Annotated in this window: 54 protein-coding genes (2 of these 54 running past the window's edge); 28 read left to right on the forward strand and 26 right to left on the reverse strand. The window is 61.4% G+C overall.

What is annotated here, in order from left to right; translation table 11 throughout:
* From Q8M42_RS18240 to Q8M42_RS18270, 7 genes are all read left to right on the forward strand, one after another.
* Positions 1-319, forward strand: partial view of an ATP-binding protein gene (locus tag Q8M42_RS18240; RefSeq protein WP_305285134.1) — the final stretch only. Its footprint begins 1,436 nt before the window's first position; the window shows 319 of its 1,755 coding nt (coding positions 1,437-1,755); its start codon lies off the left edge, out of view; the stop codon is at positions 317-319.
* A gap of 197 nt (positions 320-516) precedes the next feature.
* The gene (locus tag Q8M42_RS18245) at positions 517-1,869 is read left to right on the forward strand and encodes a sigma-54 dependent transcriptional regulator (protein WP_304869760.1); all 1,353 of its coding nucleotides are present in this window, start codon (positions 517-519) and stop codon (positions 1,867-1,869) included.
* Between the two features lie 585 nt (positions 1,870-2,454).
* On the forward strand, positions 2,455-3,408 hold the full coding sequence (locus tag Q8M42_RS18250; RefSeq protein ID WP_304869761.1) for a TAXI family TRAP transporter solute-binding subunit: 954 nt from the start codon (positions 2,455-2,457) through the stop codon (positions 3,406-3,408).
* Positions 3,409-3,665: 257 nt separating this feature from the next.
* A complete protein-coding gene (locus Q8M42_RS18255) occupies positions 3,666-5,693 on the forward strand; it encodes a TRAP transporter permease (protein ID WP_304869762.1) in 2,028 nt (675 codons plus the stop codon).
* Complete coding sequence (locus tag Q8M42_RS18260; protein WP_304869763.1) at positions 5,690-6,112, forward strand: DUF1850 domain-containing protein; 423 nt, start codon at positions 5,690-5,692, stop codon at positions 6,110-6,112. Before Q8M42_RS18255 ends, Q8M42_RS18260 begins: the two co-directional genes overlap by 4 nt.
* Positions 6,113-6,443: 331 nt before the next feature.
* Positions 6,444-6,947 carry a GNAT family N-acetyltransferase gene (locus tag Q8M42_RS18265; RefSeq protein ID WP_304869764.1) on the forward strand — a complete coding sequence of 168 codons (504 nt, stop codon included), beginning with the start codon at positions 6,444-6,446 and terminating at the stop codon, positions 6,945-6,947.
* Positions 6,948-7,237: 290 nt separating this feature from the next.
* Positions 7,238-7,753 carry a DUF3617 domain-containing protein gene (locus Q8M42_RS18270; protein ID WP_304869765.1) on the forward strand — a complete coding sequence of 172 codons (516 nt, stop codon included), beginning with the start codon at positions 7,238-7,240 and terminating at the stop codon, positions 7,751-7,753.
* A gap of 11 nt (positions 7,754-7,764) precedes the next feature.
* Here Q8M42_RS18270 and Q8M42_RS18275 read toward each other — a convergent pair whose 3' ends face one another.
* Positions 7,765-8,511 carry an ABC transporter substrate-binding protein gene (locus tag Q8M42_RS18275; RefSeq protein ID WP_304869766.1) on the reverse strand — a complete coding sequence of 249 codons (747 nt, stop codon included), beginning with the start codon at positions 8,509-8,511 and terminating at the stop codon, positions 7,765-7,767.
* Positions 8,512-8,788: 277 nt separating this feature from the next.
* Here Q8M42_RS18275 and Q8M42_RS18280 point away from each other — a divergent pair, with 277 nt between their 5' ends.
* A complete protein-coding gene (locus Q8M42_RS18280; protein ID WP_275960075.1) occupies positions 8,789-10,456 on the forward strand; it encodes a BCCT family transporter in 1,668 nt (555 codons plus the stop codon).
* 574 nt (positions 10,457-11,030) lie between these two features.
* Here Q8M42_RS18280 and Q8M42_RS18285 read toward each other — a convergent pair.
* From Q8M42_RS18285 to Q8M42_RS18320, 8 genes are all read right to left on the reverse strand, one after another.
* Positions 11,031-11,279 (reverse strand): pentapeptide repeat-containing protein, encoded by a 249-nt coding sequence (locus Q8M42_RS18285; RefSeq protein WP_304869767.1) that lies wholly within the window; start codon positions 11,277-11,279, stop codon positions 11,031-11,033.
* Between the two features lie 89 nt (positions 11,280-11,368).
* Entirely contained in the window at positions 11,369-11,941 is a 573-nt protein-coding gene (locus Q8M42_RS18290) for a hypothetical protein (protein WP_304869768.1), read from the reverse strand.
* 49 nt (positions 11,942-11,990) lie between these two features.
* The gene (locus Q8M42_RS18295; protein WP_305285146.1) at positions 11,991-12,509 is read right to left on the reverse strand and encodes a hypothetical protein; all 519 of its coding nucleotides are present in this window, start codon (positions 12,507-12,509) and stop codon (positions 11,991-11,993) included.
* A gap of 144 nt (positions 12,510-12,653) precedes the next feature.
* Entirely contained in the window at positions 12,654-12,875 is a 222-nt protein-coding gene (locus tag Q8M42_RS18300) for a hypothetical protein (protein WP_304869771.1), read from the reverse strand.
* Positions 12,876-13,139: 264 nt separating this feature from the next.
* Positions 13,140-13,919: an FRG domain-containing protein gene (locus Q8M42_RS18305; protein WP_304869773.1), complete on the reverse strand. Its 780-nt coding sequence runs from the start codon at positions 13,917-13,919 to the stop codon at positions 13,140-13,142.
* A 110-nt stretch (positions 13,920-14,029) separates the two neighbouring features.
* Complete coding sequence (locus tag Q8M42_RS18310; RefSeq protein WP_304869775.1) at positions 14,030-14,425, reverse strand: hypothetical protein; 396 nt, start codon at positions 14,423-14,425, stop codon at positions 14,030-14,032.
* A gap of 866 nt (positions 14,426-15,291) precedes the next feature.
* Positions 15,292-16,002: a 3'-5' exonuclease gene (locus Q8M42_RS18315; RefSeq protein WP_304869776.1), complete on the reverse strand. Its 711-nt coding sequence runs from the start codon at positions 16,000-16,002 to the stop codon at positions 15,292-15,294.
* Positions 15,999-17,873 carry a DUF294 nucleotidyltransferase-like domain-containing protein gene (locus Q8M42_RS18320; RefSeq protein WP_304869778.1) on the reverse strand — a complete coding sequence of 625 codons (1,875 nt, stop codon included), beginning with the start codon at positions 17,871-17,873 and terminating at the stop codon, positions 15,999-16,001. Before Q8M42_RS18320 ends, Q8M42_RS18315 begins: the two co-directional genes overlap by 4 nt.
* Positions 17,874-18,157: 284 nt before the next feature.
* Between Q8M42_RS18320 and Q8M42_RS18325 the strand changes: the two genes are divergently transcribed.
* Together Q8M42_RS18325 and Q8M42_RS18330 are read left to right on the forward strand one after the other, a co-directional pair.
* On the forward strand, positions 18,158-18,724 hold the full coding sequence (locus tag Q8M42_RS18325; protein ID WP_304869780.1) for a LemA family protein: 567 nt from the start codon (positions 18,158-18,160) through the stop codon (positions 18,722-18,724).
* Between the two features lies 1 nt (position 18,725).
* Positions 18,726-20,654 (forward strand): DUF2207 domain-containing protein, encoded by a 1,929-nt coding sequence (locus Q8M42_RS18330; protein ID WP_304869782.1) that lies wholly within the window; start codon positions 18,726-18,728, stop codon positions 20,652-20,654.
* Between the two features lie 83 nt (positions 20,655-20,737).
* On the opposite strand, the gene Q8M42_RS18335 is transcribed toward Q8M42_RS18330, so the two are convergent.
* From Q8M42_RS18335 to folE2, 3 genes are all read right to left on the reverse strand, one after another.
* Positions 20,738-20,974 carry a hypothetical protein gene (locus Q8M42_RS18335; protein WP_304869784.1) on the reverse strand — a complete coding sequence of 79 codons (237 nt, stop codon included), beginning with the start codon at positions 20,972-20,974 and terminating at the stop codon, positions 20,738-20,740.
* Complete coding sequence (locus Q8M42_RS18340) at positions 20,971-21,465, reverse strand: GNAT family N-acetyltransferase (protein WP_304869785.1); 495 nt, start codon at positions 21,463-21,465, stop codon at positions 20,971-20,973. The genes Q8M42_RS18335 and Q8M42_RS18340 overlap by 4 nt, the downstream gene beginning before the upstream one ends.
* 62 nt (positions 21,466-21,527) lie before the next feature.
* Positions 21,528-22,418, reverse strand: a complete 891-nt coding sequence (gene folE2, locus Q8M42_RS18345) for a GTP cyclohydrolase FolE2 (RefSeq protein ID WP_304869786.1) — start codon at positions 22,416-22,418, stop codon at positions 21,528-21,530.
* 76 nt (positions 22,419-22,494) lie between these two features.
* On the opposite strand from folE2, the gene dksA reads away from it, so the two are divergent.
* The 3 genes from dksA to Q8M42_RS18360 are packed head-to-tail and all read left to right on the forward strand — an operon-like array spanning position 22,495 to position 24,784.
* Positions 22,495-22,920: an RNA polymerase-binding protein DksA gene (gene dksA, locus Q8M42_RS18350; RefSeq protein WP_304869872.1), complete on the forward strand. Its 426-nt coding sequence runs from the start codon at positions 22,495-22,497 to the stop codon at positions 22,918-22,920.
* Between the two features lie 14 nt (positions 22,921-22,934).
* Positions 22,935-24,140: a zinc metallochaperone GTPase ZigA gene (zigA, locus tag Q8M42_RS18355; RefSeq protein WP_304869787.1), complete on the forward strand. Its 1,206-nt coding sequence runs from the start codon at positions 22,935-22,937 to the stop codon at positions 24,138-24,140.
* Positions 24,140-24,784, forward strand: a complete 645-nt coding sequence (locus Q8M42_RS18360; protein ID WP_304869788.1) for a DUF1826 domain-containing protein — start codon at positions 24,140-24,142, stop codon at positions 24,782-24,784. Before zigA ends, Q8M42_RS18360 begins: the two co-directional genes overlap by 1 nt.
* A gap of 338 nt (positions 24,785-25,122) precedes the next feature.
* On the opposite strand, the gene Q8M42_RS18365 is transcribed toward Q8M42_RS18360, so the two are convergent.
* Positions 25,123-25,476, reverse strand: coding sequence for an NADH:ubiquinone oxidoreductase (locus Q8M42_RS18365; RefSeq protein WP_304869790.1), 354 nt, complete (start codon positions 25,474-25,476; stop codon positions 25,123-25,125).
* 107 nt (positions 25,477-25,583) lie between these two features.
* Here Q8M42_RS18365 and Q8M42_RS18370 point away from each other — a divergent pair, with 107 nt between their 5' ends.
* From Q8M42_RS18370 to Q8M42_RS18380, 3 genes are read left to right on the forward strand one after another with little or no spacing between them, the layout of a single operon-like run.
* Positions 25,584-26,549: a GTP-binding protein gene (locus Q8M42_RS18370; protein ID WP_304869792.1), complete on the forward strand. Its 966-nt coding sequence runs from the start codon at positions 25,584-25,586 to the stop codon at positions 26,547-26,549.
* Between the two features lie 57 nt (positions 26,550-26,606).
* Positions 26,607-27,485, forward strand: a complete 879-nt coding sequence (locus tag Q8M42_RS18375; RefSeq protein ID WP_304869794.1) for an alpha/beta fold hydrolase — start codon at positions 26,607-26,609, stop codon at positions 27,483-27,485.
* A gap of 5 nt (positions 27,486-27,490) precedes the next feature.
* Entirely contained in the window at positions 27,491-27,850 is a 360-nt protein-coding gene (locus Q8M42_RS18380) for a hypothetical protein (protein ID WP_304869796.1), read from the forward strand.
* Positions 27,851-27,856: 6 nt separating this feature from the next.
* On the opposite strand, the gene Q8M42_RS18385 is transcribed toward Q8M42_RS18380, so the two are convergent.
* Positions 27,857-28,258 (reverse strand): DUF3301 domain-containing protein, encoded by a 402-nt coding sequence (locus tag Q8M42_RS18385; RefSeq protein WP_304869797.1) that lies wholly within the window; start codon positions 28,256-28,258, stop codon positions 27,857-27,859.
* 120 nt (positions 28,259-28,378) lie between these two features.
* Here Q8M42_RS18385 and Q8M42_RS18390 point away from each other — a divergent pair, with 120 nt between their 5' ends.
* Positions 28,379-28,912 carry a zf-TFIIB domain-containing protein gene (locus Q8M42_RS18390; RefSeq protein ID WP_304869799.1) on the forward strand — a complete coding sequence of 178 codons (534 nt, stop codon included), beginning with the start codon at positions 28,379-28,381 and terminating at the stop codon, positions 28,910-28,912.
* A gap of 63 nt (positions 28,913-28,975) precedes the next feature.
* Here the strand turns inward: Q8M42_RS18390 and Q8M42_RS18395 are convergent, their stop codons facing one another.
* The 4 genes from Q8M42_RS18395 to Q8M42_RS18410 all read right to left on the reverse strand — a co-directional run bounded on the left by Q8M42_RS18395 (position 28,976) and on the right by Q8M42_RS18410 (position 33,158).
* Positions 28,976-29,461 (reverse strand): acyl-CoA thioesterase, encoded by a 486-nt coding sequence (locus tag Q8M42_RS18395; protein WP_304869801.1) that lies wholly within the window; start codon positions 29,459-29,461, stop codon positions 28,976-28,978.
* 60 nt (positions 29,462-29,521) lie between these two features.
* Positions 29,522-30,253 carry an ABC transporter substrate-binding protein gene (locus Q8M42_RS18400; protein ID WP_304869803.1) on the reverse strand — a complete coding sequence of 244 codons (732 nt, stop codon included), beginning with the start codon at positions 30,251-30,253 and terminating at the stop codon, positions 29,522-29,524.
* A gap of 55 nt (positions 30,254-30,308) precedes the next feature.
* The gene (locus Q8M42_RS18405) at positions 30,309-31,676 is read right to left on the reverse strand and encodes a glutamine synthetase family protein (protein WP_304869805.1); all 1,368 of its coding nucleotides are present in this window, start codon (positions 31,674-31,676) and stop codon (positions 30,309-30,311) included.
* Positions 31,677-31,766: 90 nt separating this feature from the next.
* Positions 31,767-33,158, reverse strand: a complete 1,392-nt coding sequence (locus Q8M42_RS18410) for an aspartate aminotransferase family protein (RefSeq protein ID WP_304869806.1) — start codon at positions 33,156-33,158, stop codon at positions 31,767-31,769.
* A 122-nt stretch (positions 33,159-33,280) separates the two neighbouring features.
* On the opposite strand from Q8M42_RS18410, the gene Q8M42_RS18415 reads away from it, so the two are divergent.
* The 4 genes from Q8M42_RS18415 (at position 33,281) to Q8M42_RS18430 (ending at position 37,188) form a co-directional block, all read left to right on the forward strand.
* Positions 33,281-34,051, forward strand: a complete 771-nt coding sequence (locus tag Q8M42_RS18415; RefSeq protein WP_304869808.1) for an SDR family NAD(P)-dependent oxidoreductase — start codon at positions 33,281-33,283, stop codon at positions 34,049-34,051.
* Positions 34,052-34,171: 120 nt separating this feature from the next.
* Entirely contained in the window at positions 34,172-34,825 is a 654-nt protein-coding gene (locus Q8M42_RS18420) for a GntR family transcriptional regulator (protein WP_304869810.1), read from the forward strand.
* Between the two features lie 69 nt (positions 34,826-34,894).
* Entirely contained in the window at positions 34,895-36,499 is a 1,605-nt protein-coding gene (locus Q8M42_RS18425) for a tetratricopeptide repeat-containing response regulator (RefSeq protein ID WP_304869812.1), read from the forward strand.
* Positions 36,496-37,188, forward strand: coding sequence for a sensor histidine kinase KdpD (locus Q8M42_RS18430; protein WP_304869814.1), 693 nt, complete (start codon positions 36,496-36,498; stop codon positions 37,186-37,188). The genes Q8M42_RS18425 and Q8M42_RS18430 overlap by 4 nt, the downstream gene beginning before the upstream one ends.
* 64 nt (positions 37,189-37,252) lie before the next feature.
* On the opposite strand, the gene Q8M42_RS18435 is transcribed toward Q8M42_RS18430, so the two are convergent.
* Complete coding sequence (locus Q8M42_RS18435; RefSeq protein WP_296218922.1) at positions 37,253-37,663, reverse strand: SMI1/KNR4 family protein; 411 nt, start codon at positions 37,661-37,663, stop codon at positions 37,253-37,255.
* Positions 37,664-37,797: 134 nt separating this feature from the next.
* Between Q8M42_RS18435 and Q8M42_RS18440 the strand changes: the two genes are divergently transcribed.
* Positions 37,798-38,391 carry a hypothetical protein gene (locus Q8M42_RS18440; protein ID WP_304869817.1) on the forward strand — a complete coding sequence of 198 codons (594 nt, stop codon included), beginning with the start codon at positions 37,798-37,800 and terminating at the stop codon, positions 38,389-38,391.
* 230 nt (positions 38,392-38,621) lie between these two features.
* Here Q8M42_RS18440 and Q8M42_RS18445 read toward each other — a convergent pair whose 3' ends face one another.
* The 5 genes from Q8M42_RS18445 to uvrD form a co-directional block, all read right to left on the reverse strand.
* Positions 38,622-38,990 carry a VOC family protein gene (locus Q8M42_RS18445; RefSeq protein ID WP_304869819.1) on the reverse strand — a complete coding sequence of 123 codons (369 nt, stop codon included), beginning with the start codon at positions 38,988-38,990 and terminating at the stop codon, positions 38,622-38,624.
* A 133-nt stretch (positions 38,991-39,123) separates the two neighbouring features.
* The gene (locus Q8M42_RS18450; protein ID WP_304869820.1) at positions 39,124-39,969 is read right to left on the reverse strand and encodes a Tim44 domain-containing protein; all 846 of its coding nucleotides are present in this window, start codon (positions 39,967-39,969) and stop codon (positions 39,124-39,126) included.
* Between the two features lie 243 nt (positions 39,970-40,212).
* Positions 40,213-40,791: a TetR/AcrR family transcriptional regulator gene (locus Q8M42_RS18455; RefSeq protein WP_304869822.1), complete on the reverse strand. Its 579-nt coding sequence runs from the start codon at positions 40,789-40,791 to the stop codon at positions 40,213-40,215.
* Between the two features lie 155 nt (positions 40,792-40,946).
* Positions 40,947-42,035: a TRAP transporter substrate-binding protein gene (locus Q8M42_RS18460; protein WP_304869824.1), complete on the reverse strand. Its 1,089-nt coding sequence runs from the start codon at positions 42,033-42,035 to the stop codon at positions 40,947-40,949.
* A 109-nt stretch (positions 42,036-42,144) separates the two neighbouring features.
* The gene (gene uvrD, locus Q8M42_RS18465; RefSeq protein WP_304869826.1) at positions 42,145-44,346 is read right to left on the reverse strand and encodes a DNA helicase II; all 2,202 of its coding nucleotides are present in this window, start codon (positions 44,344-44,346) and stop codon (positions 42,145-42,147) included.
* Between the two features lie 211 nt (positions 44,347-44,557).
* On the opposite strand from uvrD, the gene Q8M42_RS18470 reads away from it, so the two are divergent.
* The 3 genes from Q8M42_RS18470 (at position 44,558) to Q8M42_RS18480 (ending at position 49,607) form a co-directional block, all read left to right on the forward strand.
* Positions 44,558-47,440 carry a bifunctional diguanylate cyclase/phosphodiesterase gene (locus Q8M42_RS18470; protein ID WP_304869828.1) on the forward strand — a complete coding sequence of 961 codons (2,883 nt, stop codon included), beginning with the start codon at positions 44,558-44,560 and terminating at the stop codon, positions 47,438-47,440.
* Positions 47,441-47,513: 73 nt separating this feature from the next.
* Entirely contained in the window at positions 47,514-48,782 is a 1,269-nt protein-coding gene (locus tag Q8M42_RS18475; protein WP_304869830.1) for an MFS transporter, read from the forward strand.
* Between the two features lie 150 nt (positions 48,783-48,932).
* Positions 48,933-49,607 carry a hypothetical protein gene (locus Q8M42_RS18480; protein WP_304869832.1) on the forward strand — a complete coding sequence of 225 codons (675 nt, stop codon included), beginning with the start codon at positions 48,933-48,935 and terminating at the stop codon, positions 49,605-49,607.
* Here the strand turns inward: Q8M42_RS18480 and zwf are convergent, their stop codons facing one another.
* Entirely contained in the window at positions 49,608-51,095 is a 1,488-nt protein-coding gene (gene zwf, locus Q8M42_RS18485) for a glucose-6-phosphate dehydrogenase (RefSeq protein WP_304869834.1), read from the reverse strand. It lies immediately after the preceding gene.
* Positions 51,096-51,218: 123 nt separating this feature from the next.
* On the opposite strand from zwf, the gene hexR reads away from it, so the two are divergent.
* Both hexR and Q8M42_RS18495 read left to right on the forward strand, forming a co-directional pair.
* The gene (gene hexR, locus Q8M42_RS18490; RefSeq protein ID WP_090250886.1) at positions 51,219-52,085 is read left to right on the forward strand and encodes a transcriptional regulator HexR; all 867 of its coding nucleotides are present in this window, start codon (positions 51,219-51,221) and stop codon (positions 52,083-52,085) included.
* 90 nt (positions 52,086-52,175) lie between these two features.
* Complete coding sequence (locus Q8M42_RS18495) at positions 52,176-52,403, forward strand: PA3496 family putative envelope integrity protein (RefSeq protein WP_304869839.1); 228 nt, start codon at positions 52,176-52,178, stop codon at positions 52,401-52,403.
* Positions 52,404-52,462: 59 nt separating this feature from the next.
* Here the strand turns inward: Q8M42_RS18495 and Q8M42_RS18500 are convergent, their stop codons facing one another.
* On the reverse strand, positions 52,463-54,652 hold the full coding sequence (locus Q8M42_RS18500; protein WP_304869841.1) for a M14 family zinc carboxypeptidase: 2,190 nt from the start codon (positions 54,650-54,652) through the stop codon (positions 52,463-52,465).
* 332 nt (positions 54,653-54,984) lie between these two features.
* On the opposite strand from Q8M42_RS18500, the gene Q8M42_RS18505 reads away from it, so the two are divergent.
* Positions 54,985-55,126, forward strand: the start of a protein-coding gene (locus Q8M42_RS18505; protein ID WP_304869843.1) for a hypothetical protein. It continues 329 nt past the right edge of the window; 142 of the gene's 471 nt are visible here — the first part of the coding sequence; it begins with the start codon at positions 54,985-54,987; the stop codon falls past the right edge of the window.

Genomic DNA, 55,126 nt, shown 5'->3' on the forward strand with positions numbered 1-55,126 from the left:
GCAGGTGCTGCTCAACCTGCTGAACAATGCCCTGGATGCCATGGCTTCCAGCACCGTGCGGCAGTTGCAGATTCGTATCGAGCGCCAGGCCGAGCAGTGCCTGCTGAGCATCGCCGACAGTGGCGGCGGAATCGCCAGCGAGGCGCTGGGGCATGTGTTCGAGCCGTTCTTTACCACCAAGCCGGTGGGCGCCGGATTGGGCCTCGGTTTGGCGGTGTCCTACGGCATCGTTCGCGAACTGGGCGGCAGCCTGGAGGCGGTCAATAGTGAGCAGGGCGCGGTGTTTACCCTGCGGCTGCCGGACGCAGCAAATGCGTAGGCTAGATGTCTTGTCGAGAGGCTTTGCTGTTGTAGGAGCGGGCTTGCCCGCGAATCGAGGTTAATTGAGAAACATCGCGGCCAAGGCCGCTCCTACGGTTTTGCAGCGTCCTCTGGTGCTGTTGGCAGCACTAAAGAGGCGCGTAGCCTGGAAAAATACCAAGGCATTACACTGCCGCCGATTGATCAGGAGGTGATATGACCGGGCAAGTGATAGTCGTCGACGATGAAGCGGCAATCCGCGAGGCGGTGCAGCAGTGGCTGGAGCTGTCCGGCTTTCGCGTGCACAGCTGCGCCACGGCGCAGGCCGCGCTGGCGCTGGTCGACCGTGACTACCCCGGCATCATCATCAGCGATGTGCGCATGCCCGGCATCGATGGCCTGCAGCTGCTCGACAGCGTGCTGGAGCGCGACCGCGACCTGCCGGTGATTCTGATCACCGGGCATGGCGATGTGCCGATGGCGGTGCAGGCGCTGCGCCAGGGCGCCTATGACTTTATCGAAAAGCCCTTTACCCCCGAACGCCTGCTCGACAGCGTGCGCCGCGCCTTGGACAAGCGCCGGCTGGTCTGTGAGAACCGCCAGCTGCGTCAGCAGTTCGCCCTCAAGGACCATATCGAGGCGCAGTTGCTTGGCGTATCAAAGCCGATGGAAACCCTGCGTCGGCAGATCCTCGAACTGGCCGGCACCTCGGTGAATATCCTCCTGCGCGGCGACACCGGCAGCGGCAAAGAGCGGGTTGCCCGTTGCCTGCATGATTTCAGCAACCGCGCCGGCAAGCCGTTTGTTGCGCTGAACTGCGCGGCGATTCCCGAGCACCTGTTCGAGAGCGAGCTGTTCGGCCATGAAAGCGGCGCCTTTACCGGCGCTCAGGGCAAGCGCATCGGCCGTATCGAACATGCCGACGGCGGCACGCTGTTTCTCGATGAGGTGGAAAGCCTGCCGCTGGCCCAGCAGGTCAAACTGCTGCGCGTGCTGCAGGAGAAAACCCTCGAGCGCCTGGGTTCCAACCGCAGCATTCAGGTCGACCTTCGGGTGATCAGCGCGGTCAAGCCGGACCTGCTCGATGAGGTCAAGGCCGGGCGTTTTCGTGAAGACCTGTATTACCGGCTGAACGTCGCCACCCTGCGCATTCCGCCGCTGCGCGAACGCCGTGAAGACATTCCGCTGCTGTTCGAGCACTTCGCCAATCAGGCTGCGCAACGCCATGGACGCGAGACGCCGAGTCTGGCGCCCAGCGAGCTGACCCGGCTGCTCGGGCACGACTGGCCGGGCAACGTGCGCGAGCTGATCAACGCCGCCGAACGCCATGCCCTGGGCTTGAGTGGCGGGGTGGAGAGTGGCGATGGTCTGCCGCAGCAATCGCTGGCCGAGCAGATGGAGGCTTTCGAGGCGCAATGCCTGCACCGCGCCCTGCAGCACTGCCGGGGCAATATCGCCGAGGTGATGGCGCTGCTGCAGCTGCCGCGCCGCACCCTCAACGAGAAAATGCAGCGCCATGGTCTGCAACGCAGCAGCTATCGGCCGGCCGGCAGCAGCGACGAGGATTAAAGTCGTAGCCCGGATGTAGGGTGGATGACGCTTCACCCATCCACCACCTTCCATGGTGGATGAAAACAGCGTCAGCTACGCGCCCCGACCCACCCTACGGCTCAACGCTCGTAGCCCGAATAAGCCTTGGCGCAATCCGGGGTCGCGGCCCCGGATTGCGCTGCGCTTATCCGGGCTACGGTGCCGGCCTCGGCGGAATTTCGCTTATCCCGGTTTTTGCACTGGCGGATTTCCGCTTGTTACGACGGATGGGACGGCCGTGTAGCTCAACGCAAAGCCTCTAGCGCGGGCTTTTCTTTCACTGGCACGGCATCTGCTATAGCCCTTGTCAGCCAGGCACTCGATTGCCTCGGCACCTATAAAAAAGACAAGAGGTGAATCCCATGCACTGCCCAGCAGCATCTGCGCGCTTGTCGCGTCCGGCATCAACCGCCCATCTCTTGTGCGCTCGGCTCAGGCCGCGCGTGAGCCTGCGCTCCTTTTCGCCCTTGCGTTAGTCCCGGCGCTGCACCGCCGCCAGGGTGGCGCGCAGCGTCTTCAGTGAAAACCTCTGCATAAAGCCATAACAACGACGGAGATTCTTCCATGCGAATGACCAAACGTTTCAGCCTGTTTGCTGCTGCCGCAGCCTTTACCGCGAGCACCGCGGTACTCGCCGCCCCGACCTTTATCAACGTGCTGACCGGGGGCACCAGCGGGGTGTACTACCCGATTGGCGTGGGCCTGTCGCAGCTGTACAGCAACGGCATCGAAGGCGCGAAGACCTCGGTGCAGGCCACCAAGGCTTCGGTGGAAAACCTCAACCTGCTGCAAGCCGGTCGCGGCGAGCTGGCTTTCGCCCTCGGTGACTCGGTCGCCGATGCCTGGAATGGCGTGGAGGAGGCTGGCTTCAAGACCCCGCTGAAAAAGCTGCGGGCCATCGCCGGCACCTACCCGAACTACATCCAGATCGTTGCCAGCAAGGAATCTGGCATCACCACCCTGGCGGATCTGAAGGGCAAGCGCATCTCCGTTGGCGCGCCGAAATCCGGCACCGAGCTGAACGCCCGTGCGATCTTCAAGGCCGCCGGCCTGAGCTATGAAGACATGGGCAAGGTCGAGTTTCTGCCGTACGCCGAGTCGGTCGAGCTGATCAAGAACCGTCAGCTGGATGCCACCCTGCAGTCCTCGGGCCTGGGCATGGCGGCGATTCGCGACCTGGCCGCGACCCTGCCGATCACCTTTGTGGCCATCCCGGCCGAGATCACCGCGAAGATCGACAACGCCGCTTACCAGGCTGCTTCGATTCCAGCCGGCACCTATGACGGTCAGGACAGTGATGTAGCGACCGTGGCCATCAACAACATTCTGGTCAGCCATGACGGCGTGTCCGATGAAGTGGCCTACCAGATGACCAAACTGATGTTCGACAACCTCGAGCGCCTGGGCAACGCCCACTCGGCGGCCAAGGACATCAAACTGCAAGGCGCCGCCAAGGATCTACCGATCCCGCTGCATCCGGGTGCCGAGCGCTTCTACAAAGAAGCCGGCGCACTGTAAGGCTGCTGAAGGGTTGGCTGGGTAGCATGGGTTGGGCATCGCGATACCTGCGCAGCCCGACCCATGCTGCACGGTTTGAGTTCGTAGGATGGGTCGGGCCGCGTAGGTGATAACCCATCAAGCGATGATGGGTTATCACCCATCCTACGGGCCAGCATCAACCGACATAGAGCTACGAATAAAACCGGCGTGCAGGGCACGGCAGGTTTTGTTGGCGACTCTTGTGCTATCGACGTTGTAACGAGGGTGTGACCTTCATGAGTGAGCAAAACCAAGGCCTCGCCGGCAGTCCCAGCGATTGGCCCAAAGCGCTGTTTTATGTCGCGCTGCTGTTTTCCATCTTCCAGATCATCACTGCGGCCTTCCACCCGGTCTCCAGCCAGATTCTGCGCGCGGTGCATGTGGGCTTTCTGCTGCTGGTGGTGTTTCTCTGTTTTCCCGCCCGTGGCAAAGATCAGCCATGGCAGCCGCTGGCCTGGCTACTGGGCCTGGCCGGCATGGCCACGGCGTTCTACCAGTGGTATTTCGAAGCCGATCTGATTCAGCGCTCCGGTGATCTGACCCAGAGCGATATGGTCGTCGGTCTGTTGCTGATCGTCCTGGTGTTCGAGGCTGCGCGGCGGGTGATGGGCATTGCCCTGCCGTTGATCTGCGCGCTGTTTCTGGTCTACGGCTTGTTCGGCCAGTACCTGCCGGGCGACCTGATGCACCGTGGCTACGCCATCGACCAGATCGTCAACCAGCTGGCCTTCGGCACCGAGGGCCTGTACGGCACGCCGACCTACGTATCGGCCACCTATATCTTCCTGTTTATCCTGTTCGGTGCGTTCCTTGAACAGGCCGGGATGATCAAGCTGTTCACCGATTTCGCCATGGGCCTGTTCGGCCACAAACTGGGCGGCCCAGCGAAGGTCTCGGTGGTGTCGTCGGCGCTGATGGGCACCATCACCGGTTCGGGTGTGGCCAACGTGGTCACCACCGGCCAGTTCACCATCCCGTTGATGAAGCGTTTCGGCTACAAGCCGGCGTTTGCCGGCGGCGTGGAAGCGACCTCGTCGATGGGCAGCCAGATCATGCCGCCGATCATGGGTGCGGTGGCCTTTATCATGGCCGAGACGATCAACGTACCGTTCTTTGAGGTGGCCAAGGCCGCGTTGATCCCGGCGCTGCTGTACTTCGGCTCGGTGTTCTGGATGGTTCACCTGGAAGCCAAGCGCGCCAACCTGCGCGGCCTGCCGAAAGACCAATGCCCGAACCCCTGGGCGGCGGTGAAGCAGCGCTGGTACCTGCTGATTCCGCTGTTCATCCTCATCTACCTGCTGTTCTCCGGGCGCACGCCGCTGTTCTCCGGGATGGTCGGCCTGGCGCTGACCGCCATCGTGATTCTCGGCTCGGCGATCATCCTGCGGGTGTCGTCCAAGGTTATGCGCTTCGCCTTCTGGATCGCCCTGGGCGTGCTCTGCGCCGGTTTCTTCCAGCTCGGTATCGGCGTGGTGTTCGGCGTGGTGGCGCTGCTGGTGGCGGTGTGCTGGTTTATCAAAGGTGGCCGCGACACGTTGCGGATCTGCCTGCACGCACTGGTGGAAGGTGCACGGCACGCCGTGCCGGTGGGCATCGCCTGCGCCCTGGTCGGGGTGATTATCGGCGTGGTGTCGCTGACCGGTGTGGCGTCGACCTTCGCCGGCTATATCCTCGCCATCGGCCAGGACAATCTGTTCCTTTCGCTGATCCTCACCATGCTCACCTGCCTGGTACTGGGCATGGGTATCCCGACCATCCCCAACTACATCATCACCAGCTCAATTGCCGCGCCGGCGCTGCTGGAGCTGGGCGTGCCGCTGATCGTGTCACATATGTTCGTGTTCTATTTCGGCATCATGGCCGACCTTACGCCGCCGGTGGCGCTGGCCTGTTTCGCAGCCGCACCGATTGCCAAGGAAAGCGGCCTGAAGATCAGCCTGTGGGCCATTCGTATCGCCGTGGCCGGGTTTATCGTGCCGTTTATGGCGGTGTACGAGCCGGCGCTGATGCTGCAGGGCGACAGCCTGCTGGCCACGCTGTATGTGGTGGGCAAGGCGGCGTTGGCGATTGGTATCTGGGGCGCAATCTTTACCGGCTATCTGCAGGCCAAGATGCCTTGGTGGGAGCGCGCGCTGGGCTTTGCCGCCGGTGCCAGCCTGATTCTGGCTACGCCCATGAGTGACGAGATCGGCTTCGCCCTGGCGGCGCTGTTTATCGCCCAGCACTTCTGGCGTGCCCATCGCGCCCAGGTGGCCACGGCATGATCGGTCTGTGCCTGGGTTTGGCCGGTGCGGTGTGGGCAGAAGTGCCCACACCCAGCTTTACCCTGGCCTGGACACACACCATCGAGAAGATTCGTTGGGAAGAGGATTACCGCGTCACGTCTGAGGGGTTGCTCCTCGGCGAGGCACGGGTCAAAGGTTCCGGGGCCGGTATGGAAATTCCAGACGGCGCCGAACTGCGCGAGGGCAGCTGGCATTACCAGCGTCAGCTACCACCCTTGCAACCACTGCGTTTGGGGCGAACCCCCGAGGCAGGGGATTACCAACTGTGTTTCAACCAGCGTTGCCACTCGATGAGTGAATGGCTCGGCCCGCCACAAGCGACCCAGCCGGCGTTGGAACTCTGGAGCTGTGAGCAAAGCTCCCCGGCCGCCTCGGCGGCAGGCCAGGACGACGGCTAAGGCTGCGTCTGCTCCCGGGCCATAAGCCTTGGTTGTTGTAGAGGAGAACCCCCATTTGGCGTAGCCGGTGGGGGTTTTGTTCGTTTGGTCTGACGCATCGGCAAACAGGCGTTCACTTTACGAATGAAAGTTTAGCTTCGGCCATATGTAAGTTTCATATCGTCCATGTGTAAAAAAGTGTTCGGCCATATGTAAGTTTTTAGAAGGCTCTGGTTGCCCGATTCATTCTGTTTAAAGAGATATCTTCAACAGGATTGCCGAACCTATCGTAGGTCATTAGCCTGCGTTTTTTCATGGGCTAGATGGCCTTACCAGAGCGGCGGAAGACGACATGAGCGAGCAGGGCGGCACCATCACCTATTACCTGGATATGCAGCACCCCGAACAGATTCTTGCCAAGCCGCTGCCGGCCGACCTGAGCGTGGTGGAATGCCAGCTCAAGCAGTTTCAGCTCAACCGCTTTCTCTACCAGCTGGTCGGCGAGCCCTGGCAGTGGACTGACAAACTCAGCTGGACCGACGCGCAGTGGCGCGAGCTGATCGAGCAGCCCAATCACCGCACCTGGGTGGCCTATAACCAGGGCGCTATCGCTGGTTACTACGAGCTGTTGCGTGATGCCGACGGCGCAGTAGAAATTCTCTATTTCGGCCTGGCTGAGGCCTTCTTCGGCCAGGGCTTCGGCGGCCCGCTGCTCACTCACGCCCTGCAATCCGCCTGGGCCTGGCCGGGCACCACGAAGGTCTGGGTGCATACCTGCAGCCTCGATCACCCCAGCGCACTGGCCAACTACCAGGCGCGCGGTCTGCGTATCTATCAAGAGGAAGTCACCCCGTAGAGGGGGCTGACCCGTCAGCCAATTGATGGGTTAGCACCTGGACGCCTCCACTGCTGCTACGACGAACCTATGTAGCCTGGATAAGCCTTGGCGCAATCCGGGATCGCGGTGCCCCGGATTACGCTGCGCTTATCCGGGCTACATTCCGGCCTTCGAAGGCCGGGTGGGCTTAACCGCACGGCAGCGGCAGACGTCTGTCGCATGCTCCGGCGCGGCATAACCCATCAGGCGCACGGGCGGGTGCAGCGGTCTACGCTTGCAGGGTCGCCCACTTATTTCAGGAGCCGCTTATGCGCCGCGCCCTTCGTAATTCCATGCTACTCAGCCTCTGCCTGCTGCCCGCCCTGGCCAGCGCTGTGGATATCCAGCCCGGCCTCTGGGAAATCAGCTCGAACAATATGCAGGTCGGCGGCCAGGCGGTGCCGGGGATGGAGCAAATGCTCGAACAGATGAAAAACCTGCCGCCCGAACAACGCCAGATGATGGAGCAGATGCTGGCTCAGCAAGGCGTGCAGCTGGGCGACAAGGGCGTGCGCATCTGCATGAGCGAAGCGCAGATCAAAGCCCAGCAGATTCCCATGCAAGACCCCGAGTCCGGTTGCAGCAATGAAATCACCGACCGCAGCGAGCAGCTGTGGAAATTCCGCTTCAGCTGCCCCAACGGCGAGGGCGAAGGCGAGACGCGCTTTGTCAGCGACAAGGAGTTCACCTCAACGGTCAACGGCATCTTCGATGGCCAGAGCAGCAGCATGCAAAGCCATGCGCGCTGGGTGGCGGCGGATTGCGGCAGCTTGCAGCCGCAGTAAGCAGCCAGTGGTCACTGCCCGTTCAGCGGATCACTGATGCCGTGGCGTTCTTTTAGGGTTTGCACCTGCTCGGCCTGGCTGGTGAGGAAGGCGTCAAACTGTTCGATCACTTCGGGGTGGTTGATGCTCGAAAGGAAGTAGTGGTCATCCTGATAGGGCAGTTTGGGGTCGAACACCAGGCCGCTTTCTGCGCTGTTGTAGAGCTGGTGGCGCACCACTTGCGGGTTGAGGTAAACGCCGTCGACCCGGTCGCTCATCGCCATGGCCAGCAGCGAATCGATCTGGTTGGCCTGGATCAGCAGAATCTTGCCGGCCTCGATCTCATCCAGATACGGCCATGGGGTAAAGCCGCGCTGGGTGCCGAGGCGCAGTAGGCGCTGTTTGCCCTTGCCGAGAAACTCGGGTTTGACCAGCACGCCATCGATGGCCGGCGCGGCCGCCTGGCTGAAATGCACCTTGTAGCCTTGTTTCAGGTCGGCGTTCCAGCGCGGGTTGTCCGGGTATTTGAAATCCACCCGGCCGCTGAGAAAGTCGCTGAGCAGGCGCCGCACCGGCAGCGGCTGGTAGATAAATTCATGGCCCTGGTGCGCGGCAAAGGCGTCGAGCAGGTCGCGGCCGTAGCCCAGGTATTGGCCATCCTGCACGTTGGAGTAAGGCAAGTAGGGCTGCAGCTCGACCCCAACCTTGAAGGTCTCGGCCTGTGTCAGCGAGGCCAGGGTAAACGGCAGGCAGGCCAGCAGTGTCAGCAATGCTCTCATCAGCGACATCTCGAACAGCGACCCCGAGCAGGCCATAGGCCAACCATAGCTAATAGCCTCGCCCTGCGGGAGGCAAGTGCCGAGAAAAACTGACCAGGCAGAGCAAATAACCACCCCGCAGCGGGCTGCAATGGCCGCCAATACTGGCTTTGCGCCTGCACGCATGGGCTATGGCTGTTACCCTGTACCCCGCAGCTGCCGGTTGGGCGGCTGTACGAGTAGGGCAATCCCGTCCTCGTGCGCGTAATGCGTGCCACACGCCAAAGGAGCATTCCATATGGAAAAAGACCCTTCGTCTGACACGACCCCGCAACCAGAAGCGGCAATTCTGGACGGCATCCCCGCCCCCTCGGGCGAGGCTAATCTGATCGACACCGACTACGTCATCGGTCAGGACAACATCAAAGGGCAGTTCTCCTTCGCCCTCGACATCCACGGCAAAGTTTTCAGCATTTCGGCACTGACCATCGTGCTGTTTGTGGTGCTGACCCTGGCCCTGCAAAACCATGTAGAGCCGTTGTTCAGCGCCATGCGCGGCTGGCTCACCCATCACCTGGCCTGGTTCTTCCTCGGTTCGGCCAACATCTTCGTACTGCTCTGCTTCGGCCTGATCGTCTCGCCGCTGGGCAAGGTGCGCCTCGGCGGTATGGATGCCACGGCGGACTACAGCTACGTTGGCTGGTTCTCCATGCTGTTCGCCGCCGGTATGGGCATCGGCCTGATGTTCTACGGCGTGGCCGAGCCGATGTCGCACTTCTCGGCGGCCATGGGCGGGGTCAGCGTCGGTGAAGACGGCATACGCACCGACTGGGCACCCCTGGCCGGCGCTGCCGGTGATGCTGAAGCCGCTGCACGCTTGGGCATGGCTGCGACCATCTTCCACTGGGGCCTGCACCCCTGGGCGATCTACGCCATCGTCGCCCTGGCGCTGGCGCTGTTCTCCTTCAACAAGGGTCTGCCGCTGTCGATCCGCTCGATCTTCTACCCGATTCTCGGTGAGCGCGTATGGGGCTGGCCGGGGCATATCATCGACATCCTCGCGGTGTTCGCCACCCTGTTCGGCCTGGCCACCTCCCTGGGCCTGGGTGCGGAACAGGCCGCCGCCGGCCTGGACAAACTGTTCGGCATCGCCGCCACAGACGCGAGCAAGGTGCTGCTGATTATCGGCATCACCGCCATCGCCCTGGTGTCGGTACTGGCGGGGTTGGACAAGGGCGTCAAACGCCTGTCCGAGCTGAACATGGGCCTGGCCATTCTGCTGTTGCTGTTCGTGATCATCGCCGGGCCGACCCTGGCCATTCTCACCGGCTTCTTCGACAACCTCGGCGCCTACCTGCAACACCTGCCGGCGCTGGCCAACCCGGTCGGCCGTGAAGACGCCAACTTCAGCCAAGGCTGGACGGCCTTCTACTGGGCCTGGTGGATCAGCTGGTCGCCGTTCGTGGGCATGTTTATCGCCCGCGTCAGCCGTGGCCGCACCGTGCGTGAGTTTCTGATCGCCGTGCTGCTGGTGCCGTCGCTGGTATCGGTGTTGTGGATGACCGCCTTCGGTGGCACCGGCATCAGTCAGCTGGTCGGCGATGGCTTTACCGGCGTGCAGGACGCCGCGCTGGAGCTGAAGCTGTTTGCCATGCTGGCCGAACTGCCGTTGGCGGAGATCAGTTCGTTTATCGGCATCGTGCTGGTGATCGTGTTCTTCGTCACCTCGTCGGACTCCGGCTCGCTGGTGATCGATACCATCACCGCCGGCGGCAAGGTCAACGCGCCCGTGCCGCAGCGGGTGTTCTGGGTGATTATCGAGGGCATCATCGCCATCGCCTTGCTGCTCGGCGGCGGGCTGGTGGCCTTGCAGGCCATGGCGGTGTCGACCGGCTTGCCGTTTACCATCGTGCTGTTGGTGGGCTGTATTTCGATCGTCAAAGGCTTGATGAGCGAACCGCGCTGACCGCTGTTGGTAGGTAGTACAAGAGCGCGCCTTTGGGCGCGCTTTTTTATGCCCGGCATTTGTATGGGCTGGCGCCTGTAGGAGCGGCGGGGACGCCTAGTTCCATGGCCGCGATGCTTTGCTTTGCACCCCTCGCCCGTTTTTACGGGAGAGGGGTTGGGGGAGAGGGCGCTTTTGCTGTTCGGCACATCTGTGGGAGGGGCTTTAGCCGCGACGCTTTGCCATCGGTGTTCGGCATTGCAACGCATGCGCTGATGTTTCGTGTTGCGCCCCCTCGGGCGCGTCACTTTTTCTTGCTTGCCCAAGAAAAAGTAACCAAAAAGAAGGGCACCCCGGCATCCGGGTCTCGCTGCGCTCGACTTCCCTCCCTCCGGCACTGCTCCGGGGGCCGGCTTACAAGGGCCATCCCTGGCCCTTTAAGCCTCTCGCGGCATCCATGCCGCTCGTCCCCCATGCAGCGCCTGCGCTCGGCCTCCTGACGGGGGATTTGGCGCGCGCCTGAACGTTTGGAGTTAATAAACTGGAAAACTAAAAGCGAACGGCAAAAGTCGCGCTCGCTCTCATATGTGGCTTGTTATGCGCCATATACGCGGAGCAATTCAGTCACAAGAATACCGTTGATCACCATGCCATCTAGATTTGCGTCCGTGATTGCAACGTTACTTAAATCGACATTATTAAATGTGGCCCCTGCTAACGAAACGTCGGAGAACGACGAACCGGCAAGGTTAACGTCAGTGAAGTTAGCAAGTGTCAGGTTGACGTCTTTAAAGCTCGCCTCCGCTAGAGAAGCGGCCTCAAAATTTGATGAATTAATAGTCACTGTAGCTCTCCATGCTTGGTGTCTGACGTTTGGTTAAGCGCCGGTTTCTAGTCTGTCCCAGTCCGTGAAACGAACGATTTGAAGCCTTACTAGGCTTCTCTGGCTGCTAGAGCGATCTCGTCTTTTAGTGCGTCACAGGCTGCACCAAATTCCAGTTGAGCATCACTGAACGGCTTGAGAAAAATATCGCCTGACTCACCGCGCCGGTAGGCTGACTTATACTCTGCCTCTATAGCATTTATATGCTCCCGCATTTTCAGCGTGACGCCATAGGCAGCTTGCACTTGTTCCCCATAAATACCTATGATCATTTCAAGGCGGCTGAAGTCAATGCGGTTAGATGGTTTTTCACTTATGAGAGTGTCGAGATATTGGTTGTAGTCTGTATGTCCTTGCATTACTAAAGTCAAGTTTAGGTAGTTACTAAACATTCCGTTTTGCCAGTGGCATACTAAAATATACAGTTCTTCGAGACGGTCTTTTGCTAGTTGTTGGCTTTGTAGCCGCTTTTCGTGTTCAAGCTGTAGCTTCAATTGCTTTCTGTTAGAACTGTTGGTTAGCCATACACCAAGAGTTGTGAGTAATGAGCCAAAGATCACCCCCAACAGGCCGACCCAGGCCCCTGAAGGGGTTGTACTTAGAATGAGCCAGAATTTTTCCATATACCTAACGTTTGGTTAAAGGGCTTTAATCCGTTCAGTTAGAGCATTGCTATGCGCGATTGCTAGCTTTATGTTCGCTTACGTGTTTCTTTCCGTAGAGACATGTATATTCCAATCGGAGAGTAACAGAGTATAGTCGTGACGATAGCAGGCGGTTAAATTCGTGTGCATCTTCCTTTGGTATAAATTCAACTATGTTCATTTCCTCGCCCACGGCTAGTGCACATTCGTCATGTGGAGCACAGGTTTCAAGACTGTAATTTGCTGGTTTATTTATAAGTGCCTTACCAAAATCTTGAATCGCCTGACTACTTTCTAGTTCGTATGAGGTACTGCCAATTTTTGCCGATAGACTATTAAAAATTGCGGGACCTAAGCCGCAATTAGATATTTTTATTCCGGAGCCTTCCTTGAGGGAAGAGTTTAGATAAAAATCTATATGCGGTTTAATAGATACTCGATTGTGTTGCATCAACAAATATCCTTGCCAAAGAGAAATCCCAAGAGCTGACAATGCAATAACTGCAGAAGCAATAGAAATCGCAATTTGCATACCTTCTTGCGTCATATGTAACTCCGTAGTTCATGATTTTTGGTTGAGAGACGGGCTTTAGCCCGTCCCAGTGAGCGCAGCGAACGGTTTGAACCACTTGTTAGGCTGTACTGCACAAATATCTATAGTAAAGGTTTTTAATGAGCATTAGCTTGCTGGTTAGTTATCTTGTTTTTTTGGATTTTTTGAATGATCTTTCTTTGTATATGGGCGATTTTCATAAAGTCCCTTATCTTTCTCAAGCTCAGCCTCTAGTTGCTGAATAGCTTCTCTTTGTGCGGGAGGGAGATTTTCGATTGCTAATTTTTGTGCCGGAGTCGATTCGTTGCTATAGCTTGGAAGCGCCATAGTTATAAGAATTAGTGCCGCGATTATTTTCATAGATTGCCTAACGATTAAGCTAACGGGCGGCCAAAAGCGCAGCTTTTGGACGTCCAGCGAACGAAGTGAGCGATAGTTGAGCGCATTGTTATGCGTGAAACATACGCGCTGGAAAGATGTTCATAAAGTTCATGCTGTTATAAATTTAGATTTTCGGGGCAATGTTTTTATCAGGCACTTAATGTTCAAAATATTTAAATAAGAAATAGACTTTGTGAGGCGGATATAATCTATTTTTTGTGTAGGGTTGGTTGTGCTTACAATCTAAAATCCGTGCTCTCTAATGATTCTGCGGCACAGGGAGTCAAGATCCTGGTATATGAATTCTTCATTTATGCCTAGCTTTGCTAAAACCCTAACCATCTCTTTTCTTTTTTCTTTACTTCGGGCATCAACTTTTATCATGTGAAAGTCATCCGGATTGCTTAGATATGTATCAATGCTGTCTGGGTTTTTTCCATGAACGGTGAAGCAACCCTTCTGTGATGAAATGCGTCTTAAGTTTTGAGTTGCGTTAATGGCGATAGGGGGATTCGGATAATCTGTTGTGCTGGTTGGTGTTAGATTTGGCGGTAGATAGGAGTTTAATTTTAATACATCCCCATTAAGCTCAAATTCATCGGCCGCTATTATTGCAGGGCAATATAGCGTTGCGGAATTTATGGTTTTCTTGTTTAGAGAGTATGGGTTTAGCACCCAAACAGCTCTATATCCATTGTAAGTCGGCTCTGATGTTAGTGAAAAAAACAATGCGACGAGCGCTGACTCTGACCAGTCTAGTAGTCTTGTTGGCAGGCCGTGATGCTGCATCAAAGAAAAAATCTCCCAAGGGGTTAGATTTCTTTCTGCAGCGTATGCCTTGTAGGAAACTAAGAAGTCGTGCTCAATGCTGCTTTCTTTATGCATCGCGTTACGCCACACTATTCCGGGTACGGGTAAGTAACTGGTTTTTGCAACGCCTCGAAACCAAAGTTCGTCCCGATTTTTTAATTTATCAATATAATCTACAAATTCTGCAATGTTTGTAATTTTGAACTCTTTCAAGTTCCCCTCCAGGGATGATTTATGAGCTTGTTCGCATAACGATTAAGCTAAGGGGCCGGCTTTAGCCGGTCCCAGCGAACGGAGTGAGCGCTTTGAGCGCATTGTTAGGCTCAGCCACCGAATTTTATACGGGCAAGCATGGCGGCAGACGCAAGTATACTAATACTAGCCTGCATACAAAGCACCCCATATGGATTGTCTGGTTTGCCTAGATCTAATAGTGGTATAAAGTGCTTTAATTCTGTTTCGCTGATATTTGGTTTGTATTCTTGTATGCATTGCCAAATTTTCAATGCTGACTCTTGTGATGAGAATATTAGGCGGCAGTTTAGGGTTGAAAATGCCAGATATGCCACTACTAGCACAGCTATCATCCCGGTTGGTGGTTTGCTTGATGACCAAACAAAAACTATTGCTGCTACTGTTACGGCCTGATAGTAGCCCCAAAACTTGTGTGTTTGGTCTGTGGTACTACGAAGATATGAAACAGCATCAGTAAGCTTCATGATGACACCTGCGCTAATTTTCTGTGCCTAACTATTAATTATGCGACACGCATGTCGCGATATGTGTCGCATAAACTTCCTTGTCTTCGGCTAAGTCCGTGCCTGCCTTGCAGGTATTCGCAGCAACGCAAGAGCACCTAGAGGAAAACGCGACATGGTTGCCGGTAAACCCGACCTGCTGGCGAAATGCTGGCAGGCTTGAGGCAGAAGCTAGTTCATTCATGTTGAGGCTGTCCATGGCGGCATCTGAAACAGAATTACAGTCAGCTTTTGCCTTTGCTTTGTCAGCCAAAGAAATATCAGCCGCGCGCCAAGTCCCCGTCAGGAGGCCGAGCGTAGGTGTTGCGGAGGGGGGCGAGCCGCATGGATGCGGCGAGAGGCTTAAAGGGCCAGGGACGGCCCTTGTAAGCCGGCCCCCGGAGCAGCGCCGGAGGGAGGGAAGTTGAGCGAAGCGAAACCCGGATGCAGGGGCGCATTCTCTTTGGTTACTTTCTCTTGTGCGAAGCAAGAGAAAGTGACGCGCCCGAGGGGGCGCAACACGAAACATCAGCGCATACGGTGGTGTGCCGAACGACTATGTAATAGCCGAGTAATGATGGGTATCGCGCTGCTCAACCCATCCTACGGTGCTAGAAACATCAGCCTACGCAATGCAATGCCGAACACGAAAAGCACCCTCTCCCCCGGCCCCCGCTCTGCGCCCCAGTCCTTCGCAGAGCTCAGGCCGCTCCAGCGGGCGAAGCAGTGCTTCGCTTTTTCCGCTTTCGCCCCGTAAACGGGCGAGGGGAGCAAAGCGTCATGTCGCGGCTAAAGCCCCTCCCACAAGGTGGCTGCATTGCTGGCTGAGTTGCTGCGCAGCAACTGCCTCAACTCCACAATTCCCCCACCGGCGTATCCCCCGCATACCGCGTCGCCACCTGCGCCTGCAGCAACTCAGCCGTCGCCAGCGCATCGGTCAACGCATGGTGCGCCTGGTACATCGGCAGGTTGTAACGCAGGCGACTGTCAGCCAAACGGATCGACACTGGCTGCCGCCCCAACAACCGCCCCACCCAGCCCGGCTGGCGCTTGGGATACAGGCGCGCTTCCAGCTGCATGGTGTCGATCACCGGGAACTGCAAACCCTCACCCAATTGCTGGCGCAGCGCCTGGTCGAGAAAGCTGCGCTCAATGTTGCGGTAATGCACCACCATCACCTTGCCGGCCATGGCGGTCAGCAGCTCGTCGAGTATCTGCCCCAAACGTGGTGCGTGGCGGATGTCCGAGTGGGTGATGTGGTGGAAGGTCACCGATTCGCCGCTCAACTCGCTGGCCGGTTTGACCACCCAGTAGCGCGCCGCGCCGCAGCGGATGCGTTGCAGGTTGAAGGGCAGCAGGCCGAGGCTGACGATGGCGTGCTGGTTGGCGTCGAGGCCGGTGGTTTCCACGTCCAGGGCCAGCAGCAGCACCTGCTCCAGCGGGGTGTCGGCGGTTACGCAGCCGGCCCGGTAGAAGGCTTGCAGGCGTGGGTCGCGAGCGTTGGCGGCGAGTTCGGCAAAGCGCGCGGCCCAGTCCAGTGCTGTGGCGGACGGTGTCACAGGCTTTTGCCCGGTTGCGCGGGGTAGCGGAAACGCAGGAATTTCTGCGCGTTGCTAATCACGCCAAAGGCTTCCTTGAGGTTGTGCCGATCACTGGCGGAGACTTTTTCCGGCTCGATGTAGTTGTTTGGCTGTGCGCCGTCGGCGGCGGCCATGGCCTGGTGGCGGGCGCGGACCAGGCTGAGAAATTCCAGGGCGTAGCGCAGCTGGCTTAGGGCTTCGGGCTGCAGCAGTTTGGTTTTGCCGATGGCGTCGAGGCGCTCCAGGGAGTTCTGCGCCTTGCTGCCGCAGGCCAGGGCGTGCACGCGGATCAGGTCGGTGAGCGGCGCGGTGCCACGGCCCTTGAGGTTGATGATGTTCTTCTGCTGGCCGTCGGTTTCCATCACAAAGGTGCGGAAGAAGCCCAGCGGCGGCGTGCGGTTGAGGGCGTTGCGCGCCAGGGCGGCGAGGAAGGCCGGGTTGCTGCTGGCCTTCTGTGCGAGCAGGTCTTTGAGGTTTTCCACCAGGTCGATCTCGCCATACACGCCGTCGAGGTCGAAGAAGATGCAGCTGTGCAGCAGGGTTTGCGGCTTGGGTTGCTCGATCCACTGGTTGAAGTAGCCGCGCCAGACGCTCAGCGGCTGCCGCCATTGGGCGTTGCTGGCCATGATGCCGCCCTTGCAGTAGCTGTAGCCGCAGGCGGCCAGGCCGTCGCTGACGAACTGGGCCAGGGCCGCGAAGTAGGCATCGTGCTGCGCCGGGTCGAAGCGGTCATCGAGCACCAGGGCGTTGTCCTGATCGGTGACCAGCAGCTGTTCGTCGCGGGCCATGGAGCCGGCGACCATAAAGCAGTAGGGCACTGGCGGCGGGCCGAGTTTCTGCTCGGCCAGTTCCAGCAGACGCTGGGTAAAGGCGCGGCCGATGCCGGCCATGGCGCTGCCGACCATATGTGCGGTGGCGTGTTCGTTGACCATGCGCACAAAGGTGCCGCGCAGGTCCGCCAGCAGGCTTTGCAGGCCGGCGACATTCGGCTGGTTGAAGATCGAGTTGACCAGGTACAGGCTGCTCTGCGACTCGTAGCGGATGATGTCGCTCAGGCTGATCAGGCCGATGGGGCGGCGCCGCTGCATCACCGGCAAGTGGTGGATGTTGTGGCGCAGCATGCACAGCATGGCATCGAACACGCTGTCATCGGCCTGCACGGTGAAGGGCTCGGGGGTCATCACCTGGCTGATCGGCGCGCTGCTTGCCAGCCCCACGGCGAGTACGCGGGTGCGCAGGTCGCGGTCGGTGAGGATGCCGACCATCGCCGCGCCGGGCGCATCGCCATCGACAATCACCAGGGAGGACACGCTTTGCTCGGTCATCAGCTGGGCGGCCTGTTGCACCGGTGTGTCGAGGCTGACGCAGACCGGCTGGCGCGAGATCAGTTTGCGCACCTTGAGCTGGACCAGCTCGCTGGCCTGGCCCTGGCTTTCCACTGCGGATTTCAGCCGCGACTGGCCTTCGGCCTCGACGAATTCGGCAAAGCCGTCGTGCTCTTCGCACAGCTGGGCGAACAGGGTGGCGGGGATAAAGTAGATCAAGCTGTCTTCAATCGCCCGCGCCGGGAAGCGCACTTTGTTGCTGCGCAGCAGGCCGGCCTGGCCGAAGATGTCGCCTTCGCTCAGGCGGTTGTACAGCTCGCCGCTGCGCCGGTAGATTTCCACCGCGCCGCTGCGCACGTAGTGCAGCTCGTGGATGGCCGCGCCGTACAGGAGGATGTCCGTACCGGCCTTGAAGTAGGCCACCTCGACCTGCCGGGCGATGGCGTCGAGGCTGTCGTCGGGCAGCGCATCGAAGGGCGGGAAGCGCTGCAGGTGGTCGCGGATCTCCAGTAACTCGATCTGCATGGGTGGCCTCGCAGTAACAGGCACTAGAGGATACGGCGATTGCCGGGTGCTGTCCGCCTTGCTGGCGTTACTGGGTGTGCCGACTGGGTGAGAGGGTGCTGAGTCGCTAGTTCTCCAGGGCTATGCTGGGGTGACGGGTGCCGCGATGCTTAGCTTTTGTAGGAGCGGGCTTGCCCGCGATTGCGGTCAATTGAAAAACATCGCGGCCAAGGCCGCTCCTACCGGTTGTGTGCAACCGGTCATTGAGGCATTGCTTTTTAACGACCTGCTTTCAAGGAGTAGTTATGCAAGGGGCGGGATTCTGGGTGGTGCTGGCGCTGCTGTTGGCGCTCGCTGGTTTGACGATTTATTACTACAACCGCCTGGTGTTCAACCGCGCGCGGGTGGCTGAGGCGTGGAGTGGCATTGATGTGCAACTCAAGCGTCGCGCCAGCCTGATTCCGGCGTTGGTCGAGTGCGTGCGCCAGTACATGAGTTACGAGCAGGGTACCCTGCAGGCGTTGGTGCAGGAGCGTATGCGTGCGGTGCAGCTGGCGGATTCGCCGCTGGGCCAGCGCGCGCCGGTGGAGGCGCATCTGGGTACTCAGTTGCGCCAGCTGTTTGCCCTGGTCGAGGATTACCCGGCGCTCAAGGCCGACGGCCAGTTTCTCGATCTGCAACGCAACATCAGCGAGGTCGAGGAGCATATTCAGATGGCTCGGCGTTACTACAACGGCGCGGTGCGCGAGCTGAATGTGCTGGTCGAGTCGGTGCCGAGCAACCTGGTGGCGCGGCCCTTTGCCTTTACCCAGGCCGAGTACTTCAGCCTGGATGACCCGCGTGACGCCCAGTCGCCAAAAATGGAGTTTTGACATGCTGCGAGTGCTGCGTTTTGCCCTGTTGAGCCTGTGCCTGCTGCCGTTGTGGGTTGCTGCGGCCGAGGTGATCGAAGACTTTGCCGTGACCCTGCAGGTGCAGGCCGACGGCAACCTGCTGGTGACCGAACGGATTACCGTGCAGGCCGAGGGTGAGCAGATCAAGCGCGGTATCTACCGCGATCTGCCGGTCAGCTACAGCTTGCCCCTGGGCCTGTTGCAGAGCAGCCAGATCACCCTGCTTGGGGTGAGCCGCGATGGCCAGGCGGAGCGGGCGCGGGTCGAACAGAACGGCAGCTGGGTGCGCTATTACCTCGGCTCGGCCGACCATCTGCTGCAGCCGGGGCGTTATCAGTACGAGCTGCGTTACCGGGTTGAGCGCCAGCTGTTGCACCACTTCAATAGCGACGAGCTGTATTGGAACGTCACCGGTAATCAGTGGGTGTTTCCGATTCTCCAGGCCTCGGTCGAGGTCAAGCTGCCGCCGGGTGCGCGGATTGGTGATGTGGCCGCCTATACCGGCGCTGATGGTGCGCAGGGCCAGGCCTACGAGGTGCTTGAGCAGCGCGACGACTACCTGCGCCTGGCCACCACCGAAGCCTTGCCGGCCTACCACGGCCTGACGGTGGCCGTGGATTGGCCAGCCGGCCTGGTGGCGCGGCCGGGTGTAGCGCAGCGCCTGGGCTCTCTGCTGCTGGATAACCTCGGTCTGTGCCTGGGCGCGCTGCTGCTGGTCGGCCTGGTGATTTTTTATCTGCGGGCCTGGGACCGGGTCGGCCGTGACCCTGAAAAGGGCCTGATCATTCCGCTGTTCGAAGCTCCGCAGGGCATGAGCGCGGTGCAGGCTGGCTACCTCTGGCATCGCGGGTTGCGTGGCGACTACGACTCGGCGCGAGTGCTCAGTGTGTGCTTCACCGATTGGGCCATACGCCGGCTGATTCAATTGAAGGACAGGCCCAGGGCCGATGGCTTTGTGGTCACCCTGGGCGCTGCGCAGCCTGATCAGCCGCAGACCAATGAGCGTGAGCCTTTGGCTTTGCTGTTCCCCAAAGGTCAGGACAGCAAGCCACTGGTCCTTGGCGCTCGCTACGAGCGCCGACTGGTGGCGGCTCAAGAGCATGTGATCAACCACCTTAAGAGCGAGGGCAAGCACTGGTTCAGCCATAACCGCGGCATCTGGGCTTGGGGGCTGTTCTGGGCGATTGCCGCCTGTCTGTTGATGGTGTTTGCCGGGGCCCACGGCGCGGACGAGATGGCCGGCGGATTTGCCGGTGTGATGTTTACCTTGGGCTTTGGCGTGCCGTCGCTGTTTGTGCTGCGCATGGCCTGGCAACAACCCACTTGGGGTAAGAAGATCGGCCTGAGCCTGGCAGGTTTGATGTTTATCTGGCCGGTGCCGATTGGCTTGTGGATGCTCAGCGAGGCGGCGTCCGTGCCGGCCTTGCTGCTGCTCTGTGTGTATGTGCTGGTGGTGGTGCTGTTCTATTACCTGTTGCCGGCGCCATCGATTGAAGGGCGGCGCCTGCTTGATCAGCTGGAAGGCTATCGCGACTACCTGCAACTGGCGGAAAGCGATGCCCTGGCCCTGGCCGGCAATGCCCCGGCGATGAGCATCGCGCTGTACGAAAAACACCTGCCCTACGCCATGGCTCTTGGCGTGGAAGACAAATGGAGCGCACGCTTTAGCGCAGCGCTGGCCAGCGGCCTGATCGACCCGGCGCAGCGCGACTATCAACCTGACTGGTATCACAGCCGCAGCAGCTTCAGCACCCCGCTGGCGATGAGCACCGCCCTGGCTGCCGGGTTAAGCAGCGCCACCGCGCTGGCCTCATCGCCACCGTCGAGCAGCTCGTCAGACGGTGGTGGTTCATCCGGGGGCGGTTCGTCAGGTGGCGGCGGCGGCGGCGGGGGAGGCGGCGGTTGGTAGAGCGCTTTTGTGGGAGGGGCTTTATCCGCGACTAACTTTGATCGCGGCTAAAGCCCCTCCCACACATCATGACCTCAGCAGCGCTAGGGCTTGCGAGTTTCCTGCAGCTTGGCCAGCAAGGCTTCGCTTTTTTCCAGCTGCTCGGCCTCGCTGAGTTGCGGGTTTTCCAACACGCTGTCGAGTTGCGCGATCAGCTCACTCTGCCGGTTGATTCGCTCATCGAGCTTTTCCAGCTTGCGCTGGTTGTGCCAGCTCCACAGCGCCAGGGCGCAGGCGGCCAGCACCACGGCGGCCAGCACGATCATCGTCAGGGTGTTCATCGCGGCTCCAGAATTTTGCCCATCAGCATGCGCGGCAAAATAACAGCGCCGCGCGTCACCGTCTGTGCCTGTTGCACAGAAAATCCCTGGCCGGCAAAAAACGCCTGGGCCACCAGGCTGGCCTCGGTATGCAGCTCACGCACACCCGCCGCCCGCAGGCGTTGCTCGGCAGCGGCATACAAGGCGCTGGCGACACCTTGGCGAGCAAAGCCGGGTGCGGTGAATAGCAGATCGATATGCCCATCCAGGCTATAGCCGATAAAACCGGCTATAGCGCAGCCATCTTCGGCGATAAGTAGCTCAATTGAAGCAAAACGTGTTTGCCAGGCCTGCAAGTCTGCAACCTCGGGAGACCAGGCCTGCCGCTGCGCCGCGTCGTAGTGCTCGGTGGTCAATTGGCTGACTGAGGCCTGGAACAGCGCGACCACGGCTGGCAGATCCTCGGGTTGGTAGGCCCGCAGGTTGAATGTGGCGGGCAGTGGGCTGGTCATCGGGCATACCTGCAATGGGCTGCCCGGCAGGTTAGCGCTGCCTCTGGGTCAGGTAAATCGCCTTAGCGCCAGTTCCAGGCGCTGGCGGCCACCGCATCGTGGGCGTGCAGGCTTTCCGCGTGCACCACGCGCAAGTGAAAGGCGCTGAAGGCCGCTTGTTCGCGCAATGCGCTGTGCAGGCGGCGGGCGGCGTCTTCGCAGAACATCAGGTTCTGTCCGTTGGCCAGGGCGAATGCCTGTTCGTCGGCGCGCTTTACCGCCGTCTGCACCGCAGTGCCGAGGGCCTGTTCGGCGGCGTTGATCAACTCCACCAGCGGTAACTGCGTGCTGTCGGCCTGCAGCCGCACTTGCAGGGTGGCGGTGCTGCGCTGGCTGTGCGGTGTGGCGACGATGCCCTGGGGCGAACTGAGCCAGGCCAGCAGTTGTGCGTGGTCCAGCGGCCGGCCTGCGAAGTCCTCGATAAAGCGCTGCTGAATCAGCTGGCGCGCCAGTGCGGCGGAGCAGGGGCAGGTCGAGGAATAGGCCACTTCTACCTGCAGTTCCACGTGAAACCCGCATGAATCCTGGCGTGCACGCACTTCGAAGGGGTAGGCCTTCCATCCGGCGAGGGGGCTGACCAGTGCTGGGCGGCTGAGCAACACCTCACCGCGCAAGGTGATCGACGCCTGCTGCGACAGGTCCTGATGGCTATCGAGAAACGCGCTCAGCAACTGCTGCAGCGTCACCGGGCTGAGTGCCTGATGCTCCAACGCATGCAGCGCCAGGTACAGGCGCGACATATGAATGCCGCGGGCATTGCCGTCATCCAGGCTGACCCCGACATCGGCGTGGGCATGGACGCGCTGCCCGGCCAGGTTGATCGGCAGCGCGATGCCCTGCATGCCAACCCAGTCCAGCGGCTGTGCGTGGACAGGTATTTGCGCGGCTATGTCCGGCAAGGTCAGTGCGTTCATCAGAAATCTGCCGCTTGGTGATGGATTTAAATGTTATGTTATAACAAGTAAATGACAAAGCCAGCGAATCCTGATGATGACTGAAACGCCGCTCACCCACGCCGAGCTGCTCGCCCAGCCGGCGGATGACTATATGAACGCCGCGCAGCAGCAGTTCTTCCGCGCGCTGTTGCTCAACCAGCGCGATGAACTGCAAACGCGCATTGCCGAAGAGTTCGAAGGCCTGCGCGAGCGCGAAACCAGCAGCGACCCCGCCGACATCGGCAGCGCCGAAGAGCAGCGCCAATGGCAGCTGCGCCTGCTGGAGCGGGAAAAGAAGCTGCTCGACAAGATCGACGAAGCCCTCGACCGCCTGGCCCGTGGCGAATACGGCTGGTGCATCGAGACCGGCGAACCCATCGGCCTTAAGCGCCTGTTGCTGCGGCCCACCGCAAGCCTGTGCATCGAAGCCAAAGAGCGCCAAGAACAACGTGAAAAGCATCTGCGCCACGCAGAATTCTGATGGAGCCTGCAACCATGACCAAGCGTCTTCCCGTCACCGTTTTATCCGGCTTTCTTGGTGCCGGTAAAAGCACCCTGCTCAACGCCATCCTGAAAAACCGCCAGGGTTTGAAAGTGGCGGTGATCGTCAACGATATGAGCGAGATCAATATCGATGGCAGCGAAGTTCAGCGTGATGTCAGCCTGAACCGCGCCGAAGAAAAGCTCGTGGAAATGAGCAACGGCTGCATCTGCTGCACCCTGCGCGAAGACCTGCTGGAAGAAGTCGGCCGCCTGGCCCGCGATGGCCGCTTCGACTATTTGTTGATCGAATCCACCGGGATCAGCGAGCCGCTGCCGGTGGCCGAGACCTTCACCTTCCGTGGCGAAGACGGCCAGAGCCTGGCCGATGTGGCGCGCCTGGATTGCATGGTGACGGTGGTCGACGGGGTGAACTTCCTGCGTGATTTCCACGAGGCCGAGAGTCTGGCCAGCCGCGGTGAAACCCTGGGTGAAGAGGACGAGCGTTCGATCACTGACCTGCTGATCGAGCAGGTGGAGTTCGCCGATGTGTTGCTGATCAGCAAGATCGACCTGATCAGCAGCCACGAGCGCGAAGAGTTGATGGCCATCCTCAAGGGCCTTAACACCCACGCCGAAATCGTGCCGATGGCCATGGGCGCGGTGCCGCTGGAAAAGATCCTCAACACCGGCCGCTTCGACTTCGAGCGCGCTGCTCAAGCGCCGGGTTGGCTTAAGGAGCTGCGCGGTGAGCACATTCCGGAAACCGAGGAATACGGCATTGCCTCCACCGCTTACCGGGCGCGCAAGCCGCTGCATCCCGAGCGCTTTTTCAATTTCATCAACCGCGAATGGAGCAACGGCCGCCTGCTGCGCAGCAAGGGTTTCTTCTGGCTGGCCAGCAAGTATCAGGAGGCCGGCAGCTGGTCCCAGGCGGGCGGGCTGATGCGCCACGGTTTTGCTGGGCGCTGGTGGCGCTTTGTGCCCAAGGCGCAATGGCCGCAGGATGAGGAAGGCCTGCAGGCGATTATGAAAAACTGGCAGATGCAGACCGGCGATTGCCGCCAGGAGCTGGTGTTTATTGGCCAGAACATCGACTTCGCCCAGCTGACCCGCGAGCTGGATGCCTGCCTGCTCACCGAGGCGGAAATGGCCCTCGGTGTTGACGCCTGGCGCGCGCTGCCCGACCCGTTTGGCCCCTGGCATGAGGAGGCCGCCTGATGCTGGCGCCTGTGCTGCGTCAGCCATTGCAGCAGGTCAGCAGCGAGCAGATTGCTGTATTCGGCGAGGTGCTGCGTGATGAGGTCAATCTGGCTGTCTGGCAACGGCAGTTGCCGGCGCAGATCAGCGATTTCGCCAACGCCCTGTTAGCTCAGGGCGAGCCGCTGGGCCAGTCCATGGTGCTTGAATTGGCCAGTTCGGAGAGCGAGGCGAACCTCAGTGGCCTGGTCGATGGCTACAGCGATCTGCCGGGCCAGGCGGCCTTTTTGCAGGATGCCAGCTGGCTGGTCAGCGCGTTTGCTTGCCTGTTCGACGCCAAACGCATCGGCCTGCGCCTACGTATTCTCGACAAGGCCATGTGCCCGCGTTTTCACGTTGATCATGTGCCGGTACGGCTGATTACCAGCTACGCCGGGGTCGGTAGTGAGTGGCTGGAAGAAGGCGTGATGGCGCGCCGCCGCTTGGGCGACCCTGGCGCTGAGCCGAGCGATCCGGCCCTGATCCAGCGCGCCGAGACCGGCCATGTGCTGCTGGCCAAGGGTGAGAAATGGATAGGCAACGAGGGCGGCGGGCTGATTCACCGCTCGCCGCAACCGCCGGCCGGCGAGCGGCGATTGCTCTTGACCCTGGATTGGCTGGCTTAAATTTCAGGCAAAAAATAGGCTGCGGGAAAGCAGCCTTAAGCACCAGAAAGGCACACCGGCGCGTGACCCGGCATGCAGGGGTGAGGTACCCAAGGCCACTAGAACATAGACAGTGTGACGCTTTGATGACGGTGCTTGTACGGCATAGGTGTCGTGTCGAGACACTCATAATTTGTCGTTTTCCGTGGGAGGGGCTTTAGCCGCGACTTATTCTGGTGGCGCTAAAAACGTCGCGGCTAAAGCGGAACGCCGCCCGGCCCCTCCCACATAGTCTGGCGTTGCACCGACAAAGTGGTATGAGCACTGCATATTGCCTGCGCCGGAGTTTTAACAGCCGGCTAGCGCGCCATCCATACGCCCTTGCTCTGCTTCTCGCAGAAGGGCTTGAGGTAGGTGGCGTCGCTGGCCACGCCGTAATAGTGCACATCCTGCTTATAGGGCGTGCCGCCCACCGTGGAGTTGCGGCATACGCCAAACGAGCCCATCGGGCACTGCTCGACAAACTCCACCTCGACCTTCTGCCCCTGCAACTGCGGCTGGCAAAAGCCGGTGCGGAACAGGTTGGGCGGGATGCTGCGGTTCTGCTGGCAGACCTTCACATCCAGGCGCTCGGCCTGGCTATGCACCACACAGGCTTCACCCCAGGCCAGGCCGGACAGTGTAAACAGGCTCAGCAACAGAAAAACACGCATCGACCGATCCCCCAAAAAATATGCCGGCGACTCTAGCACGCAGCTTTTATTCAGTCTGCGCCCTGCTTGGGCTTCTCGCCCCGCAGACAAACCCGCACCATAGGCCCATGCTGAAAAATATCCCCACCTATGTGATCGCCGGGCCGCTCGGTGCCGGCAAGACCAGCCTGATCCGTAATCTGCTGGCGCAACGTCCGGCCACTGAACGCTGGGCCGTGTTGATCAATGAATTCGGCCTGATCGGCCTGGATGCCGCGCTGCTGACCACGGACGACAACGGCGTTGCCCTGGGCGAGGTGGCAGGCGGTTGCCTGTGCTGCATTAACGGCGTGCCGTTCCAGGTCGGCCTAGGTCGCCTGCTGCGCAAGGCCAAACCGGATCGCCTGCTGATCGAACCCTCCGGCCTCGGCCACCCCCTGCAACTGCTGGAGCAGCTGGGCGCTGCGCCCTGGGCCGGCGTGCTGGCGGTGCAGGCACCGCTGCTGGTGCTGGATGCTCAGGCCCTGGCGGCGGGTGACGCGTTGCCGGAGAGCCAGCAGGCGACGCTTGGCCGCGCCGGCTTGTTGCTACTGAACAAGGCCGAAGGGCTGGATGATGCGAGCAAGGCGCGCATCCAGGCGCAGCTGCCGCCGCGACCGATCTACTGGACCAGCCAGGGTGCATTGCCGCTCGCAGAGCTGCCCGGCTTTAGTGCCCAGGCCGATAGCGGCGGCACGCTGGCTAATCTGCCCACCGGCAGCGCGCCACTGCCACAACTGTGGCGCAACCCGAATGAGCCTATCTGCCAGGTGCAACAGCAGGCAGAAGGCTGGAGCATCGGCTGGCGCTGGCACCCCAGTCAGCAGTTCGAACTGATGCGCGTACAGCAGTGGCTGAGCGGTCTGCCCTGGCGCCGCGCCAAGCTGGTGCTGCACAGCAACGCCGGCTGGCTGTCCGCCAACGCCCTGAACGCTGAGGCCCTGCACTGGCAAAACAGCGAATGGCGCACGGACTCGCGGCTGGAGCTGATTTTTAGCGAGGCGCAGGACATCGCCGCTCTGCAAGCGGAGTTCGCCCTGTGCCGATTAGCCTGAGGCGAACGGCCTCCGGGTGTTGATAAACTGCGGCTACTTTTCTCTGGATCACGTTCTATGCAATTGCTTCCCTGGTCCCACGACAGCAGCGCCGGTTTCACCTTGCGTGGCTGGTATACGCCGCCTACGGGCAAACCTGTGCTGCATTTTCTGCATGGCAACGGTTATTGCGGGCGGGTGTATACGCCGATGCTGGCGCTGTTGGCCGAGGATTTCGACCTGTGGCTGTGCGATGTGCAGGGCCATGGCGAGAGTGATCACGGCGGGCGCTTCCATGGTTGGAACCGCAGCGCCGAGCTGGCGCTGGAGGCGTTTGTCGCTGGCCGTGGGCGCTTTGCCGAGGCGCCGGTGTTTGCCCTGGGCCATAGCTTTGGCGGGGTGTTGACCAGCCTGATGCTGGCCCAGCAGCCGCAGTTGTTTCAGCGCGCGGTGTTGCTCGATCCGGTGCTGTTCAGCCCGGCGATGATCGGCGTCATGGCGCTGTCCGATGTAGTCGGTTTAAGTCGGCGCACCACTCTGGCCAGCAAGGCGCTCAAGCGTCGCAGCAGCTGGCCGGATCGCGCCGCCGCCCACGCGGCACTGCATGGCCGTGGGATGTTCCGCGGTTGGACCGAAGAAGCCTTTGCCGCCTATATCCAGCACGCGCTAAAAGACAGCGACAAGGGCGCCGAGCTGCGCTGCCGGCCGAGTCGCGAAGCCGATATCTTCAGCTCCATGCCCAAGCGCCTATGGCCGTCGCTGGCCAAGGTGACAACGCCGACCCAGGTGCTTTACGGCCAGCGCAGTTACCCTTTTGTCGCCAAGTCGGTGGCGCGCTGGTGCGCCAGCAATGCCCAGGTCAGCGCCCATGTGGTACCAGGCGGGCACTGTTTTATGCAGGAGCAGCCGGCCGACAGCGCCGCGCGGGTTGCGCACTTTCTGTTGCAGCGCGATTAAGCCCGATGAGCTGCCGTGAGGATGTCTGGCTGGCGCTCTCCGAGTTGTGGCTGGACACTGAGCTGGACCAGGCGGCGCTCCGGCATATCGCCACGCGGCTGCACGCCAGTGGGCTGAGCCTGGATGAGTTGCAGCAGATCTACGGCTACGAGGTGGCGCCGCAGGTCTGGCTTAACCACTGGACGGCCGCCGGAGTGTGGGACGGTTTCGAGCCGCAATGGCTGTTTGCCGGTTGCCGACGCAATCAGTTGGCTGGGCGCTGGCACCGGCTGAAATGCCGTCTGCTGCGCCGGCCTATGACCTACGGCTGCCGCGCCGAATGGCAGCAAGTCCTGGCGTTGCTGGCTGAGCCAGACGTCGACTAGTCGGCCTTAATGCTGCGTGCTGTTATCCGAATCCTGACGCTGACTGCGCCACTGCTGCATTTCGATCACCTGAGCGCTGGGCGCCGGCGGCTCGCGAAAGGGATGCGGGGCCAGCTCGATCCGCCCCAGCTGTTTGCCAAACAGGGTGATGCTGCCGATATGCCGCTGCTCGCCGGTAACCGTGAACTCGAAGCCATACACCCGCGCCAGGCGCTTGCGCCCGCGCGCATCGGGCAACAGGGCGAGCCGACGCAGGGCGACATTTTCATCCAGCAACTCGATATCGGATTTGGCGCAGTGCTGTTTCACCAACCCCAATGCGTGTTCACGCAGACCATGGGCATGCCACAGCCAGGCGCAGGCGGTGGCGAACAGCATCAGCAGAAAAACATCGAAGAGGTCGATCATGGCGGCTCCGGCGGCAGAGTGCAGAGCTTAACCGATTGCTGCACAGTTCTTGGCGCTGGGCTTGTCGCCGTTAAGCAGTTGCTTTAGCGTCCGCGCACTCCAACCCGAAAAGGAATTCCCATGCAGTGTCCTGCCTGTCGTACCACCCCGTTGCAACCCACCAAGCTGGATGACGGCCTGCTGGCCCACGGCTGCCCACAGTGTTCTGGCGCCTTGGTGGCCCTGCTGTATTACCGCGACTGGGCTGAGCGTCAGCCGCAGAATGATGAGCCGCAGACGCAGGTTGCCGCTGAGGCCGCCAGCGAAAGCCAGCAGGCGCTGAGCTGCCCCAAATGTGCCAAGCTGATGAGTAAATTCCAGATCAGCGGCACCCACAGCAACCGCCTGGATCTGTGCAGTAGTTGTGATGAAGCCTGGCTGGATAACGGCGAGTGGCAGCTGCTCAAGGCGCTGGAACTCAGTCACAAGATGCCGAGCATTTTCACCGAGGCCTGGCAGCGCAAGGTCCGCCAGCAAGCCTCCGAGGAAGCACGCCGGCAACGTTTCACCCGCCTGGTCGGCGATGAAGCCATTGTCCGCGCGGACGACATTCGCAGCTGGTTGAAAGACCACCCGCAGCGGCGTGAGCTGTTGTTCTATATCGGTCACGAGTGACCATTATTCCCCTCTAGCGGTACGCTTTGGCCTGGGGGTTGGTGTTGCAGTGGCTCTACCTGCTCAGTTCTTTTCTTCGTTCAGCGCCTGGTAGCGCTGCTGCAGTTCGTGGCGGATCTGCCGGCGTTGCAGGGCCTGGCGCTGGCGGCGTTCGGCGTCGGCAGTGCTTGGCTCCAGCGCGGGAATGGGTGCGGGTTTGCCCTGTTCATCGACCGCGACCATGGTGAAGAAGCAGCTGTTGGTGTGGCGTACCGAGCGCTCGCGGATGTTTTCCGTGATGACCTTGATGCCGACTTCCATTGAGGTGCGCCCGGAGTAGTTGACCGAGGCGAGGAAGGTCACCAGTTCGCCGACATGGATCGGTTCGCGGAAGATCACCTGATCCACCGAGAGGGTCACCACATAGCAGCCGGCATAGCGGCTGGCGCAGGCGTAGGCGACTTCGTCGAGGTATTTGAGCAGGGTGCCGCCGTGGACATTGCCGGAGAAGTTGGCCATGTCCGGGGTCATCAGTACGGTCATCGTCAGCTGGGCGTTTCCGGGTTCCATAACAGGCTCTGTGCAGGGATTTGCCCAACGATAGCAGCTGACGCGTGCCGTTGGCTGCGTTTAAGGCAGGTTGAACTGCTGGCGCAGCTGGCTTAACTGCGCGGCGTCCTCAAGCAGAAAGCGATCAAAGCGCTTGATCAGGTCGGGGTGTTGGTAGCTGCTCAGGTGAAAGCGGGTGGTGATTTGCGGCAGTTGCGGGTCGAGTTGCACGAGCGCGGCGTCGAGGCCCAGTTGGCTTAACTGGTGCTGCACCACCTGCGGGTTGGCGTAGATGGCGTCGAGGCGGTTGCGCTCAAGCATGCGGAGCATGCTCTGAATATCCTGCACTTCCACCAGCTCGACGCCGCCCTTGGCCAGGACGGATTGCCACGCCTCGGCGGTAAAGCCACGAACGATACCCAGGTGTTTAACCGCAGCCAGGCCCTGGCCGAGTCGCTCAGAGCGCACCAGGGTGGCGTCGACAATCTGTACCACCGGCTGGCTGTAATACAGGGTCTGGCCATCGCGGGCTTCGCGCGCCCAGGCCGGGTTGTCGGGGAACAGCAGGTCGAGGTTCTGCCCGCTGAGCATATTGCGGTACAGGCGGTTGACCGGTTGCGGGCGCAGCTCCAGCTCAAGCCCTTCGCGTTTGGCAAAGGCCTGCAGCAGGGCGATGCAGTAGCCATCGAAGCCCTGACCTTCTACCGCGCTGTAATAGGGGTAGTAGTCGTGATTCTCCAGGCCCACGCGCAACGGTTCGGCCGTTGCGAGTGCGCTGTACAGCCAGCAGGCCAGGATAATGCAGAGGCGCATGGGCCACTCCAGGGTGCGCAAATTTCGTACAGCTTAGTCGCTACACAAGGCACCGTCAGGCGTGCGTCAGGTACCAGCGCCAGTCCTGCTCGCCGACCTCGCCCATAAACTGGCGGAACTCATTCCATTTGATCGCCAGGAACACCTTGAGGAAGTCCTCGCCCAGTGCTTGTTTGGCCCAGCTGGAGTTTTCCAGCGCGCGCAGGGCGGTCAGCCAGTCGGTGGGCAGGGTTTCGCGGGCCTGCTCGTAGCCGTTGCCGATGATTTCCTCACCCGGGTCGATCTGGTTCTGGATGCCGTGATGGATGCCGGAGAGAATCGCCGCCGCAGCCAGGTAGGGGTTGGCGTCGGCGCCGCAGATGCGGTGCTCGACATGCCGGCTGTTGGCCGGGCCGCCCGGTACGCGGAACGACACGGTGCGGTTGTTTACCCCCCAGCTCTTGGCCAGCGGCGCGTAGCTGTTGGCCTGGAAGCGGCGGAACGAGTTGGCGTTGGGGCAGAAGATCGCCAGGGTGTCGTTAAGCGTGGCCATCATGCCGCCGATGGCATATTTCAACAGCGGGGTGCCATGCGGGTCTTCGGAGGCCATCAGGTTGTTGCCGTGCTCATCGGCCAGACTGACGTGCATGTGCATACCACTGCCGGCCTGGTCGCCAAACGGCTTGGCCATAAAACAGGCCTGCAGCCCGTGCTTGTTGGCCACGCCTTTGACGAGGCGCTTGTAGCGCACGCCTTCGTCGATGGCCTGCAGCGCGTCGAAGCGGTGCTCCAGGGTCAGCTCGACCTGGCCAGGTGCGTATTCGGAAATCGCCGTGCGTACAGGCAGGCCCTGCACTTCGCAGGCGGCGTAGAGATCATCGATGAACGGCTGCAGCTGCTCCAGCTCATACACGCCATACACCTGCGGCGCCTGCGGGCGCACGCCATTGCTCTGCAGTGCCGGCTGTGGGCGACCGTTGGCGTCGCGCTGCTTGTCCAGCAGGTAGAACTCCAGCTCCACCGCCATCACTGGGTGGTAGCCGTCAGCTTTTAGCCGGTCGATGGCGCGCACCAGCACATGCCGAGGGTCGGCCGGCGCGGCAGGCAGGCCCTGAGTCGGGTGCATGCTTACCTGCAGCTGGCCGGTAGGCGTGGTGCGCCAGGGTTGCAGGGTCAGGCTGCCGGGCAGCGGGTAGGTCCAGCAGTCGGCGTCGGCGACCTCCCAGACCAGGCCGCTTTCTTCGACGTCCTCGCCCTGGATGGTCAGCGCCAGGATCGAGCTGGGCAGCGGTCGGCCGTTCTCGTAGATGGCCAGCAGCTCGTCGCGGTGCAGCAACTTGCCACGCGGGATGCCGTTGGCGTCGATCAGCATCAGCTCGATGCTGCGCACTTCGGGGTGGGCGGCGAGGAAGTCACGGGCTTCCTGGGGATTGGCGAATTGCATGGTGGTTCTCACAGTGAGTCGTTATTTCGTGGGAGGCGCTTTAGCGGCGATTGTCGCGGCTGAAGCCCCTCCCACAGGCTGATCGATGTATTACTCGCGGGCGCCGGGGATGGCCAGCAGCTCGGTCAGGGCCTGGTCGAGCATGCCGATCAGCTTGTCCACATCGTCTGCCGTGGTGCTCGGGCAGCACAGGGTCATATTGTGGAATGGGGTGATCAGGATGCCGCGGTTGATCAGGTAGAGGTGCAGGGCCATCTGCAGTTCATCGTGAAATGCCGCTTCAGCCTGGGCGCCAGTCTTCGGTGATACCGGACAGAACTGGAACTCGCTGCGTGCGCCCAGCTCGGTCACCGACCACTTCAGGTCGTGCTTGCCGATCAGCGAGCGGAAGCCATCGGCCAGGCGCTTGGCCAGCGGCAGCATGTGCGCGTAAGCGGCCTCGGTCATCACCTGTTCCAGGTTGGCACGCATGCAGTGCATGGCCAGGGCGTTGGCCGACAGGGTGGTGCCCATGCCGCTGTGGCCGTGGCCATGGCTGCCTTCGCTGGCGCGTTTGCGGGCGGCGGTCATGGCATCGGCCATCGCTGCGCTGCAGCCAAAGATGCCGCACGGCACGCCGCCGGCAATCGGTTTGCCGACCACGAAAAAGTCCGGGTCGAGGTTCCAGAGTTTGGTGCAGCCACCCATGTCGGTGGAGATGGTGTGGGTCTCGTCGATGATCAGCAACGCACCGTATTTACGGGTCAGCTCGCGGCATTGCTGCATAAAGCCCGGCTCGGGCAGGACCATGCCGATATTGGTCATCGCCGGCTCACAGAGCAGGGCGCACACGTCGCCCTGGGCCAGTGCAGCTTCCAGCGCGGCCACATCGTTGAACGGGATCGAGCGGCTGTACTCGGTCAGGTCATAGGCCTGGCCGAGCAGGCCGGAGCGCGGCACGGTTGCGCCGTCGATGCAGCGCACCATCACGTCATCCACGGTGCCGTGGTAGCAGCCGTCGAACACCAGCAGGGTCTTGCGCTCGGTAATCGCGCGCGCCCAGCGCAGCACGTAGCGGTTGGAGTCGGTGGCGGTGGCCGTGACCTGCCAGAACGGCAGACCAAAGCGCGCGGCCAGCAGCTCGCCGCAGACGATGGCGTCTTCGCCCGGCAACATGGTGGTCAGGCCGTTGTTGCCTTGCTCGGCAATGGCCTTGGCGATCGGGTCCGGCGAGTGGCCGAACATGGTGCCGGTGTCGCCCAGGCAGAAGTCGATGTACTCATGACCGTCGACGTCATAGAAGCGCGCGCCCTTGGCCCGCTCGACAAACAGCGGCACCGGTGTCGACCAGTCGGCCATCCAGTGCATCGGTACGCCGCCATACAGCGAGTTGCGCGCGCGTTCGGCCAAGGCCACGGATTTCGGGTTACGCGCAATAAAACGCTCGCGCTCACGGCTGGCGAAGGTTGCTACGGCGGATGGGCTGATACCACTGGCAGTCATGTTGAACACCTCGTTCGAATATCTGCACATGCTATTTTGTGATCACAGAAAACTCAAGCATTGGTTTGATCAGGCTTTATTGCTAGATTATCGCCATATTTGTGATCACAGGATATTGCACAATGGTCTTTCAACAGCAAGTCGCGTTGATCAGCGGCGCGGGCAGTGAATCGGGTATTGGCCTAGCCATCGCTCGCCGTCTAGGCCGTGCCGGTGCGCGGGTGTTGCTGACTGCCAGCAGTGCGCGGGTCGAGCAACGGGTCGCCGAGTTGTGTGCTGAAGGTATTCAAGCACGCGGCCGCGCGGCTGACCTGACCGATGAGCAGCAGGTCGCCGAATTGCTCGATTGGGCGCAGGCGCAGTGGGGGCAGATCGACATTCTGGTGAACAATGCCGGCATGGCCATGCAGGGCAGCCCCGAGCCGTTTGCCGAGTTGGCGGACATGAACCTGGCGACCTGGAACCTGTCCATCGCGCGCAACCTCGGCACTGCTTTTCTGCTCACTCGTGCGGTGCTGCCGGGCATGCGTGCACGCGGCTACGGGCGCATCGTCAATATCAGCTCGACCACCGGCACCCGCGGCAGCAACCCAGGCGAGGCGGCCTACAGTGCGGCCAAGGCCGGTATGCTTGGCCTGTCCATGGGTCTGGCGCTGGAAGTGGCCAAGCAGGGTATTACGGTCAACAGTGTGGCGCCGGGCTGGATCGCTACCGGTTCCAGCACCGAGGAGGAGCGCCACGCGGCTGAGTACACGCCGATGCGCCGTGCTGGCCGGCCTGAGGAGGTGGCGGCAGCGGTGGCCTTTTTGGCTTCGCCCGAGGCCAGCTATATCACCGGTGAAGTCCTTATTGTCGACGGTGGTAACTGCCTGATCGAGAACAAGGCTCCGTGAGCCATTAGAATTCATTGCGCCGCTCTAGTGCGGCCGTCTTCAATATAAGGAACGTCCATGCATAACTGCTCGCTGACCCTCGCCCAACTCCCCGCGCCACCGCTACGGGGCTGAACCACCATGGCCGACAATCTGCAGGATCAGCTCTACCAACGTATTCGTGAAAGCCTGCTGGCGGGGCGTTTCCAGCCCGGCGAGCGCTTGAAAATCCGTGATCTCGCCGCCGAGTGGGGCACCAGCCCGATGCCGGTACGCGCCGCCTTGCAGCGACTGGTGGCCGAGGGCGCGCTGGAAGGCGAACCGCAGCGCTCGGTGCGCGTGCCGCCGATGACCCGCGAGCGTTACCAGAATATCTTTCAGGTGCGCTTGGGCCTGGAAGGCCTGGCTGTAGAGCTGGCCACCCCGCGCCTGACCCCGGCCGATCTGGCCGAGTTGCGCGATTGCGTGGCGCGCATGGATCAGGCCATCGAGCAGCGCCAGGTGCAGGCCTATCTGGATGCCAACAGCCAGTTTCACCTGCACCTCTACAGCGCCTGCGGCAACCCGGTGTTGCTGCGCTCAATCGAGTCGCTGTGGCTGCAGGTCGGGCCGTTCTTCAACCAGTTGTTTACTGGCGCTGATCTATCGCTGCGCCTTAATGACTTCCACGAGGAGGCCTTTGCCGCCATCGCAGCCGGTAACGCCAAGGCCGCGCGTCAGGCCATGGAGCAGGACCTGACCTACTTCGCGCGCTTCCTGCTCAATCTGCTTGACCTGGAACCGGCCCAACGCTGAGAGGCTGGCAGCGGGTGTGCCGACAACTACACTGATGCGATTCTGAGACGACAGTACAAGGGCTCTTCAATGCTGGATTACGGCAGTAAACGCATCCTGATCGTCGATGATTTCACCGACTTTCGCAGCTCGTTGAAAGCTATGCTGCGCGATATGGGCGCGCGTGATGTGGACACTGCCGACCGCGGCGAAGAAGCCCTGAGCATGTGCCGCAACAAGCGCTACGACATCATCCTGCATGACTACAACCTGGGCGGCGGCAAGAATGGCCAGCAAGTGCTGGAAGAGCTGATCGCCGGCAAGCTGATCAGCCATCAGTGCATCTTCGTCATGGTCACTGCCGAAAGCAGCCAGGCCATGGTGCTCAGCGCCCTGGAGCACGAGCCCGATGCCTACCTGACCAAGCCGTTCAACCGCGCCAGTCTCGATCAGCGCCTGGACAAGCTGGTCGAGCGCAAGACCGCGCTCAAGGGCATTCTTCAGGGCCTCGACAAACAGGACTCGGCCGCCGTGCTGGATGCCTGCAAAACCCTCAGCCAGCAGGACAAACGTTACCTGCCGCTGTGTCAGCGCTACCAGGCCACGGCGCTGCGCGAGCTGGGCCGGCTGGATGAGCTGCAGCAGTTGCTCAATGGGGTATTGGCCGAACGGCCATTGCCCTGGGCGCAGGTGGCGCTGGCCAGTCTGCTGCACAAACGCGGCGAGCTGAGCCGCGCGCAAAGTCTCTACGAGCAGGGTTTGCAGCTGTTCCCGATGATGCCGGCACTGTACGACGGCCTGGCCGCCGTGCTGTTGGCCCAGGGCGAAAGCCAACGCGCTCAGCAGGCTCTGGAAGATGCGGTGAAACTTGCCCCGCTGGCGATTCGCCGGCAGATGCAGCTGGGCAAACTGGCCCTGGATAACCAGGACTTTGACAGCGCCGGCAAAGCCTATCGACAGGCCATGGAGCAGGGCCGCACCTCCAAGTTCAAAAGCCCGGAAAACTACCTCGGCCTGGCCCAGGCGATTACCGCTCAAGCCGGCGATGGCACGCTGGACAAGCGCCTGCAGATTGAAGTCAGCCAGGCCCTGGGTGAGCTGGACAAGACCTACGCCAATGACCCCAACGTGCAAGTGCGTTCACGCCTGGCCCTGGCCAGCAGCCTGAATAAATCCGGTGAACCCAAGCGCGCCGCACAACTGGCCGCCGAAGCCGCTGCGGCGATGGAAAAACTGCCGCAGCTGTTTGCCGCCGATACCGCACTTAACGTCGCCAGCCAGCTGCGTGCGTTGGGCCAGACGGCAGCCAGTGACGCGCTGCTGAAAAGCTGTGTCGAGGTTTACGGCGACGATCCGCAGGTGATGCAGGGCGTCGCTCGGCAGACCGACAACACCGAGATTCTCTCCGGCGGCAAAGAGGCCGTGGAGCTCAACCGTCAGGGCGTGCGCTGCTACCAGCAGAAGCAGTTCGACGAGGCGCTCCGGCTATTCCGTCAGGCGTTTGCCTTGCAGCCGAAGAACATCAGCATCGCCCTCAATACCGCGCAATCGTTGCTGCAGTCGGCGGGTGGTGAGATGTCGCCGGCTCTATTGGAAGAATGCCGACGCTGCCTGGAGGTGGTCAGCCAGATGCCCGAAACGGATGCCCGGCATGCGCGTTACCAGCAGCTGCAGCGGCGGGCGACTGGCCAATGAGTGATTCCCCCGGCGGGTTGGATTTCTCCACGGTAATCGCCTCCACCGTGCACGACATGAAAAACTCCCTGGCCATGCTCACCCGCGCCCATGGGCAGTGGCAGGCGCAGCTGCCGCCCGAGCAGCAACAGGCCAGCGAGCAGGGCGTGATTGAGTACGAGTTTGCCCGTCTCAACGGCATGCTGGTGCAGCTGCTCGGTCTGTATAAGCTCGGCGTCAACCAGCTGCCCATGCGCCCCGGTTATCACGAGGTCGAGGATTTTCTTCAGGCGCAGCTAGCGCGGCACTTCGAGGTGCTGCACAGCCGGCAGATCAGCGCGCGGTGCGAGGTGGAAAGCTTCGATCTGATGGGCTTCTTCGATGAAGAACTGCTCGGCTCGGTGGTCGCCAATATCGTCACTAACTCCATCCGCTACGCCCACAGCGCCCTGCTGATTCAGGCCTGGGAAGAGAACGGCAAACTGGTGCTGGCAATCTGTGACGACGGCCAGGGCTACCCGCAGGAGATGCTCAGCCAGCAATCCAACTACGTCCTCGGCCTGAAACACAGCACCGGCAGCACCGGCCTGGGCCTGTACTTCGCCGGACGCATCGCCGAACTGCACGAACGCAATGGCGTGCGCGGCCATATCGAACTGGCCAACGGCGCACCGCTGGGTGGCGGGGTGTTTAGGATTTATCTGCCCTGAAGCGACTGCGGCTCTGCGTCGTGGTAACGCCGCAGGGCCGACGCGCAGCAGATCGTAAAAGTCTTTAGCTTTCCAGCCAGACGTCGCGCACCCAGTGCCAGACCGACTCCCAGGTTTCGTCTTCGTTGACTTCGCCGGTTTCCGCTTCCCACAGCAGCACGGTGCCGTCTTCTTCCACCACGTAGTAGTTGCCGTGGTCTTCGCACAGCGGCACGAACTCGCGCGGCACGCCGAGGGACCAGGCGGTGGCGGCGACTTCCGGCAGGTAGGTGTGCGATTGCGGATCGCTGGCAGTCACCGGTTCCAGGCGGCCGTAGACCACATCACTGACCTGCAGCAGGTATTCACGCAGGGCGAAGGGCAGGTGGATCAGGATTTGCTCCTGAATCTCCACCAGGGTTTCTTCTTCCGGCAACTCCAGCGGGACGGGCACCGGCTCGTTGAGTTCGCGCAACTGTTCGATGACTTCTTCCACGGTGTCTGCCTCATTTATTACGGGGTATACGGGAGCGTCTTATACCCTAGACGGGTCTAAGCAAAAAGCTGGCACAGTGCTATTGTGCAGATGAACAGTGCGTCAATTTTTGAACGTCATAAACTGGTCGAGTCATGAAAAGTCAAACGCAAGAGTCCGAAGACGGTGCACTCAGCGAGGAAGAGCGGCTGCAACTGCTGACCACCGCTGGCAAGCGCAACCGCCTGTTTATCCTGGCACTGGCCGGGGTACTGGGTAGTCTGATGCTGGTTTCGGTCGGGCTGAATATCCACAGCGCGTTCAGTGCGGGTGACGAGCCGCGTATTCAGGCGCTGGAAAAGCAGATCCTGCGGCTTGAGCAGCAACTGGCGGTGCAGCAGACCGCGTTGAGCAATCAGGAAGAACTGCTGGCCAGTCAGCAGGCATCGCAGTTGACCGGAATGTTCGAGCGCGTGGAGAACCCGGACAGCATCGGTGAAGTGAGCAAGGTGTTGCAGGCTCAGGAGCGTGATTATCAGCAGGTGATGCAAGGCTTGAAGGTCGGTATGCGCGATTTGGCCAATATGCTGCCGGGCTCACGCAGCTGGCTGGCGCATTACGAGGAAGCGCTTGACCGCGCCCAACTCAACAGCCGCAAACGCAGCGAGGATATCCAGGCCTGGGGTGAAAAAGCCCAGCAGCCTGCCGCGGCGGCCAAACCGCCGGGCACCAGCGTCGATCCGGGCTAATGCCTTGGAATCTGTTTACGATCTTGCGAGCTAGAGCCATGCAAGGCGCTACGTTAGTAACAGCCTCCGGCTGGTCAAAGCGGCGAGGACGCGGAGTGTACGAGTTGTACATGAGCATTACTCGTTTCACTCGCCCTTCGGGCCGCGCTAAAGCGCGTTAGCCGCAAGCGGCTTGCGGAGCCTGTTTTTAACGCAGCAGGGCCGACGCGCAGCAGATCGTAAGCAGGTTCCTAGCCCATTTGGTAGAAGGCCAGCTTATTGCCATCCAGATCGCGGAAATAGGCGCCGTAGAAGCCTGGTATGCGCTCGCCGGGCGCCCCTTCACAGCTTGCCCCCAGTTCGATGGCCTTGGCGTAGAGCTTGTCCACACCTTCGCGTGAGCCGCCGGGCAGGGCGATCATCTGACCATTGCCTGGGGTAGGCGCTTGCTTGTCATAGGGCAGGCAGACGGCAAACATCGGCTGACCCTTGGCGATGCCGTAGAAGGCGATGCGGCCCATATCCATGACCATCTTGGCACCCATTTCAGCCAGCAAGGGGGTGTAGAACGCCTTGGCCTTTTCCATATCAGTGGTGCCAACCGTGGTGTATCCGATCATTGCTCAGTCCTCGTGGTGGTTAAGCTAGGTGCAGATTGCACCTTGAGTGGATCTGGCGCCAGCCCATGCGTTTGCTGAATGATGGGCAAAGAAAACCCGGGGCTTGCCCGGGTTTGCTTTATTGCCGCAGGTATTAACCGTTCTGGCGGATACCGGCCACCAGCCACGGCTGGTTGTCACCGACGGCACGCTCCAGGCGCCAGCTTTCGCTGAACACTTCGCCTTGGTCGAAGCGCGAGGTTTTGGCCACACCGGTAAAGGTCAGGGTGGCGACGGTCTTGTCGCTGAGGTCATCGACACCATCCAGCTGTACGTCGAGGTTGTCGACGTAGGTGGACTGGAAGCCATCGCCCAGGTCGGCACGTTCGCGGCTGAGGAATTCCAGCAGCTGCGGGGTGACGAACTCGCCGATCTTGTCCATCTCGTTGGCATCCCAGTGCTGCTGCAGGCTGAGGAAGTGCTCGCGACCGGCGTTGATAAAGCTCTGCTCGTTGAACCAGGCTGGGGCGTTGATCACCGGCTTGATCGCGGCTGCAGCGCTGCTGCCACCGAAGATCGAGGCTGGAGCCGCTGGCATTTCACGCTGCATTGGCGCGCCGTTGGCAGTCGCCGGGCTGGCTTGCTGACGACGGGCGGCGAGGAAGCGGAACAGCAGGAAGGCGATCAGGCCGAAGATCAGCATGTCCATGATCTGCAGGCCTTCAAAGCCGTCACCCATAAACATCGAGGCCAGCAGACCACCTGCAGCCAGACCGGCCAATGGGCCCAACCAGCGCGAGGCGCCGCTGGCAGCAGCAGGTTGGCGACCAGCGGCAGCCGGTGCAGCAGATTGCTGGGCTGGTGCCTGGCGAGCCTGATGGCTTGGCGCGGAACCGAAGGATTTGCCGCCGCCCAGTCGCTTGGCTTCGGCGTCGAAACTCATGGTGGTCAGTCCCAGGCTGAGGAACATGGCCAGGGCGATGCTAAGGAAACGCTGCATGGTTAGCTGTCTCTTGGTGATTGGATCTACGCGCGGCATCTTGCCCGCCATGGTCGCCGCTGGCTAGCCATAGAATGTTTCCGGCTTTTGCCCGTGCGCTATGCGCATGGCTGCCGTAGGTTGGGTTGAGGCGCGCAGCGACGAAGCCCAACGGGGCGATGGCATACATACCGCCGAAGTCAGGTCGGACAACGTCGTTGGGCTTCGCTGTGCTCAGCGCCAACCTACCCGTCAGGAGATGGGCTATTGGCGTAGCAGCACCAGCAGTGGCCCGCAGCGTAACTGCCGGCGCAGCAGGGCGCGGAAGTCGGCGGGGTCTTCCTCGGGGTGGCGCAGCCAGTGGATAAAGCAGCGCAGGTACACACTGGTCAGCAGGCTTTCCTCGGCGATACGGCACAGGTGCAGGGTTTCCCGCCGCGCCGCTTCACGCCACCACTGCACGGTGCGGCTGATGCGCAGCAGGCCGCCAATCTGCAGATGGATATGCCCGGGTTCGAGCTTGTACAGCAGCATCTGCCCGCTGACGGCACGGTGCGCGGCCAGGCCGTCGAGCCAGGCAATCAGCAGTTCTTCCAGGCGTTTGGCGGGTTCCAGCGCCAGCAGGTCGGCGCCAGTGCCGCGCGCCAGCAGGGCCTGGTCGGCACGGTCGAACCAGGCTTCGACCAGCTGATCCTTCTCGCGGTAATGCACGGCGATGGCATCCAGCCCCACCCCCAGGTCGGCGGCCACATCGAACAGATGCAGACGCTCCCAGCCGCAAACATCGGCCAGTTGCAGGGCGCTATCGAGTATCTGTGCAGCGGAAACAGTTGCGCGTTTCATCGGCTCACCTCGCCAAGCAGTATGGGCGGCGAGCGCAGTCGGGCCGGCCTGAAACGACAAACGGAACCCGTAGGATGGGTTAGCCGCGCAGCGGCGTAACCCATCAATGCGATCTGATGGGTATCGCTGCGCTCAACCCATCCTACGGCTGTGGCTCAGCGCCAGTTGTACAACTCTTTCTCCGACAGCTGGTGCATCTGGCTGACCTGGGCCTGGAAGGCTTGCATCGAGGCCCAGATACGCCCGTTCAGCTCGCTTTGTGCAGCCAGTTCGCCGAGGACTACGGCCGACTCGCGCTGCATGGCATCGAGCACTTCGTTGGGGAAGCGCTTGAGCAGGGTGCCTTGCTGCTTCAGCTCATCCAGGGCCAGGGCGTTGTGGTAGACGTAGTCGTCGAGCATGTCCTGGCTGGCGGCGCGCGCGGCTTCGCTGAGGATCGCCTGCAGGTCGGCCGGCAGGCTGTCGAGGGCCTTCTGGTTGATCAGCAACTCGAGCACCGCCTGGGGCTCCTGCCAGCCCGGGTAGTAGTAGAACTTGGCGGCTTTGTGCAGGCCGAAGGCCAGGTCGTTGTAGGGGCTGACCCAGTCGGTGGCGTCGATGGCGTTGGTCTGCAGGGCGGTAAATACTTCGCCACCCGGCAGGTTGACGGTAGTCGCGCCGAGCTTGCTCAGCACTTCGCCGCCCAGGCCTGGCATGCGGATCTTCAGGCCCTTGAGGTCATCCAGCGAGTTGATTTCCTTGTTGTACCAGCCGCCCATCTGCATGCCGGTATTGCCCACCACCATAGGTTTTACGCCATAGGGGGCATAGGCTTCGTCCCACAATGCCTGGCCGCCACCCTTGCTCAGCCAGGCGTTCATTTCGCTGGTGGACAGACCGAACGGCACGGCGGTGAAGAACTGCGCCGCCGGTACCTTGCCCTTCCAGTAATAGGCCGCGCCGTGACCCAACTCGGCGGTGCCGCGCGACACGGCGTCGAACACCTCCAGTGGCGGCACCAGTTCGCCACCGGCATACACCTTGATGGTCAGGCGGCCGTTGCTCATGGTCTTGACCCGCTCGGCCAGGCGCTCGGCGGCGGTGCCCAGGCCGGGATAGTTCTTCGGCCAGGCGGTGACCATCTTCCACTGGAACGTCTGCACCGGTTCGGCGGTTGTTTGCGGCGATGCAGGTTCTTCCTTGCAACCGGCCAGGCCGAGAGCGGCGAGCAGTGCAGCAGCGGTGAAGAGGTGGCGGCGGTTCATCGTGGCTTCCTTGTGGTCTGACGGTTGATCCCGTAGCCCGGATGCAATCCGGGACAATCCTTGAGCCTGCCCCGGATTGCGCTGCGCTTATCCGGGCTACGGTTTGTTGCTACAGCGCCTGCAGCTTGGCGTAGCTCAACATCAGCCACTTGCTGCCTTCGCTCTCGAAATTAACTTGCACCCGCGCCTGGGCGCCTGCGCCTTCGAAGTTGAGGATGGTGCCTTCACCAAATAGCGAATGCTGCACGCGCTGGCCGAGGTTGAAGCCGGTATCCGGTACGGCGCTGCCAGCGAACAGGTGGCTGTCGTTACTTGCGCCGCCCATATTGCGGCTGACCGCACCAAACGGCCGGCTGACGCTATTGGACAGGCGCACTTCCTGGATCAGCTGCGGCGGAATCTCGCGGACAAAGCGCGACACCTTGTTGTAGGTCTCGCTGCCGTACAGGCGGCGCGTTTCGGCGTAGGTGATCACCAGCTTGCTCATGGCGCGGGTGATGCCTACGTAGGCCAGGCGACGCTCTTCTTCCAAACGGCCGGGTTCTTCCAGGCTCATCTTGTGCGGGAACAGGCCTTCTTCCATGCCCACCAGAAACACCTGGGGGAATTCCAGGCCCTTGGCGCTGTGCAGGGTCATCAGCTGCACGCTGTCTTCGTTTTCCGCCGCCTGGGTGTCGCCAGCTTCCAGTGAGGCGTGGCTGAGGAAGGCCTGCAGTGGGCTGAGGTCGTCGTCTTCGTTGTTGTCGAAGGTGCGCGCGGCGCTGACCAGTTCTTCCAGGTTTTCGATGCGCGCCTGGGCTTTTTCGCCTTTCTCGGCCTTGTGATAAGCAATCAAACCGCTCTGCTCGATCACCGTCTGGGTCATCAGGTGCAGCGGCATCTCCAGCACTTTGGCGGCGAGGTTATTGATCAGCTCAATAAAGCCGACCAGCGCCCCCGAGGCACGGGCCGGTAGCGTTTTGGCGGTGACCATCAGGTGGATCGCGCCCCACATCGATACCTCGTGGGCGCGGGCGTACTCGCGGATTGCCTCGATGCTTTTCTCGCCGATGCCGCGCGCTGGCACGTTGATCACCCGCTCCAGCGCCGCGTCGTTGCCACGGCCGTCGAGCAGGCGCAGGTAGGCCATGGCGTTCTTGATTTCCGCGCGCTCGAAGAAGCGCTGGCCGCCGTAGATGCGGTAGGGGATTTTCTCGCGCAGCAGGGCTTCTTCGAGCACCCGCGACTGGGCGTTGGAGCGGTAGAGGATGGCGATTTCGCTGCGTTTGAGACCGTCTTTGCGCAGGGCGTCCTCGATCGACTCGACCACGTAACGCGCTTCGTCGTGCTCGTTGAACGCCGAATACAGATTGATCGGCTCGCCGTCGCCGTCTTCGGTCCACAGTTCCTTGCCGAGGCGGCCCTGATTATTGGCAATCAATGCGTTGGCGGCCTTGAGGATGCCAGCCGTGGAGCGGTAGTTCTGCTCCAGGCGGATCACTTCGGCGTCGGCAAAATCATCGGAGAACTGTTGGATGTTCTCGATCTTCGCCCCACGCCAGCCGTAGATCGACTGATCGTCATCACCGACCACCATCAGGCTGTCACCGCCCTTGGCGAGCAGGCGCAACCAGGCGTACTGCACGGCGTTGGTGTCCTGGAATTCGTCGACCAGGATATGCCGGAAGCGCCGCTGATAGTGTTCCAGTAGGCCCGGCTTGTCGCGCCACAAGTCGAGTGCGCGCAGCAGCAGCTCGGAGAAGTCGATCACCCCGGCGCGCGCGCAAGCAGCCTCGTAGCCTTCATAGATTTTCAACATGGTGGCGAGGAACAGGTCGCCGCCGGGCTGGATATTCTTCGGCCGCAGGCCTTCGTCCTTCTGCCCGTTGATAAACCACTGCGCCTGTTTCGGCGGCCAGCGCTGTTCATCCAGGCCGAGGTCGCGGATCACCCGTTTGACGATGCGTTGCTGGTCGTCGGAATCGAGAATCTGGAAATTTTCCGCCAGGCCGGCTTCCTGCCAGTGCGCGCGCAGCAGGCGGTGGGCCAGGCCGTGGAAGGTGCCGACCCACATGCCGGCCGGGCTCTGCCCGAGCATTTGCTCGATGCGGTGGCGCATTTCGGCCGCGGCCTTGTTGGTGAAGGTCACCGACAGGATGCTGTGCGGCGAGGCATTCTCGATCTGGATCAACCAGGCGATGCGGTGCACCAGCACGCGGGTTTTACCGGAGCCAGCACCGGCCAGCACCAGTTGGCGGCCCACGCGCGCGGCAACAGCCTGGCGCTGGGCATCATTGAGAGAGGCAATCAGGAGTTCGGGATCATTTTGCATCGCGGCATTCTAGGGGGCTGCGCCAGGCAGGGCAAACCAGGGGTTTTAGTGGACGACCGGTGAGTCAGCTCGGCGGGCTAGACGGGCTGTGGCCGCGCTCATCGAAAGTTGGGTATTTGTACTGTGAATTAGCGCACGTCTGGCTTGGGCGAAGCGTCTAGCTCGCGTATGCTGCGCCGACGTTTAGGCAACCACTATAAGAAAATCGCCTATGACCGCATCGACTTCATCCGCTGGCGCCAATGGCTTCAAGCCGACTTCCGGGCGGGAAGTGGCTCAGCTGTTTGCCACCGATATCGCCGCCGAACGCACCCGCATGCTCTATCAGGGCTCGCAGGTGCCGACCCTGTTTATGCTGCTCAGCGGCGTGGTGTGTGCCTTCCTGTTGTGGGGCGCACTGCCACATGCGTTGCTGGTCAGCTGGGCGATCTGGCTGGTGATCCTCGCCGTGCTGCGTCTGGTGCAGGTGCGCGCCTTCAATAAGGCCTTGCCCAGCCGTCAGGCCGAACGCCACTGGCGCCGGCTGTTTCTGTTCGGCGCGGGCGCTTCCGGGTTGACCCTGGCGTTTGCCGCCATCGCCCTGGTGCCGGCGGATGTGTTCTACCTGCAAGCGCTGGTTTATGGCCTGATTGCCGCAGCAATTCTCTCGGCCAGCGTGGCCTATGCCATCAGCTTTACCGCCTTCCTCAGTTTTGCCTTGCCCTGCCTGCTGCCCTCGGTCGGTTATCTGCTGCTCAGCGATAACCGGCTGCAACAGGGTTGGGGCCTGCTTGGCAGCATTCTGTTGCTGGCCCTGTTGGTGGTGGCCTGGCAGGTCAATCGGCTGGTGCAGCGCAGCCTGCTGCAGCGTTTTCATAACCAGGCGCTGATCAGCAACCTGGAGCACGCCAAGCTGCAGGCCGAAGGCCTGAATGGCGAGCTGGCACATGAGGTGGAGCAGCGTCGCCGTGCCGAGCGCGAATTGCGTCTGGCCCATGGCGAGCTGGAAATGCGCGTGGCCGAGCGCACCCTGGAGCTGGACGAAACCACCTATGCCCTGAGCAAGAGCCGCGCGCGCCTGACCCTGGCCATCGAAGCCAGCGAGCTGGGGCTGTGGGACTGGGACCTGCAGAGCGATGAAGTGCATCACTCGCGGCTCAAGGAAATCTTCGGCCTGGAGCCGCAGGCCGTGCAGGTGATGCTGCGCGACCTCAAGCCGCGCCTGCACCCGGATGATCTGCCGGTGCTGCGCCGCGCGCTGGTCGAGCATATGAAGGGGCGCAGCGACGACTATCAGGTCGAATACCGCATCAAGCACGCGGCCGGCCACTGGGTGTGGATCGAAGACCGTGGCCGTGCGGTCGAGCGCGACGCCGAGGGCCGCGTGCTGCGCATGCTCGGCACCCGTCGCGATATCAGCGCGCGCAAGGTGCAGGAACAGCAGCAACAGCTGGCCGCCACGGTGTTCGAGGCGGCCAGCGAAGGCATCGTGATCCTCGACCCCGACTATCGCCTGCTGTCGGTCAACCAGGCCTTCAGCGACGTGACCGGTTATCGCCAGGACGAAGTGGTCGGCAAAAGCGTGATCAGCCTGATCAGCAGTGGCGACAGCCGTCGGCAGTACCAGATGATCCGCCTGGAGCTGGAAAACAGTGGCACCTGGCGCGGCGAGCTGATCGAAACGCGCAAGAACGGCGAGCTGTACCCGCAGTGGCTGCAGCTCAATGTGGTGCGCGATGCGCGGGGCAGCGTCAGCCATATCGTCGGCTTCTTCGCCGATCTGTCGTCGCGGCGCGAGGCCGAAGAGCGTTTACGCTACCTGTCGCATTACGACGAGCTGACCGGCCTGGCCAACCGCAGCCTGTTCAAGGAGCGCCTGCATGAGGCCAGCCAGCGCGCACGGCAGGGCGGGCGCAGCATCGCCCTGCTGCATGTCGACCTGGACCGCTTCAAATTGCTCAACGACAGCCTCGGCCATGAAGTGGCCGACCAGCTGCTGCGCCAGGTCAGTCGCCGTCTGACTCAAGCGGTGCCTGAGGCCGATACCCTGGCGCGCCTGTCCGGTGACGAATTCGCCATCCTGATTGATTCCTACGGCAGTCTCTCCAGCCTGGCGCGGCTGGCCAGCCGCTTGCTCAGCAAACTGCGCGTGCCGATGACCGTGGGCGGGCATGAACTGGTGGTCAGTGCGTCTCTGGGCATCAGCCTGCTGCCCGACAACGCGCGGGAAATCTCCGCCCTGGTCAGCCAGGCCAATATGGCCATGCAACATGCCAAGCACCTGGGTGGCAACACCTTCCAGTTCTTCACCGACAACCTGCAGGCCTGCACCCTGGAGCGCCTGCAACTGGAAAATCAGCTGCGCAAAGGCATCAACGAAGGCCAGTTGGAAGTGTTCTACCAGCCCAAACTGTGCCTGGCCGACGACAGCCTCAACGCCGCCGAGGCGCTGGTGCGCTGGCGCCACCCGGAACTGGGCCTGGTGCCGCCGAGCGACTTTATCGGCCTGGCCGAAGAAACCGGGCTGATCGGCGCCATCGGCGAGTTCGTCCTGCGTCAGGCCTGCCTGCAGGCGCGCGCCTGGCAGGTGCAGGGGCTGGCGCAGATTCGCGTATCGGTGAATCTCTCGGTGCATCAGCTGCGCCAGGGCAACCTGCTTAGCCTGGTGCGCCAGGTGCTCGATGAAACCGGCCTGGCCGCACAGTTCCTTGAACTGGAGCTGACCGAAAGCCAGCTGCTGGATAACGTCGAAAGCGTGATCAGCACCTTCCAGCAACTGCGTGAGCTGGGGGTCAAACTGGCAATCGACGACTTCGGCACCGGCTATTCCTCGCTCAGCTACCTCAAGCGCTTCCCGGTGGATTACGTGAAGATCGACCAGACCTTTATCCGCGACCTGACCCCCGGCAGCGAAGACGCCGCGATCACCCGCGCAATCATCGCCATGGCCCACAGCCTGGAACTCAAGGTGGTCGCCGAGGGCGTGGAAACCCAGGCGCAGATGGACTTCCTCAAGAGCCAGCGCTGCGATGAAATCCAGGGCTACCTGATCAGCAAACCGGTACCGGCCGAGCAGTTCGCCCAGTTGCTGCGCGAGCAGGGCGACAAGTTCTAATCGCCAGGCAGGTGGCTTGTCTGCCGCCTGCCTGGCCGCTACTGTCGCGCTTTCGCTGATTGCAGGATGCTCCATGCAGCCCACTTCTTCTGCCGCCGCAGCGCGCCCGGCCAATGCCACCGTTATCCTGTTGGCCTCGCTGTATTGCGCCCAGGGTTTGCCCTCGGGGCTAATGGCGCATTCGCTGCCGGTGTTGCTGCGTCAGCACGGCGTTGATCTGGCGTTGATCGGTTTGCTCAAGTTGCTGGCCTTGCCCTGGCTGCTCAAGGTGCTTTGGGCGCCGTGGGTGGACCGGCTGGCTTCGCTGCGGCTAGGCCATCACCGTGGCTGGATTCTGCCGTTGCAGCTTGGCGTCATTACGGTGATTGCCACACTGGCGCTGATGAGTCCCGAGCGGCTATTCGACAGTCACTTCCTCTTGCTGATCGGTTTGTTGCTGCTGGTCAATCTAGCGGCCTCGACCCAGGACATTGCCACCGACGGCCTGGCCGTACGCCTGTTGCCCGAGCGCTGGCGCGGGCTGGGCAATAGCCTGCAGGTGGGCGGCTACAAGGTCGGTATGCTGGTTAGCGGCAGTGGTCTGCTACTGGCGATGGATACCCTGGGCTGGCACCTGAGTCTGGCGCTGGTGGCTGTGCTACTGGTGCTGATGACGCTGCCGATCTGGCGCTTTAACGAGCGGCGCGAGCTGCCATTTCAGCCGGCGCAGGCGGAACCGGCCGGGCCTGGACTGTTGCTGCGACATTACCGTGGCCTGTTGCTGCAGCCCGGTATGCTGTTCTGGCTGGCGGTGTTGCTGAGCTTCAAGCTGGGTGATGCGCTGGGTTCGCCGATGATCAAGCCGATGCAGGTGGATCAGGGCTGGAGCAATGCTGAGTTGGGGCAACTGACCCTTATCAGCAGCCTGGCCGGCATCGCCGGCGCGTTTCTCGGCGGCCTGTTGTATGCGCGTATCGGCGCGCTGCGGGCGCTGTTGCTGTTCGGTCTGTTGCAGGCATGCGGAATCGCGGCCATGGCTGTGCTGGTAAATGCCGGTGGCAGCATCGGTCTGGTCTATCTGGTGGCGTTGTTCGAGCAGACCGCCGATGGCATGTCCACGGTGGCGCTGTTCGCGGTGATGATGCGCCAGTGTCGGCCCGAGCATGAGGGCGCCGACTTTACCCTGCAGGCCAGTGTGCAACTGTTGCTGGCTGGGCTGGTAGGCGCCACCAGCGGCTGGCTGGCCGAGCAGCTGGGCTTTGCCACGCTGTTTATCAGCGCCGGTGTGTTGGGGCTGCTGGCACTGCCTGTCGTGTTGCTGTACTTCTGGCGCGGCGAACGGCCGACGGCCAGCGCGGCATAAGTCGCCTGCTTTTATTCAGGGGTGTTTCCTCTATTCCCACCTGTGCCGGGCGATGATTGCCCGGCCAGCGCTCAACCGGATCAAAGATGGCTGCCTTTGCGCCTCGCGCGGGCAATCCTGCGGGCCTGTCCGGATTGAATCGAGGTGCGTATGCGTAAACCCGCGAGCCTGAGTGTCGGCCTGCGCCTGTTGTTGGCGTCCCAGGCCATGGCCCCGTTGAGCGTCAAGCTGGGGCTGGTGCAGCAACTGGGGGCCGAGAAGGCCGCGTTGCTGGCGCCGCATATGCCGCCGGGGCAGTTGCGTGAACTGATCATGGCCATGCCCATCGAGTTTGCTGCTGCGGTGACCACGCACCTCGACCCGCGCTTGATCCTCGACACCTACCTGAGCCTGCCGGATAGCCTGCATCTGGAGGTGGCGCGCCAGCTCTGCGCCGATGGTGCCTTTGCTACGGCGGCGCTGTATGCCGAGTGCCTGTCGGCCAAACAGATCAAGGTGCTGATCTACGGCATTAATGATGTCGACCATGTGCTGCAGATTGCCCGGCATATCGTCGATATGCCGCTGATCAGCGAGAGCCTGCGCAGTTTCTCCACCGGCTACCTGTGCAAACTGACCGAAGCGGCGGTGCTGGATCGCAATCTGCCGGTGGCCGCCCAGGTGCTGGGTGGCTTGTCACTGGCGCGGCAGGCGGATGTCTGCGCAGGGCTGCAACCGGTAACCCTGCGCAAACTACTGCCGTTACTGCTGTTGATCAGTGGTGATGGCTTGCGCAAGCAGCTACCGGAAGCCGTGCTGCAGGTTTTTGAGCAGCAGTGGGCTTAGCTATTCCATCCACTGCCGCTCGTGGCGCTCCAGCAGGTTGCTGGCCTGCTCGGGGCCGTCGCTGCCGGCCGGGTAGGGGCGCGGGCTCTGGTAGTGCTGGTGCCAGCCCTTGATGATCGGGTCGACCCAGTTCCAGGCCGCTTCGACTTCGTCGCGGCGCATAAACAGGGTTGAGTCACCTTCGATCACATCCAGCAGCAGGCGTTCGTAGGCGTCCCAGCGGCGCTGTTTGTGAAAGGCGTCGGCCAGGTTGAGGTCGAGCTCCACCGGCTGCAGGTGCATGCCCTTGCCGGGGCTCTTGCCCATCAGTTGCAGGCTAATGCGTTCTTCCGGCTGCAGGCGGATCAGCAGGCGGTTGGCTTCGCCGCCGCCGAACAGCTGGTGCGGCACCGGCTTGAACTGGATCAGAATTTCCGAGGTTTTGTGCCCCAGGCGTTTGCCGGTGCGCAGGTAGAACGGCACGCCGGCCCAGCGCCAGTTGTCGATTTCGGCCTGCACGGCGACAAAGGTTTCGGTGTCGCTGTCGTTGTCGACGTTCTTCTCGAAGTAGTAGGCGGGCACTTCCTGGCCGCCGATCTTGCCGGCGGTGTATTGGCCGCGCACGGTCTTGTCCTGCACGTCGAGGCCGGTGATGGGCTTCAGCGCCTCGAGGATCTTCACCTTCTCGTTGCGCACCGCTTCGGCGTCAAAGCGCACCGGTGCTTCCATGGCCACCAGGCAGAGCAACTGCAGCAGGTGGTTCTGGATCATGTCGCGCATGGCGCCGGCTTTTTCGTAGTAGGCACCACGATTTTCCACGCCGAGGGTTTCGCACACGCTGATCTGCACGTGGTCGATATGCCCGGCGCGCCAGATCGGCTCGAACAGCGCGTTGGCAAAGCGCAGTGCCATCAGGTTCTGCACTGTTTCCTTGCCCAGGTAGTGATCGATGCGGAACACCCGCGACTCATCGAACACGGCGCCAATCGCGGCATTGATCGCCTGCGCCGACTGCAGCGAATGGCCGATGGGTTTTTCCAGCACGATGCGCGCCTTGGGACCGGCCAGACTGGCAATCTTCAGGTGTGAGGCGATGTCCTCGAACAGATCCGGTGCGGTGGCCAGGTAGTAGATGCGCACGCGCTCATGGTCTTCGCCCAGGCGCTTGCCCAGGCGGCCGAAGTCGGCGCTCTGGCTGGCATCCATGGCGAAGTAGTCGAGGCGCGCGGCGAAGCTGGCCCAGGTGTCGTTGTCGAAGTCGTTACGCGCCACTTGAGCGCGGCAATGGCGTTCGGCCAGTGCCTGAAAGGCTGTGCGGCTATGGGCGCTGCGGGCCAGGGCGAGGATGCGTGTGTCGCCATGCAGGCGGCCGGCGCGATGCAGGTGGTAGAGCGCTGGCAGCAGTTTATGCAGGGCCAGATCGCCGGTGCCGCCAAACACCAGCATGTCGCAGGGAATGCTCAAGGTGGGAACTCCGACTCGGTTTAGCAGTGCGGCGGCGGCGGCCATGTAGTATAACTACAAGACCACTACAACCCGTCTTACGCCGATCATAACCGAGTCATGACTCCAATGCGGCGTGCTTGATAGGTTGCTTGATGAAATCGTTAGCCCAATGCCGAGCCTAAACCTGTGAACCTGTTGCAGCACATTGCCCAGTCGCGTCATCTCCTCCGCAAATCGGAACTCAAGGTCGCCGACCATGTTCTGCTTGATCCGGCCTCGGTCATGCACAGCTCCATGGCTGAGCTGGCGCACAGCGTCGGCATCAGCGAGCCGACCATCGTGCGTTTCTGTCGGGCGATTGGCTGCACCGGTTTTCAGGACCTCAAGCTCAAGCTGGCGCAGAGCCTGGCTGCCGGCGCCAGTTTCGGCCAGTTCGCCATCCATGAAGACGATTCGGTGGCGGACTTCAGCCTGAAGATCTTCGACACCACCCTGCACACCCTGATTGAGGTGCGCGAGAAGCTCGATACCCAGGCCCTGCAGCAGGCCATTGCCGCCATCGCCAATGCCCAGCGTGTGGAGTTCTATGGTTTTGGTGCGTCCGGCGCGGTGGCGGCGGATGCTCAGCACAAATTTTTTCGTTTGCTGCTCACCGCCGCCGCCTATTCCGACCCGCACATGCAGGCGATGAGTGCGGTGACGTTGAAACCCACCGATGTGGCGATCTGCATCTCGCAGTCCGGGCGCTCCAAGGATTTGCTGATCACCGCCAACCTGGTACGTGAAACCGGCGCGACGCTGATCACCCTGTGCCCGAGCCAGACGCCGCTGGCTGATCTGGCCACGGTCAACCTGGCCATCGACGTGCAGGAAGACACCGAAATCTACACCCCGCTGACCTCGCGTATCGCTCACCTGGTGGTGATCGATGTACTCGCCATGGGTGTGGCCATGGCCCGCGGCCCAGGCCTGGTTAACCACCTCAAGAGCGTCAAGCGCAGTCTGCGCAGCCTGCGGCTGTCGCCGAAGTCGCATAAAACCGTCGAAGACTGATTTCATCGCCACGTTATCGCGTGGCCATCAAAGCGTCATATCCAGGGTCGATGCTGGTACTCCCCTTATTCAGCTTGGGAGTTGCACCCTATGTCTGGCTATCTGGATAAACCGCAGTCTCACGAAAGCAGCGACGCCAAGGCCCGGCGCAAGCTGCTGGACCAGCGCCGCATGGAATACCGCCGCGCGATTGAAAGCTATGCCGAGCAGCGTCAGCTGCAGCATGAGTTGATCGATTTTCCGGAGTTGATCGCGACCAGCTACCTGCACAGTCTGCAGGCGGGGTCTAAGAAAGACGCGACCGCGACGGCGCGCTGAATACGTACCGGTGGGTAGCAAGCCTGGAGCCGTATAAGGCGGCTCCAGGCTGCTAGGCCTTACTCGATATTGACGGTGTAATCCTCCACTTCACCGTAATTGAAGGTGCCACATGGCACGGGCGCGGTGTTGTAGCGCATGGCCACGCGCAGGCGGGTTTTCCCGGTAGCGGCACCTGCGGGGATCACCAGATTGCCATTCACCACCGTGCTGAGCGCGCGCGCAGAAGTGAACAGCTCTTCACCCGCGTCGGTGAAATCGCCGTCCTTGTTCAGGTCGATCCAGACCTTCCAGTACTCGTTATAAGCCGAGCCGGCAAACTGCGGCGACAGGCGCAGGCTGTTGCTGCCCCGCTGCAGGTTCACCACCTGGCCAATGCGCGCTTCAGTGAAGTCGCTGTAGGTGCTGGCGCCGGAGCTGCGGGTGAAGCTGCCGAAGCTGACCTGGCTGATCCACTCATCGTTGGCGTTACCGCTGGCTGCGCTACAGTAGTTCGGCTGCGGTGTGCCGCTGCCGATTACCAGAAATGCCGCCGAAACCGCACCCCAGGTGCCGGACGCATCCCGCGCGCGGACATACACGGTGTGCTTGCCCGGCTGCAGTCCGGTGGTGGCGATGCTGCCGGTCAGGCCTTCGGTCTTGCCGTTGAAGCTGCCGTCCAGGGGTTGCAGAGGCATCGCCTGAGCGCCCGATTCCCAAGGCGCCTTGTCGATGTAGTACTCGGCAGCGGTGACGTTCTGCGTGGGCTCGGTGCCATTGCGGGTGCTGAAACCCAGGTCACTCGCGGTGGCGCTCAACGTCACCAGGGTACCTGCCGGCACGCCGCTGGAGGCATTGCCGCTCAGCGCCAGGCTGCTGATATCCGGGCCGCCGGGCGTGACGTAGGGCGTACGCACCACCTTGGCCGCGTAGATCAGCGCGGGCAGGTTCTTCGGTTTGATGGTGTTCTGGTAGACCGTGCAAGTCTGGAAGAACTGCGTGCCCAACTCGAAGGTGTAGGCGGCGACACCCAGCTCGCCATAGCTGATGCCATCACTGGTGCCGTCAGTCGGGTAGAGGCCGATGGACTGCTGCGGCGTATAGCCATTGAACAGGGCGAACTTGCGCCCCAGGGTTTGCAGTGCGCTGCCATTGGGCGCCGCCTGGCTGGTATCGCCCCACGGCCACAGCACCAGTTCGCTGTAACTGTGAATATCCAGGTGGATGCCGCTGGTATCGCTTGGCGCCGCATCATTCTTGCCGGGGCCGCGACGATCCGGCCAGAGGCTGCGCACATAAGCTTCCAGGGTCTGGATTTCCGGTTCGGAGCCGGCGCTGGGGCCGCGGTAGGTGTCATTGCAGGCACTGCCGCTGGAACCTTGGCCGTTGGTGCTGTTCCAGCCGAACGTGAAGTTGCGGTTGAGGTCGGCACCGCGGCTGTTGCTGTTGGCGCCGCAGTAGTTCTGGTTGGCGTTCTTGCGCCAGGACAGGCCGGTTTCGGCTTTCTTGCGGCCGTCCGGGTTGGTTTGCAGCATCAGATGGACCTCGTGGTGATCGAGAATCCAGGTGGCGTCGGCATCGGTGCCGTAGCCGTTGACCAGCCAGCGGGCGAAATCCAGCACCAGCGGCGCGGTGGTGTATTCGCGCGCATGGATGGCGCTGTTAATAAACAGCTTGGGTTTATTGCCGGTTATGGCTTTGTTGGTCAGCTTGAGCACGCCGATGTCGTGCCCACCTTGGCCATTGAGCTTTTCCCAGGACTGGCCAACCAGCAGCCATTCGGCAATACCAGGAAACTGGCTGGCCATGCCGCTGGCCACGCTGTAGGTACTCTCCAGGGTTTCATAGCAGGCGTAGCCGGGGATGCTGGCCAGGCTTGCATCGCTCATCGCCGTTGCGCTTTGCAGGCTGCGCTGTTGCAGGCGATTCTGGATCAGCGTGAGGACTTCATTGCGCTTGGCAATAAACTCGCTGGCCGGTGCGAAGGTAAAGCCGAAGACCGCGAGTTTTTTCTGTTCTTCCTCGGTCAGTTCCATGATCAGGTAGCCCTGCTCATAGTGCGATTCCAGCAACTGGCCGTGGAAGCTGATGGCTGCTTTACGGGCAAGGTCTTCGTTGGGGAAAAACGCCTTGTACACCTGGTTGGCGGCTTTTTCCTGCTCCAGCAGCATAAAGTCTTCTTGAGGGTGGGCCTGTGCCTGAACCGTGTTGAGCATGCAAAGCGCGGTGATGCTGGCACTGATGGCGAGGGTTAACTTCCGCTTTCTCATTCTTGAGATTCCTATCCTTCACTTATTGTTTATCCGTCCCCGGTAAGGAACGGTGTGTTTTTTGCCCCCTTGTGGAGGGCGAGGGATGTTTGGCAGTGGAAGCTCTTGATGCCGAATGCGTTGGCGCTACTGCATGCCTCTGAATACATCTTGTTATGGAAGGCAGGCCGATCTGGTACAAGAGTGCAAAGGAACTTAGAAGGCGCTTTACAGCCTGTCAATTTCTTCGTAGATCGCTGTCGTTTTTCGTATTTTCACGACATATAGCCGACTCATTGCCGACTTAAATGATGGCTACTGGCTACGTATGGGAACCGCGTAAGGAGGGATGTATGCAAGGGGTCAACGGGTTGCGCATGGGTATGTTGCTGCTGACCCTCGGGCTGGCTGTGGGCTGTGCTTCAGGTGGGGCTGAGCAGCAGGTCGGTGCAGATAAACCGCATGCGATGGCGGCCGAGTGGACGCAACTGCGTC

The organism is Pseudomonas sp. (assembly GCF_030684895.1).
GTDB lineage: Bacteria > Pseudomonadota > Gammaproteobacteria > Pseudomonadales > Pseudomonadaceae > Aquipseudomonas.

What these genes read in the sequence shown, in the direction of transcription:
- Q8M42_RS18245 (WP_304869760.1), top strand. Translation starts at nt 517, where the DNA reads ATGACCGGGCAAGTGATAGTCGTCGACGATGAAGCGGCAATCCGCGAG.
- Q8M42_RS18250 (WP_304869761.1), top strand. Translation starts at nt 2,455, where the DNA reads ATGCGAATGACCAAACGTTTCAGCCTGTTTGCTGCTGCCGCAGCCTTT.
- Q8M42_RS18255 (WP_304869762.1), top strand. Translation starts at nt 3,666, where the DNA reads ATGAGTGAGCAAAACCAAGGCCTCGCCGGCAGTCCCAGCGATTGGCCC.
- Q8M42_RS18260 (WP_304869763.1), top strand. Translation starts at nt 5,690, where the DNA reads ATGATCGGTCTGTGCCTGGGTTTGGCCGGTGCGGTGTGGGCAGAAGTG.
- Q8M42_RS18265 (WP_304869764.1), top strand. Translation starts at nt 6,444, where the DNA reads ATGAGCGAGCAGGGCGGCACCATCACCTATTACCTGGATATGCAGCAC.
- Q8M42_RS18270 (WP_304869765.1), top strand. Translation starts at nt 7,238, where the DNA reads ATGCGCCGCGCCCTTCGTAATTCCATGCTACTCAGCCTCTGCCTGCTG.
- Q8M42_RS18275 (WP_304869766.1), bottom strand. Translation starts at nt 8,511, where the DNA reads ATGAGAGCATTGCTGACACTGCTGGCCTGCCTGCCGTTTACCCTGGCC.
- Q8M42_RS18280 (WP_275960075.1), top strand. Translation starts at nt 8,789, where the DNA reads ATGGAAAAAGACCCTTCGTCTGACACGACCCCGCAACCAGAAGCGGCA.
- Q8M42_RS18290 (WP_304869768.1), bottom strand. Translation starts at nt 11,941, where the DNA reads ATGGAAAAATTCTGGCTCATTCTAAGTACAACCCCTTCAGGGGCCTGG.
- Q8M42_RS18295 (WP_305285146.1), bottom strand. Translation starts at nt 12,509, where the DNA reads ATGACGCAAGAAGGTATGCAAATTGCGATTTCTATTGCTTCTGCAGTT.
- Q8M42_RS18300 (WP_304869771.1), bottom strand. Translation starts at nt 12,875, where the DNA reads ATGAAAATAATCGCGGCACTAATTCTTATAACTATGGCGCTTCCAAGC.
- Q8M42_RS18310 (WP_304869775.1), bottom strand. Translation starts at nt 14,425, where the DNA reads ATGAAGCTTACTGATGCTGTTTCATATCTTCGTAGTACCACAGACCAA.
- Q8M42_RS18320 (WP_304869778.1), bottom strand. Translation starts at nt 17,873, where the DNA reads ATGCAGATCGAGTTACTGGAGATCCGCGACCACCTGCAGCGCTTCCCG.
- Q8M42_RS18325 (WP_304869780.1), top strand. Translation starts at nt 18,158, where the DNA reads ATGCAAGGGGCGGGATTCTGGGTGGTGCTGGCGCTGCTGTTGGCGCTC.
- Q8M42_RS18330 (WP_304869782.1), top strand. Translation starts at nt 18,726, where the DNA reads ATGCTGCGAGTGCTGCGTTTTGCCCTGTTGAGCCTGTGCCTGCTGCCG.
- Q8M42_RS18335 (WP_304869784.1), bottom strand. Translation starts at nt 20,974, where the DNA reads ATGAACACCCTGACGATGATCGTGCTGGCCGCCGTGGTGCTGGCCGCC.
- Q8M42_RS18340 (WP_304869785.1), bottom strand. Translation starts at nt 21,465, where the DNA reads ATGACCAGCCCACTGCCCGCCACATTCAACCTGCGGGCCTACCAACCC.
- folE2 (WP_304869786.1), bottom strand. Translation starts at nt 22,418, where the DNA reads ATGAACGCACTGACCTTGCCGGACATAGCCGCGCAAATACCTGTCCAC.
- dksA (WP_304869872.1), top strand. Translation starts at nt 22,495, where the DNA reads ATGACTGAAACGCCGCTCACCCACGCCGAGCTGCTCGCCCAGCCGGCG.
- zigA (WP_304869787.1), top strand. Translation starts at nt 22,935, where the DNA reads ATGACCAAGCGTCTTCCCGTCACCGTTTTATCCGGCTTTCTTGGTGCC.
- Q8M42_RS18360 (WP_304869788.1), top strand. Translation starts at nt 24,140, where the DNA reads ATGCTGGCGCCTGTGCTGCGTCAGCCATTGCAGCAGGTCAGCAGCGAG.
- Q8M42_RS18365 (WP_304869790.1), bottom strand. Translation starts at nt 25,476, where the DNA reads ATGCGTGTTTTTCTGTTGCTGAGCCTGTTTACACTGTCCGGCCTGGCC.
- Q8M42_RS18370 (WP_304869792.1), top strand. Translation starts at nt 25,584, where the DNA reads ATGCTGAAAAATATCCCCACCTATGTGATCGCCGGGCCGCTCGGTGCC.
- Q8M42_RS18375 (WP_304869794.1), top strand. Translation starts at nt 26,607, where the DNA reads ATGCAATTGCTTCCCTGGTCCCACGACAGCAGCGCCGGTTTCACCTTG.
- Q8M42_RS18380 (WP_304869796.1), top strand. Translation starts at nt 27,491, where the DNA reads ATGAGCTGCCGTGAGGATGTCTGGCTGGCGCTCTCCGAGTTGTGGCTG.
- Q8M42_RS18385 (WP_304869797.1), bottom strand. Translation starts at nt 28,258, where the DNA reads ATGATCGACCTCTTCGATGTTTTTCTGCTGATGCTGTTCGCCACCGCC.
- Q8M42_RS18390 (WP_304869799.1), top strand. Translation starts at nt 28,379, where the DNA reads ATGCAGTGTCCTGCCTGTCGTACCACCCCGTTGCAACCCACCAAGCTG.
- Q8M42_RS18395 (WP_304869801.1), bottom strand. Translation starts at nt 29,461, where the DNA reads ATGGAACCCGGAAACGCCCAGCTGACGATGACCGTACTGATGACCCCG.
- Q8M42_RS18400 (WP_304869803.1), bottom strand. Translation starts at nt 30,253, where the DNA reads ATGCGCCTCTGCATTATCCTGGCCTGCTGGCTGTACAGCGCACTCGCA.
- Q8M42_RS18405 (WP_304869805.1), bottom strand. Translation starts at nt 31,676, where the DNA reads ATGCAATTCGCCAATCCCCAGGAAGCCCGTGACTTCCTCGCCGCCCAC.
- Q8M42_RS18410 (WP_304869806.1), bottom strand. Translation starts at nt 33,158, where the DNA reads ATGACTGCCAGTGGTATCAGCCCATCCGCCGTAGCAACCTTCGCCAGC.
- Q8M42_RS18415 (WP_304869808.1), top strand. Translation starts at nt 33,281, where the DNA reads ATGGTCTTTCAACAGCAAGTCGCGTTGATCAGCGGCGCGGGCAGTGAA.
- Q8M42_RS18420 (WP_304869810.1), top strand. Translation starts at nt 34,172, where the DNA reads ATGGCCGACAATCTGCAGGATCAGCTCTACCAACGTATTCGTGAAAGC.
- Q8M42_RS18425 (WP_304869812.1), top strand. Translation starts at nt 34,895, where the DNA reads ATGCTGGATTACGGCAGTAAACGCATCCTGATCGTCGATGATTTCACC.
- Q8M42_RS18430 (WP_304869814.1), top strand. Translation starts at nt 36,496, where the DNA reads ATGAGTGATTCCCCCGGCGGGTTGGATTTCTCCACGGTAATCGCCTCC.
- Q8M42_RS18440 (WP_304869817.1), top strand. Translation starts at nt 37,798, where the DNA reads ATGAAAAGTCAAACGCAAGAGTCCGAAGACGGTGCACTCAGCGAGGAA.
- Q8M42_RS18445 (WP_304869819.1), bottom strand. Translation starts at nt 38,990, where the DNA reads ATGATCGGATACACCACGGTTGGCACCACTGATATGGAAAAGGCCAAG.
- Q8M42_RS18450 (WP_304869820.1), bottom strand. Translation starts at nt 39,969, where the DNA reads ATGCAGCGTTTCCTTAGCATCGCCCTGGCCATGTTCCTCAGCCTGGGA.
- Q8M42_RS18455 (WP_304869822.1), bottom strand. Translation starts at nt 40,791, where the DNA reads ATGAAACGCGCAACTGTTTCCGCTGCACAGATACTCGATAGCGCCCTG.
- Q8M42_RS18460 (WP_304869824.1), bottom strand. Translation starts at nt 42,035, where the DNA reads ATGAACCGCCGCCACCTCTTCACCGCTGCTGCACTGCTCGCCGCTCTC.
- uvrD (WP_304869826.1), bottom strand. Translation starts at nt 44,346, where the DNA reads ATGCAAAATGATCCCGAACTCCTGATTGCCTCTCTCAATGATGCCCAG.
- Q8M42_RS18470 (WP_304869828.1), top strand. Translation starts at nt 44,558, where the DNA reads ATGACCGCATCGACTTCATCCGCTGGCGCCAATGGCTTCAAGCCGACT.
- Q8M42_RS18475 (WP_304869830.1), top strand. Translation starts at nt 47,514, where the DNA reads ATGCAGCCCACTTCTTCTGCCGCCGCAGCGCGCCCGGCCAATGCCACC.
- Q8M42_RS18480 (WP_304869832.1), top strand. Translation starts at nt 48,933, where the DNA reads ATGCGTAAACCCGCGAGCCTGAGTGTCGGCCTGCGCCTGTTGTTGGCG.
- zwf (WP_304869834.1), bottom strand. Translation starts at nt 51,095, where the DNA reads ATGGCCGCCGCCGCCGCACTGCTAAACCGAGTCGGAGTTCCCACCTTG.
- Q8M42_RS18495 (WP_304869839.1), top strand. Translation starts at nt 52,176, where the DNA reads ATGTCTGGCTATCTGGATAAACCGCAGTCTCACGAAAGCAGCGACGCC.
- Q8M42_RS18500 (WP_304869841.1), bottom strand. Translation starts at nt 54,652, where the DNA reads ATGAGAAAGCGGAAGTTAACCCTCGCCATCAGTGCCAGCATCACCGCG.